This window comes from Stutzerimonas chloritidismutans AW-1, assembly GCF_000495915.1.
Classification (GTDB): Bacteria; Pseudomonadota; Gammaproteobacteria; order Pseudomonadales; family Pseudomonadaceae; genus Stutzerimonas; species Stutzerimonas chloritidismutans.
The window spans coordinates 1-57,671 of record NZ_AOFQ01000037.1 but is presented as its reverse complement, the minus strand read 5'-3'; the positions used below and the strand labels follow the sequence as shown (position 1 = coordinate 57,671).

Genomic DNA, 57,671 nt, shown 5'->3' with positions numbered 1-57,671 from the left:
CAACAGATCGAGCTGCTCAAACGCGTGACCGCGCGCAGCCTGCCGTACCGCACCAGCAGTTACGACACCCTGAAGACGGTGATGCTCACCGAAGCCGCCAAGGACTATCGTCTTTACGCCAAGACCGGCTGGGCCGCCCGCAGCACGCCCGGCACCGGCTGGTACATCGGCTACGTGGAGACTGGTGAGAATACCTGGCTGTTCGCCTTGAACCTGGACACCCGAACCGTCAGGGACCTGCCGTTGCGTCAGCAGATCGCCCTGAACGCATTGCGAGCCAAAGGCATTCTGCCGGCGGACTGAAGCAACTCAGCAGCAACCCGGGTGGTGCGCCTAGGCGCCCATCCTGAACAACCTCCTGGGAAATCCGCCATGCGCAACGATGAAATCAAGGCCATCTTCGACCAGCAGGCAACCAGCTACGACGAGCGCTGGGCGAGAACCGCGCCGATTCGCGAGGCCCTGCATTTCCTTCTGGAAGCCGTCTTTGCCAACCTTCCAGCCGACGCCCGAGTCCTGTGCGTCGGTGCCGGCACCGGCGAAGAGATCGCCTATCTGGCCAGGCGCTTCCCGCGCTGGAGCTTCACCGCCGTCGAGCCCTCCGGTGCAATGCTCGAGGTGTGCCGCAACAAGGCGATCGAGGGCGGCTACGCCGAGCGCTGCCAGTTTCATGAGGGCTATCTGCAATCGCTGCCCGAGCAGGACGCTTTCGATGCCGCGACGTGCTTTCTGGTGTCGCAATTCATTCTGGAGCCTGGGGCCCGTGCGGAGTTTTTCCGTGCCATCGCTAGCCGGCTTCGCCCGGGCGCACGCCTGGCCAGCTCCGACCTGGCATCGGATATCGCCTCGGTCGAATACACCGCCCTGCTCGAAACCTGGATGAACATGATGACCGTGGCTCGCATCCCGGCCGCCGGTGTGGAGCAGATGCGCGCAGCCTACTCCCGCGATGTGGCGGTGCTGCCTCGCGAGCAGGTCGCAGCGATCATCGAATCCGGCGGCTTCACCGACCCCGTCCTGTTCTACCAGGCCGGGCTGATTCACGCCTGGTACTCGACGCGGTCAACGGTCGATGCGCAATAACGCCGCGGCATGGCGGCTGCATCCTATCGGCCGAGCATGAAGCGATCCGCGTTGCGTTCTTTTCTTCTCGCCACGTTGGTCGGTGCGGCGATCTGGAGCCTGTCGCCGCTGCTGACGGGCCACGTCGAGCCCTGGGATGCCGGCGGCCTGTACTACACCGTAGCGCTGGCCCTGGGCGGCGGATTGTGTGGCTCCGTTTCGCCGAAACCCTTGTGGCCGCTCTACGCTGGCTGTGTCGCCGGGCAGGTTCTGTATCTGCTCGGCTGGTTGCCGACAGGGCCATTGCTCCCCGTCGGGCTGGTGTTCGTGCTGCTGTGCTCCCTGGTCTTTCTCGCCGGTGCCTATGTCGGCTCCCGAGCCCGAACCAGATGGCAGGCTCGAAAGCAGCGGCCACCCCGTGGCGGCGCCTGATGGCGCCGCCGCGAGCTCTAGGCTGAGAGCTTCTGGCTGAAATTATCGGCGGGCTTGCCGATATCGAGCCGGTCCACGTTCATTACCTTGTCCCAGGCTTTGACGAAGTCCTGCACGAACTTCTCGTTGCCGTCGGCCATGCCGTATACCTCGGCCTGGGCACGCAGCTCCGATTGCGCGCCGAAGATGAGGTCCACGCGGGTGGCGGTCCAGGTGGGCTGGCGGGTCTTGCGGTCGAGGCCCTGGAAGCGGTTCTTGTGCTCAGTCGCGACCCACTCGTTCTGCATGCTCAGCAGGTTGACGAAGAAGTCGTTCGAAAGCGTGCCCACGCGCTTGGTGAAGACGCCTTCCCTGCCGCCATCCGCATTGGTGCCCAACACACGCATGCCGCCGACCAGCACGGTCATTTCCGGCGCGCTCAGCCGTAGCAGGTGGGCCTTGTCGACCAGCGCTTCCTCGGGCGCCATGAAGTGGGACTCGTGGTAGTAGTTGCGGAAGCCATCGGCGACCGGCCGCAGCGCTTCGAACGAGGGCCCATCGGTCCACTCTTCGAGCGCATCCATCCGCCCTGGCGTGAAGGGCACGGTGACGGCCACGCCGCCGTCCTGTGCCGCTTTCTCGATGGCGGCACAGCCGGCGAGCACGATCAGGTCCGCCATGGAGACCTTTCTGCCCTCGCTGGCCGAGGCGTTGAACGCGTTCTGGATCTCGTCGATTTTCTGCAGCACGCGATCCAGCAGGGCCGGGTTGTTGATCTCCCAATCCTTCTGCGGCGCGAAGCGGATACGAGCACCGTTGGCGCCTCCGCGCTTGTCCGATCCGCGATAGGTGGCGGCCGAAGCCCAGGCTACCGACACCAGCTCGGACACGGAAAAGCCCATACCGAGCAGCTGCTGCTTCAGCGCGGCGATGTCCGCCTCGTCGATCACCGGGTGATCGCGCTCTGGAATCGGGTCCTGCCAGATCAGCTTTTCCTGCGGCACCAGTGGCCCGAGGTAGCGGCCGATGGGACCCATGTCGCGGTGCGTCAGCTTGAACCACGCCTTGGCGAAGGCATCGGCGAACTCGTCCGGGTTCTCGAGGAAGTGACGGGAGATCTTTTCGTACTCAGGATCGAAACGCAGCGCCAGGTCCGAGGTAAGCATGGTTGGCTTGCGCTTCTTGTTCGGGTCGAAGGGGTCGGGAATGATTTCCCCCACGTCCTTTGCGACCCACTGATGCGCGCCAGCCGGGCTCTTGGTCAGCTCCCATTCGAAGTTGAACAGGTTCTCGAAGAAGTAGTTGGACCACTGCGTCGGGGTCTGGCTCCAGATGACTTCGAGACCGGAGGTGATGGCATCGGCACCCGCACCGGTCTGGAATCGGCTGCGCCAACCCAGGCCCTGGTCTTCGATCACGGCGCCTTCCGGGTCCGGGCCCAACAGCGAGGGGTCACCCGCACCGTGGGTCTTGCCGAAGGTATGGCCGCCAGCGATCAGCGCCACGGTTTCATAGTCGTTCATCGCCATGCGGGCGAAGGTTTCGCGGATATCGATGGCCGAGGCTTTGGGGTCGGGATTGCCGTTGGGGCCTTCCGGGTTCACGTAGATTAAGCCCATCTGCACGGCGCCCAGCCCCGGATGCAGCTGCCGCTCGCCGCTGTAACGCTCATCGCCGAGCCAAGTGCCCTCCGGGCCCCAGAAGAGCTCTTCCGGCTCCCAGGTGTCCGCACGGCCGCCGGCGAAACCAAAGGTCTTGAAACCCATGGATTCCAGCGCCACGTTGCCCGTGAGCACGTAAAGGTCCGCCCAGGAAAGCTTGCGGCCGTACTTTTGTTTGATCGGCCAGAGCAGGCGCCGGGCCTTGTCCAGCGAGGCGTTGTCCGGCCAGCTGTTGAGCGGTGCGAAGCGCTGCTGTCCGCCACCGGCGCCGCCGCGGCCATCGGTGATCCGATAGGTCCCGGCGCTGTGCCAGGCCAGGCGAATGAACAGCCCGCCGTAATGGCCGAAATCCGCCGGCCACCAGTCCTGGGAATCGGTCATCACCTGGTGAAGATCGGCAATCACAGCGTCGAGATCGAGGGAGTTGAATTCCGCGGCATAGTCGAAATCGCCACCGTAGGGATTGGAACGTGGCGAATGCTGGTTGAGCGACGTGAGGCTCAGCGCTTCAGGCCACCAGTCGCGATTGCCCGGGCGTTTGCGGGGCGCACCAGCGCCATGACCGAATGGGCATACACCGCCCGCCTTTTCGCCAGTCTCTTCGTTCATGTTCTGCTCCTCACGGTTGTCGATGACGCGATCAGGCGCCGCTTGAAACAACCTAGCACCGAGCCCATGAACGAACAAAAGGCCAGGACGGCGTTTTCAGGGCTGCAGGAACGAAGCTGAAAACGGCGCCAGCGCAGCAACCAAGCGGCTTCCAGCTACCCGGACTGCGGCTGAAATGGCGCGTATGGAATTTCCCTATCGGCCTGATAGGCGCAGCCTCAAACAGCGCATCCTATCGCCCCATTTACGCCTCACACTCCAGTGTCCGCGTTAGGTCTGCGCAGAGAATCCGGGCGTCGAGTAGCCCTGCCAATCGCTGGCGGTTCGCCGGCAGAGAGTTTTGCCCGCCCTCCCCGCTTGCGGCACACTTGCCGCCTTCGAGGGCATTGCCCCTTCCATAGCCGAATCTGCCGTATGACTCGCTCCCCCCTTCGCCGTCTGATCTTCTCCGTATTGCGCCGCGTGCTGTACTTCTGGGTGCGCTCGGAGACCATCAACCAGTCTGCCTTCACCCTCAAGCTGGACCGCAGCAAGCCGGTGTTCTACGTGCTGCAGCAACCCTCGCTGAGCGATCTCGCGGTGCTGGACGTCGAGTGCAGCAAGGCCGGGCTACCACGCCCGGTGGCCGATGTGGCGGTGGGCGACCACGTCGAGCCGGCCGCGTTCTTCTTTCTCAATCCGGCAACGAGCTGGTTTGGCAGACGCACGCGTCTGGTGGCGCCGCCAACGCTGGTCCGGCTGGTCGGCGCACTGGAGCACAACGCGGTGGAAAACGCGCAGATCATCCCGGTCAGCGTGTTCTGGGGGCAGTCGCCGAATCGCGAGACCAGCGCCTGGAAGCTGCTGTTCGCCGACAGCTGGGCGGTCACCGGGCGCCTGCGCAAACTGCTCAGCATCCTGGTACTGGGCCGCAAGACCCGCGTGCAGTTCTCCGCACCAATCCAGCTCAACGAGCTGATCGCACTGAACAAGGGCCACGAGCGCACCCTGCGCATGGTCCATCGTATGCTGCGCGTGCACTTCCGCAACCAGAAGACCGCCGTGATCGGCCCCGACCTGTCGCACCGGCGCAATCTGGTCAAGGGCCTGGTGCACGCACCGCAGGTCCGGCAGGCGATTCGCGACGAGGCCGAGCGCGAGAACATTTCCATCGAGCGGGCCGAAGCCAGAGCGCTGCGCTACGGCAACGAGGTGGCCTCAGACTACGCCTACACCGCCGTGCGCTTCCTCGAAGTGGTGCTGTCCTGGTTCTGGAACAAGATCTACGACGGCATCCGCGTCAACCATATCGAGCCGCTACAGGAAGCCGTGCGCGGCTACGAGGTGATCTACGTCCCTTGCCATCGCAGCCATATCGACTACCTGCTACTGTCCTATCTGCTGTTCCGCAACGGCCTGACGCCGCCGCACATCGCCGCCGGCATCAACCTCAACATGCCAGTGATCGGCAGCCTGCTGCGCCGCGGTGGCGCCTTCTTCATGCGCCGCTCGTTCAAGGGCAACCCGCTGTATACCTCGGTGTTCAACGAATACCTGCACAACCTGTTCACCCGCGGCTTCCCTGTCGAGTACTTCGTCGAGGGCGGCCGTTCGCGTACCGGCCGCATGCTGCAACCCAAGACCGGCATGCTGGCCCTGACCCTGCGCAGCTACGTGCGCTCGTCACGCCTGCCGATCCTGTTCGTGCCGGTCTACATCGGCTACGAGCGCGTACTGGAAGGCCGCACCTACCTGGGTGAACTGCGCGGCGCGGCGAAGAAGAAGGAATCGATCTTCGACATCTTCAAGGTCATCGGTGCGCTCAAGCAGCGCTTCGGCCAGGTCTGGGTCAACTTCGGCGAACCGCTCAAGCTCAACGAATTCCTCGACCAGGAGCAGCCCGGCTGGCGCCAGCAGACCTACGCGCCGGATTACCGTCCCGAATGGCTGAACGACGCCACCAATCGCCTGGCCGAGCGCATCGCCCAGCGCCTGAACGAGGCGGCGGCGGTCAATCCGGTCAACCTGGTGGCGCTGGCGATGCTCTCCACCAGCCGCCAGGCCCTGGACCAGCAGTCCCTGGCGCGGATTCTCGATCTCTATCAGGCGCTGTTACGTGCGGTGCCCTACTCGCCGCACACCACGCTGCCGGAAGGCGACGGCAACGCGCTGATCGCGTACGTGAAGAGCCTCGACCTGCTCGCCGAACAGAAGGACGCGCTGGGCAACATCCTCTATCTGGACGAGCAGAACGCCGTCCTGATGACCTACTACCGCAACAACGTGATGCACATCTTCGCGTTGCCGGCGCTGCTGGCGAGCTTCTTCCAGAGCAGCTCGCGCATCAGCCGCGAGCAGATCCAGCGCTTCACCGAGGCGCTGTACCCGTACCTGCGTGCCGAGCTGTTCATGCGCTGGGAAGTCGAGGAGCTGGAAGCCGTGGTCGACCAGTGGCTGGCGGCCTTCGTCGAGCGCGGCCTGCTCAAGGTGGACGGCAACCACTACGTGCGCCCGGCCCCGAGCTCGAGGCAGTTCGTCCTGCTCACCCTTCTCGCTCGCGTCGTGGTGCAGACCCTGCAGCGCTTCTACATGGCCACTTCGCTGCTGCTCAACAGTGGCCAGCACAGCCTGAGCGCCGAGGAGCTGGAAAACCTCTGCACGGTCATGGCCCAGCGCCTGTCGATCCTGCATGGGCTGAACGCGCCGGAGTTCTTCGACAAGGCGCTGTTCCGCCATTTCATCCAGAGCATGCAGGAACAGGGCGTGGTCAGCCCGGACGAAAACGGCCGGCTCGGCTATCACGAAAAGCTCGCGGAACTGGCCGAGGGCGCGGCCAAGCGCGTGCTACCGGCTGAGATTCGCCTGTCGATCCGTCAGGTGGCGCTGGAGCGTCATCATGACGATTCCGATTCGACGCCTCCCGAGGCTGCCTGAAACGCTCAGTCCCGCTGCCAGGCCATCGCCAGTTCGGGATGGCCGGTGTGCGGGTCCAGCTGTTCGCTGATCACGGCAAAGCCATGTCGGCGATAGAAGGCGACGCTGGCGGCATTGGCGCTGTAGACCGTCAGCTCGAGCCGCTCACGCACGGTCTTGGCCTGCTCGATCAGCGCCGAGCCGATACCGCCGCCCTGGGCGCTCGGCGCCACGAAGATCGCCGCCAGGACGTCCCCGACCAGCGCGACGAATCCCAGCACCGCACCTTCTCGCTCATCGACCCAGATCTGCGCCGCCGGCAGATAGATATCACGCATGTCATCCAGCTTCGACGCCCAGAACGCCGGGGCAATGAAGTCATGGGCGCGGATCGATGCAGCCAGCCAGATCGCCAGCACCGGCTCCAGGTCATCGGGGCGAAAGGGACGGATCATGCGAGTCGGCTCCATAACGACGGGCCCGCAACCTTAGCGCATCAGTAACAACCTGTCCCCCGCCTGCCTGACCCATACTGCTGGTAAACGCCTGCGCCTTGCCCGGCATTGCTTTAGCATCGGCGCCAGGCCATACGGCAGTTAGCAGCCCGCCGCTTCTGCACCATTCAATGAACATGAGGTTAACGCCATGTTGCGCATCACCACTCTCGTTGCAGGCCTGGCACTTTCCGCCAGCGCTTTCGCCCTTTCACTTTCCGACCTGACCCAGAGCGACGCCAGCGCCGGCCTCAAGGATGCCTTGAGCCAGGGCGCCAAGGTCGCGGTGCAGCAGCTCGGCCGCCCTGGCGGCTTCAGCAGCGATCCGGACGTGCGTATCGAGCTGCCGGGCAACATCGGCAAGGCTTCGCGGATGCTGAAGATGCTCGGCATGGGTGCGCAGGTCGAACAGCTGGAGAGCAGCATGAACCTGGCCGCCGAGAAGGCCGTGCCGGAAGCCCGGCAACTGCTGCTGGATGCCGTGCGCAAGATGACCGTGCAGGACGCCAAGGCCATTCTCGCCGGTGGCGATGACTCGGCCACCCAGTACCTCAACCAATCCAGCCGCGAGCAGATTCGCGCGAAGTTCCTGCCCATCGTCAAACAGGCCACCGACCAGGTCGGCCTGGCGCAGCAATACAACGCCGTCGCCGCCAAGGTGCCGGCTGGCATGAACGGCAGTTACGCGAATATCGAAAGCTACGTCACCGAACAGGCGCTCGATGGTCTGTTCACCGTGATCGCCGAGCAGGAAGCGAGCATTCGCAAGAACCCCGCCGCCGCGGCCACCAGCCTGGCGAAAAAGGTGTTCGGACTGCTCTGAGAGATTGGGTCGAGCTGCGCTGGTTTCAGCCACCCGCTGCTCGGTCCGCCCTGCGCCGCGGCCAGACCAGACTGAAACGCGCGCCGCCCAGGTCGCTGTGCCCCAGCTGCGAGCGACCGCCGTGCCAGTAGATGATCCGCCGCACGATGGACAAGCCCAGCCCGTGCCCGCCCGAGGCGCGGGTACGGCTGTCGTCCAGGCGCAGGAACGGGGTGAAGACCTTTTCCCAATCCGCTTCCGGCACGCCGGGGCCATCGTCGTCCACCTCCAGCCGCACCGTTTGCCCATCGATGGTGAAGCTGACCTGCACCCGACTCTCGGCATGGCGCATGGCATTGGTGATCAGGTTGCTCAGGGCGCGGCGCAGGTACTGCGGCTCCGCCTCGGCCCAGCAGCTGCCATCGGCTGCCGTTGTGCATTCTCCGCGGCTGACGCTGACATCGGCGCGGAGCGGCGCCAGCTCACCGATCACCTGATCGACCAGCGCACCCAGGTCGACCTGCTGGAAATGCAGGGTCGGCGAGCCACGCTCCAACCGCGAATACACCAGCATTTCGTCGACCAGCGCATCAAGGTCGTCGATGTCGCCGTCCATGCCTTCCAGGTACTTGCGCCGGGCCTCGTCGGTCTGCGCCTCGGCGCTCATTTCCAGGCCGAAACGCAGGCGCGCGACCGGCGTGCGCAGTTCATGGGCCACAGCGCTGACCATCTCCCGCTGCACCGCCAGCAAACGCTGCAGATGCCTGGCCATACCGTTGAACGCCGCCGCCAGGCGCCCGACCGAATCGGTACCGACATCCGGCACGCGGGTTTCCAGATTGCCCGCGGCGATACGGGTCGCCGCACCTTCCAGCACGCTCAGGCGCTGCTCCAGCTGGCGCACCAGCAGGTACACGGTAAGACCGATCAACGACAGGCCGAGCAGGCCGATCAAGATTAGCAACTGCGGCGGATAGGGATTCATCTGGTACAGCGGACCGAGCTGCATGATCCAGCCGGTGCCGGCGATGGCCGCGAACACCCGCACGGCATCACCGCCGCGAGCGAGCGCCATCACCGTGTCGCCCTCGTCCAGCCGCCGACGCTGGTCGTCATCGAGGTTGGCGCTGTCGCGTGTCAGCAATTCCAGATCGAAGCCGAAACCACGCGCCTTTTTCAGCTCGGCCAAGCGCTGCGGCTGTTCGGCTTCGGGATAGCGGATCAGCTCGTCGATGAGCAGATAGATGGTGGCGCGCGCCAGCTGTTCGCTGAGCTGCTCGACTTCACCGGTAAGCACCAGGCGATCCCGTGCACTGACCAGGCTGAAGACCGTGGTGCTCTGCGGTCGGATCTGCTCGACCAGCACCTGCCCACGCAGCAGGCGCGCCTCCAGGCGACTTTCCAGGCGAACATCATCCAGCGTGCGCACCCGCAGCGGTATGCCCAGCAGCCGCCCCCAGAGGTTCGCCGCCTGGCGCCGTTCGATCGGCGTCATGCTGCTCATGTTGTGCGCCATCAGGCGGAAGGTGCCACTGGCCAGGCGCTCGCGGTGATCGTCCGCGCGGTGCTGGTTGAGCAGGTGCAGGCCGCCGGCGCCGAGCAGCGCCACCAGCACCAGCACCCCCAGCATGCCGCCATAGATGCGCAGGAAGATCGAGTTCATGGGCGGCGGCGCTACACCATCGCCACGGCAGCTTCGGAAACGAACAGATAGCCCTTGCCGCGCACCGTCTTGATCAGCCGCGGATGATCGGGATCGTCACCGATCTTGGGGCGGATACGCGAAATACGCACATCGATGGAGCGGTCCTGACCGTCGTATTCGATGCCGCGCAGCTCGGCGAAGATTTCTTCACGGGAAAGAATGCGTCCGGGGTTGGAGGTCAGCAGCCAGAGCAGGTCGAACTCGGCGCCGGTCAGTTCGATCTGCTGTTCACGCAGCCAGGCTTCGCGCAACGCGCTGTCGATCACCAACGGGCCGAACTGCAGGCGCTTGGCATTGGTCGGTGCTTCTGGCGGCTGACGACGCAGCAAGGCGCGGATGCGCGCCAGCAACAGACGCGGACGCACCGGCTTGCAGACATAGTCGTCGGCGCCGGTTTCCAGCCCCAACACCTGATCCAGATCGTCGGCCCGCGCGGTGAGCATGAGGATCGGGCCATCGTAGCGGTCACGTACCCGCCGGCAGATCGACAGGCCATCCTCGCCGGGCAGCATCAGATCGAGCACCACCAGATCCGGACGCTCCTCGATGATGCGCCCGGCGGCGCAGGCGCCATCCGATTCGATCGACACCTCGAAGCCGCCACTGCTCTGCAGGTATTCCTGCGTCAGCTCGGCCAGCCGTCGATCGTCCTCGACGATGAGAATCCGCCACGTCTCTTGCTCCATCCCCGCCCCCTGTCAGACCGTCAGGCCACAAACGAACAGCGCGCATTGTACCCAACGCCCGGCCCGGCACGATGCACAAAAAGCGGGCAGCGGCAAACACAACATGTAGTGTCATTGACCATCATCAAAATATGCCCGGCGGCACGTATTTCGTCGGTATTCGGCCGAGCGCCGAAGGCATGCGGCCTGCGGCCTGACGCCGCGCTTTCACCCACAATCCGCACACATGTTATCCACAGGTTATCCCAGGCGGCTGCCTTGCATTGGCCCGGAGCCAGCATTATCTTGTCGCTCCTGCGCGCCTTGACCCCTAGATATTGGGCCTGGGCACCGCAACTGACACAATCGAGACATTTTCGAGAGCTGGGCTATCGCCCTGCCTCCCATTGCTCTGCAACACCGTCGGCAGCCTCAGGTCAAGCATTAATGCAAGCCTTCGACAGTCGTCTCCCTGACTTCAAGCGCGGAACTAGCAGCTGTGCTCGGAGCCAAGACAAAACACAACATATTGTGTTGACAGTTTTTCCAGCCTGACTATCCTTCCGGCAACGACTTAGCTCGTCAGCGGCCGAGTCAGGACTATTCCTTGCGATACCGCCATGCACCGCGATGCGGGGCATGGCTCATGCAGTAACGACGCACGGGCTCAACGAGGCCCGCGCAGACAGAACCAGAACCGCGACTAAAAGAGAGAATCCGGAGCCCCCATGCAGAACCCATCCACTCGCGAGAACCCGCTGTCAGCCGATGCACCGGATCTGGCGGCTACCGCCCCGGGCCAGCTGCGCGTGATCAAGCGCAACGGTACGGTCGTCCCCTACACCGACGACAAGATCACCGTCGCCATCACCAAGGCCTTTCTCGCAGTGGAAGGCGGTAACGCTGCCGCTTCCTCGCGTATTCACGACACCGTCGCGCGCCTGACCGAGCAGGTCAGCGCCACCTTCCGTCGTCGCATGCCCTCCGGTGGCACCATCCATATCGAAGAAATTCAGGACCAGGTCGAACTGGCCCTGATGCGTGCCGGTGAGCAGAAAGTCGCGCGTGACTACGTGATCTACCGCGAAGCCCGTAGCCAGGAGCGCAAGAGCGCCGCGGCCAACGACATCGCCCAGCCGCACCCGAGCATCCGCGTCACCCGCGCCGATGGCAGCCAGCAGCCGCTGGACATGGGTCGCCTGCAGACCATCATCACCGAAGCCTGCGAAGGCCTGGCCGAGGTCGATGGCGCGCTGATCGAGCGTGAAACCCTGAAGAACCTCTACGACGGCGTGGCCGAGAAGGACGTCAACACCGCCCTGGTGATGACTGCCCGTACCCTGGTCGAGCGTGAGCCGAACTACAGCCAGGTCACCGCGCGCCTGCTGATGGACACCCTGCGTGCCGAAGCCCTGGGCTTCCTCGGCGTTGCCGAAGCCGCCACCCATCACGAGATGGCCGACCTCTACGCCAAGGCCCTGCCGGCCTACATCGAGAAAGGCGTCGAGTTCGAACTGCTCGACTCCAAGCTCAAGAGCTACGACCTGGCCAAGCTGGGCGCCGCGCTCAACCACGAGCGTGACCAGCAGTTCACCTACCTCGGCCTGCAGACCCTGTACGACCGCTACTTCATCCACAAGGACAACGTTCGCTTCGAGCTGCCGCAGATCTTCTTCATGCGCGTCGCCATGGGCCTGGCCATCGAGGAAGAGCAGAAAGAAACCCGCGCCATCGAGTTCTACAACCTGTTGTCGTCCTTCGACTACATGGCCTCGACGCCGACCCTGTTCAACGCCGGCACCCTGCGTCCGCAGCTGTCCTCGTGCTACCTGACCACCGTGCCGGACGACCTGGGCGGCATCTACGACGCCATCCGCGATAACGCCCTGCTCTCCAAGTTCGCCGGCGGCCTGGGCAACGACTGGACCCCGGTACGCGCACTGGGCGCCTACATCAAGGGCACCAACGGCAAATCCCAGGGCGTCGTGCCCTTCCTGAAAGTGGTCAACGACACCGCCGTCGCGGTCAACCAGGGCGGCAAGCGCAAGGGCGCGGTCTGCGCGTACCTGGAAACCTGGCACCTGGACATCGAGGAATTCCTCGAGCTGCGCAAGAACACCGGTGACGACCGTCGCCGTACCCACGACATGAACACCGCCAACTGGATTCCGGACCTGTTCATGAAGCGCGTCTTCGACGACGGCCCCTGGACCCTGTTCTCCCCGTCCGACGTCCCCGACCTGCACGACCTCACCGGCCGCGCCTTCGAGGAGCGTTACGAGTACTACGAGGAGCTGACCAAGTACGGCAAGATCAAGCTGTTCAAGACCCTGCCGGCCAAGGACCTGTGGCGCAAGATGCTCTCGATGCTGTTCGAGACCGGCCACCCGTGGCTGACCTTCAAGGACCCGTGCAACCTGCGCAGCCCGCAGCAGCACGTCGGCGTGGTGCACAGCTCCAACCTGTGCACCGAGATCACCCTGAACACCAACAAGGACGAGATCGCCGTCTGCAACCTGGGCTCGATCAACCTGGTCAACCACATCAAGGACGGCAAGCTCGACGCCGCCAAGCTGGAGCGCACCGTGCGCACCGCTGTGCGCATGCTCGATAACGTCATCGACATCAACTACTACAGCGTGCCGCAGGCGCAGAACGCCAACTTCAAGCACCGTCCGGTGGGCCTGGGCATCATGGGCTTCCAGGACGCGCTGTACCTGCAGCACATCGCCTACGGTTCCGACGCCGCCATCGACTTCGCCGACAAGTCCATGGAAGCCATCAGCTACTTCGCCATCCAGGCTTCCTGTGACCTGGCCGACGAGCGCGGCGCCTACTCCAGCTTCCAGGGCTCGCTGTGGTCCCAGGGCATCCTGCCGCTGGATTCCCAGCAGATCCTCATCGAGGCCCGTGGCCAGAAGTACATCGACGTCGACCTGACCGAATCCCTGGATTGGGCGCCGATCCGCGAACGCGTCAAGAAAGGCATTCGCAACTCGAACATCATGGCCATCGCCCCGACCGCGACCATCTCCAACATCGTTGGCGTGTCGCAGTCCATCGAGCCGACGTACCAGAACCTGTACGTCAAATCGAACCTGTCCGGCGAGTTCACCGTGATCAACCCGTACCTGGTCCACGACCTCAAGGCCCGCGGCCTGTGGGACCCGGTCATGGTCAACGACCTCAAGTACTACGACGGTTCCGTACAGCAGATCGAGCGCATCCCGCAGGATCTGAAGGACATGTACGCCACCGCCTTCGAAGTGGAAACCAAGTGGATCGTCGACGCCGCCAGCCGCCGCCAGAAGTGGATCGACCAGGCGCAGTCGCTGAACCTTTACATCGCCGGCGCCTCGGGCAAGAAGCTCGACGTGACCTACCGCATGGCCTGGTACCGTGGCCTGAAAACCACCTACTACCTCCGTGCCCTGGCCGCGACCAGCACCGAGAAGTCCACCATCAACACCGGCAAGCTGAACGCCGTGTCCAGTGGTGGCAGCGAGGCGGCGAACTCCGCCAGCGCCGCTCCGGCTGCTGCAGAGCCGCAGCCGGCTCCGGTGCCGCTGGCGTGTTCGATCGATAACCCCGACTGCGAAGCCTGCCAATAACTTCAAAGTCGCGGCCCCCAGAGCGGTCCGCGCGTTGTTGCCCGCCAGCCCGGCCCCCATCACGTACATGCGTACGCTCAGGGGCTCCGGACTGACGGGCGCCTAGCGCGACCTCGCTCTGGAACCCGCTCACACCGAGCGGTTTTTTAAGAACGAAGCGAACGGCCCGTTCTCGCTTGCCAGGTACTTACAACCAACGCAGTGGCTACCGATCGAACAAGCCAGACGCCAACACCAAACCAGTCCCCTCGCCCCTCTGGGGAGAGGGCTAGGGTGAGGGGCAACCCTCCAGACAAACACAAGCGGTCGGACCAGACACCTGACCGTCCCCTCGCCCCTCCGGGGAGAGGGTCAGGGTGAGGGGCAGCCCCACCAGACGATGCAAAAGGCCGGACCTATCTCGGCCCAAACCAAATACCCGCTTTTGCGTGCAAACCAAAAGCACCCAAACACATCCGACCGGCCAAGCCCCGGTCCCCGATCAGGAGCTATCGCACATGCTGAGCTGGGACGAATTCAACGAAGAAGACACCACCACCGCCGCGCCGGCCCCCGCTGCCGCGCAGCCGGCAGGCCAGACCGCAGCCAAGCTGGACAACGACGCCGCCGGCTCCGTGGAAGAAGCCCGCGCCGTTGCCGCCAGTGACTCCGACGCCATCGCCCGCGCCAAGCGCGCGCTGGACGACCTGGACATCCAGGAAGGTCTCAACGAACTGGAAGGCGAATCGGCCCGCGTACGCGTCGACGAGAAGCGTATGATCAACGCCCGCGCCGACCTCAACCAGCTCGTACCCTTCAAGTACGACTGGGCCTGGCAGAAGTATCTGGATGGTTGCGCCAACCACTGGATGCCGCAGGAAGTGAACATGAACGCCGACATTGCCCTGTGGAAGAGCAAGGACGGCCTCAGCGAAGACGAGCGCCGCATCGTCAAGCGCAACCTCGGCTTCTTCTCCACCGCCGACAGCCTGGTCGCCAACAACCTCGTACTGGCCACCTACCGCCTGATCACCAACCCCGAGTGCCGCCAGTACATCCTGCGCCAGGCCTTCGAAGAGGCGATCCACACCCACGCCTACCAGTACTGCATCGAATCGCTGGGCATGGATGAAGGCGAGATCTTCAACATGTACCACGAGATCCCGAGCGTCGCGAAAAAGGCCAGCTGGGGCCTCAAGTACACCCGCTCCATCTCCGACCCGACTTTCCAGACCGGCACCCCGGAGACCGACAAGCAGTTCCTGCGCAACCTCATCGCCTACTACTGCGTACTCGAAGGCATCTTCTTCTATTGCGGCTTCACCCAGATCCTCTCCATGGGCCGCCGCAACAAGATGACCGGCACCGCCGAGCAGTTCCAGTACATCCTGCGCGACGAGTCCATGCACCTAAACTTCGGCATAGACATGATCAACCAGATCAAGATCGAGAACCCGCACCTGTGGGACGCCGACATGAAGGACGAAGCAACCCAGATGATCCTCCAGGGCACCCAACTGGAAATCGAATACGCGCGCGACACCATGCCCCGTGGCGTCCTCGGCATGAACGCCGCAATGATGGAGGACTACCTCAAGTTCATCGCCAACCGTCGTCTGACGCAGATCGGCTTGAAGGAAGAGTATCCAGGCACTACCAACCCGTTCCCATGGATGAGCGAGATCATGGACCTGAAGAAGGAGAAGAACTTCTTTGAGACGCGGGTTATTGAATATCAGACTGGTGGGGCGTTGAGTTGGGATTGATTCCTGGGTCTGGACCGTTAGGACACATTACAAGCGCTTTACCTGATTACGGATGTCCGGGGTAGCGAGAAACACTAAAAGCCCCGCCTAGTGCGGGGCTTTCTATAAGGATTCTAAAATGTCGAATAAAGAAAAAAATCAGAACCAAGAAAAAGTCGTTAAACGCGAAATTGTTTGGAAAAAAGAAAATCCAACAAACGTCCAGGTAAACAACGACAATGGAAAAACCACTAGCACAGGCCCTCGCACGCCCACTAAAAACAAAAATCAAGAATGAAACTATCAGACTATAAAAGCTCTTACTACGACCACACTGCAAGCGCAAGCAGCGTAGCCCGACAAATAGCATTCGCCGGAATAGCTTTTATATGGATATTTAAAAGAGAATCTACAGGCTCTATCACTTTACCTACAGAGCTACTGTGGCCAGCAATCCTATTAATTCTTGGCCTCACATCAGACCTACTCCAATACTTCTCCGCCTCAGCAATCTGGGGCGTATTCCATAGAACCAAAGAAAAACAAGGGATAAAGCAGAACGAAGAAATTCAAGCATCTATTTACTTAAACTGGCCAAGCCTCGCCTTCTTCTGGATAAAACTTTTCTCAATAACAATAGGCAATATTCTTATTCTTTCTTACGCACTAAAGAAGATAGCTTTCACATAAATATCAGCGTGGGGAAAAGGGTGGAAAAAAGGGGACAGATTTATTTTTCCCATTAAACGAAATATTTTCGTTATCTCATTCAGTTTTCGGACAATATTATGTCGACACGACACCTTCTTCTTTCATTCTTCATCCTGACAACAACACTGAACGCTGTGGCAGACACATCGACGCGGGAAGAAGCAGAAACTCTTTATTCACAAGCCGTTGAGTTACTTGAGCAAGCGGAGCCGATCATGCACCAGATCGAAGCCTCAATAGGCAACAACGACCAGGCTAACCTTCCGCTTATGTCTGATCGCTACGGTCGAGCAATCTTGCCAGCCATACAGAAGCTTGAAGAAGCCAGCCGGCTTGGCTCCGCCACGGCGCAATACCGTCTTGCCTTGATATACGAAGCACTACCGGAACGCGAAGGCGCTGCCTGCGAGCTCTATAACCGGAGCGCGGAGCAAGCATTTGCACCAGCTGCTGTACGCCTCGCCGCAAGCTGTGTCGGCTATGGGCCAAACCCGGAGTACGAAGCACTGCTGGAGAATGCCGTGTCTCAGATCAACCATTATGAGAACACTTACCCTCAGCCCACTGTTCGCCTTGCATGTATGAAAGTTCCACCGGAGGGTGTGCAATATCAGTGGGGTTCGATGAATGATTTTCTAGCAGAAATCTACATTCTCCAAGCAACCCGAACCAGCAAAGGCGATAGTCGCGAAGAGAAGCGGCAGCTGTACGAGAAAGCGTTCGCGCTTAACGAGTGCAACTACGCTAAACGACGTATGGCAAGGTAACGAGGTAGCCTGGAAGTGACGCGTGGAAAAGGCTTCGCCGTTTTCCACCCTACCTCCGGCAACGTCGATGCGTCGGCGGTGCGAGTGGTTGAGATGTCGTAGGGTGGATAACGCTTTGCTTATCCACCAATACGGACCTCCCGCCAACACTACGCTCAAGGATGAGCCGCCATGTCCCGCTACCGCCGCGCCCAAGCGCCGGGCGCCACACACGTCTTCATCGTCAATCTGCTCAACCAGCGCAGCGACCTGCTCGTCCGCCATGTCGACCTGCGCGAGACAGTGCGAGCCACACGTTCACGCCCCCCTTTCACTTGCAGAGCGATCCCTTCCACAGCCTCCAGAAATCTGCACTATCGCCGATACAATTTGGCATAGCGCGACGTAGCGCCCTCTGTGCCAATCAAAAACCGCTTATCGCAACTTGCAGACTCACCGATACATACGGCATCAACAGCGCATACAAAGACTCAAGGACAACGATGTTCACCGAAATAAAAATCGAGCTCAGCAAGTTTGACTGGAGCGGCGTATCCGGCCTGTCCGACGTGGTAATGGTGCTGCTCACATTGGTTCTACTTGCAGGGTTGAGGCAGGGCGCAAAGAACATTCGCGAATCGTCGATATCACGGGACGCTGACATTCTCCGCTGGACCATGTCGGAAATGGACACCCTCAAACCGCAGATAAGGCTACTCACCGACGCACACAAGCGGCATAGCTACTGCGGGCTGCCGCAAGACCCAGAGACAAACCCGAACGGCTGGACCAGCCAGGAGCTCGATGCAGCCCAGGTCGTTGGGGTCAATCTGCAACGCATCGGCTACATGGCGCTTCACAACTTGGTTTCCCGAAACCACTTCATGAATATCTGGGGCCCGATGTATCTCGCCTGCTGGTATGCGTTGGAGCCGTGGGTCAAACACAAACGCAAGGCCCTAAATGAGCCAGTCGAAATCAAGGATGGTGCGTATAGCAGGATCTACTTCGAGCAGTATGCGCACTACTGCGAGGCCCATCTTCCGCGCCGCCTGGTTGATAACGAACGTCAGCGTTTTGGCCTTCAACCATTGCAGGAGAGCAAGCTGACTTTCCGGCAACGGTTCCTGGAGAGGATTGGTAAAAACGAAGTGCTGGATGTACGGCGCGATAGATGACACGTTGAGTCATGCCCGTCTGCGAGTAGCCTGGAAGTGACGCGTGGAAAAGGCTTCGCCGTTTTCCACCCTACGCTCCGGCAACGTCGATTCGTCGGCGGTGCGAGTGGTTGAGATGTCGTAGGGTGGATAACGCTTTTCTTATCCACCGATACAACCTCACTGCCAACACAACGCTCAAGGATGAGCCGCCATGTCCCGCTACCGCCGCGCCCGTGTGCCGGGCGCCACGTATTTCTTCACCGTCAATCTGCTCAACCGACGCAGCGACCTGCTGGTCCGCCATATCGACCTGCTCCGCGAGACGGTACGAGCCACACGCTCACGCCATCCCTTCCACATCGACGCCTGGGTCGTTCTGCCCGACCACATGCATTGCATCTGGACGCTCCCGGATGGCGACGCCGATTTCGCCCTGCGCTGGAAAGTCATCAAGTTCGCTTTCGCCCGACGCCTGCCTAAGACCGAAGTACTGACGGCAACTCAGCGCTCCCGCGGCGAACGCGGGATCTGGCAACGGCGCTATTGGGAGCATCTGATCCAGGATGAACGGGATTATCGGCATCACGTCGACTATGTGCATCGAAATCCGTTAAAGCACGGCTTGGTGGAGCGTGTCGCCGACTGGCCCTATTCGAGTTTTCATCGAGCCGTCGGAGCTGGGATCTACCCAGTTGATTGGTGCGGTGATGAGGCGGAGGGATTCGCAAAGGATGCGGACTGACGCGTGGAAAAGGCTTCGCCGTTTTCCACCCTACGCTGCTACGCAACACCTCCACTCGGCCAACTGACGGGGACGGACTTCGAGTCGCCCGAGAGCTCTTTGGTTTTATTTGCTTCTTCTGCACTGACCGGCAGGCGACACCAACCGCCCCTTTCAGGAGGGTGAGCGGAATCGTCGTGGAGGGGGTTGAGCGGCATGGATGCCGCGAGAGCCGCGATGGGCCAGGGATGGCCCTTCGCGGCATGCGCCTGGAATGGCGATGAAGCGAAGCGAGTAACGAACCCGGAGCGAAGCGCAGGGCCGGATGCTGGGGCAAGCCCTTTTGGTTCCTTTTGGCGGGGCCGGCCATCCGGGCGACTGCCAAAAGGGACCCGCCCAGCGGGGCGGAACCAATGCCAGAAGCAACTCGGAAACGATCCGAGCAAGTAGCCTGGAAGTGACGAGTGGAAAAGGCTTCGCCGTTTTCCCCCCTACGCTGCGGCGAATTAGCCGGTCAGCTCACACAAGCCACCCGGCACCGCCATCACCCACTCCCTCACCGCCCGCACCGTCGGGTCATCCCGGCGGCTCTCCGGATAAACCAGGTGAAACGGCTTGCCCTCCATCTCCGGCCCGAACGGCTGCACCAGCCGCCCTTCCCTCAGTTCGTCTTCGATCAACTGCCGACTCATCAACGCCACGCCTTGGGCGCCGATGGCGGCGGAGATTGCGTGGGTCTCGTCGGAGAAGACCAGCCCGGCGCTCACATCCAGCCCCGGCACGTTGGCGAGCTTCTGCCACGACGCCCAATGAATCGGAGCGGACAAGGCGGCTTGCGCACGGAAGTGGATCAACGGGTGTTTGGGCAATTCGGCAATATCCCGCAAGCCGAGGTGCGGGCTACAGACCGGGACGAAGGTGTTGTCAAACAGCTTCTCCGCCACCAGCCCGGACCAGCGGCCGTCGCCGTAGCGGATGGCGATATCCGCCGTGACGCCATCCAGCGCGACTGGCTCATGGGAGGTATGGAAGCGCAGATCGATATCCGGATGGGAATCGCGCAGCAGGCAGACCCAGGGCACCAGCCAGCGCACCGCGATGGCCGGTGTGGTGCTGAGGGTGATCGCCTGGCGGCAGGGCTTCGCGCTCAGGCGTTCGACCGTAGCGCTGATGCTGTCGAAGGCCGTTTCCAACGTCTGTTGCAGCTCCCGTCCCGGATCGGTCAGTTCCAGCTTCCGCGGTTTGCGCAGGAACAGCGCCACGCCGAGGGATTCCTCCAGCGAACGAATCTGGTGGCTGATCGCCGTGGCCGTGACGGACAGCTCCTCGGCGGCCTGCTTGGCGCTCTCGTGGCGGGCCGCGGCTTCGAAGGCCCGCAGCGCAGAAAGCGAAGGTAACCGGCGATGCGCCATGGCTGAGTTTCTCTCATCTGTAGTTGGAAGAAATGGTCGTTTGTCGCTCGTACAGCCTAGCCCTAGGCTGGATTTACCGCGAACGACAGATGAGTTCAATCACAGAGGAGAATCGCCATGACGCACCTTCTGCACCTTGATGCCAGCGCCCGCCCAGGGCTTGCCGGCAAGGACGAGCACGGTTCCCACAGCCGTAACCTCACCCACCGCTTCGTCAGCCAGTGGGCGGCCCGCCGCGCGCAGGACGGCATCGTCTACCGCGATATAGGCCAGAACCCGCCTTCGTTTATCAGCCATGACTGGATCGCCTCCAGCTTTACGCCGGAAGAGCGCCGCGAGCCGTGGATGCGGGATACGCTGGCGGAAAGCGACCAGCTGGTCGATGAGCTGATCGCCGCCGATGTATTGGTCATCGGTACGCCGCTCTACAACTTCGGCATGCCCGCGGCACTGAAGGCCTGGATCGACCAGATCGTGCGCCCGGGCCGGACGGTCGAGGTCGACGAAAGCAAACTACCTGACCCGTACGTGCCGTTGCTGGCGGACCGGCCACGGCATGCGGTCATCCTCAGCGCCCGCGGCGGCATCGGCTTTGGTCCCGGCGGGGAGATGGCGCACATGAATCACCTGGAGCCGAACCTGGTGACGGCACTCAATTTCATCGGGATTACCCGCATCCATCAGATCGCGATTGAAGGTCAGGAAACCGGTGGCGAGGTATTGGCCGCCTCGGTGGCCGAGGCGCTGCGCCAGGTCGATGCGCTGGTGAAGGAGCTGCAGGGGGCAATCGAGGAAACGTCGCTTGGTCAGGCCTATCGACGTGAGGCTGAGCTTGTGCAGGAGTGACGGGGCGAAAGGCTGCGGTTTGATGCTGAATGCAAACGCAGCCTTGCGGATCTGCTACCACGTAACGCTATGCAGGTGCGTGGTAGCCGGCAGGCCTTGGCTACTGGGCACGACTCATTTCGAGCTTTTGCCCAACGGCGGCCGTGACTTCCTGCAGACCCTGGCCGGTCACCTTCGCCCAGTCGCTATCCGTCACGAGCTGCATACCGTCGTTCACCTCAGTGGCGATGGCCATTGGCGCCTGGCCATCAGATTCGATGATCAGGTTCGCTTTGTTGTTGACGGACACCGAGGCAAAACCAGGCGAGAACCAGGTCCAGAATTCCTTGATGTGCACCGTGACCTGGCGGGCATCCGTATTCTGCTCTTCTACCACCTGATAGCCGGACTGCGCGTAGGCGTTGGCGACAGCGGAACCGACCAGTTGGCTGACCGTGCGGCCTGAAGGCAGCACAACGTCACCCAACGCCTTGCCATATCCATTGCGTTTGCGTGCATAGGCGCGCCCGGTGACCGAACTGTCGTTGATCTCGCCGCCTTTGAGGGAAGGAATGTCGGCGCTACGAGGCTTGGCCTCGAAGGTCCGTTCGTCGATCGTCGTGATAACGACCTTCTGCCCAGTCGTACCCGTGAGGTTCGGAACGGAAACATCGACAACAGAGCGGCTGGTAACGCAACCCACCATGCTCACCGCCAGTAAAACCAGCAGCGAAGTTTTGAGGGGAGCAAAAAAAGCAGCGTTCATTTACAAGTCCTTGTGTAGTGGGCATCCGTCGCCTTTTCGAACGTAGGCGTTCGAACGCCGGGCATGATCGACCACGGATAGTGGCCGGTCGCCACATTACTGTTCTGCGGTTTCAGGGGCAATCTCCAGCCGAATCGAACGGCACAGAACAATCAGGCTCAGGCAGTCCTCCCCAGCCTCAACCACCTCACCGCGAGCGCCCCGCCGGCTACAATGCCGCCTTTTGCGTCGCGCTCGAAGCCTTCCATGTTCGTCCTTTCTCACCTCGACACCCCGCCGCCGGAATCGCTGAAAAGCCAGGTGCTGCAGATGGTGGTGGATTATCTCGGCGACATCAGCCCCGTCTCGCTGCAGCCCAGTAACCCGCTGTATCAGCTGTATCAGTACGTGGTGGGCTTCGAGGTGCATCGCTATCTGGACAGCATGGACGGCGCGCAGGCCGGCAAGCCGGAGCTGATCATGGCGTTGGATGCTGAGGACCCGGCGGTCCTGCTCGGCTTCGCGCTGTATTTGCCATTTGTGGACGATCCCGAAGCCTGCGCGCTGGTCTATCTGGCGGTCGACGCCGGCCATCGCCGCCAAGGCATCGGCCGGGGCATGGTCGAAGCGATGGTGACGCGCTATCCCCATGCCGAGGTGGCGTGCGTTGCAGGCAAGGTGCCGTATTTCAGCGCACTGGGCTTTCAGCCGCTGGCGTCGCGTGGCCCGCAGGTGGTGATGAATACCCGTAACGAGGCTTCGAACGGTGCGGTGGCGGTGCAGGATCTGGAGCCGATCTTCCAGTCCAAGGAAGTTCGGCAGATCTACAGCTACCTGGTGCAGCAGAATGGCCGCAAGGCGATGAGCGAGGCGGAGAAACAACGCGACCGTCTGCTCGATCAACTGGCGCGCCAGGCGCAGGACCTGGTGCAGCAATCGAGCGTTCGGCGCTTGCATTGATCGCGCGAGGCGTCACCAGGCTCGGGTGATACCGAGCCCGCGCAGCTGCGTCATTCACGAGCCACACCTCAATCCATCGCGGATATACGCCTCGCCTTGTCGAACCGCGCGTTCTTTTATCGCGGCTTACGCCAAGCGTCGCGCTAGCGCCCGGCCAGCCACTTGCCCAGCAGCCTGTCGAGCTGTTCCTGTTCGTCGCGACTGAGTGTGGCGAGGGCCGTTTTTTCGTTCTCGACGTGGGCGGTCATCAGGCCGTCGATCAGAGTGAAGCCGGCTTCGGTCAGGGCGACCAGGGTGCCACGACGGTCCTCGGGGTTCGGCTTGCGTTCGATCAGCCCGGCACGCTCGAGGCGGTCGAGTCGATTGGTCATGCCGCCTGACGAAATCATCGCAGCCTCATACAGCGCGGTCGGGCTCAGGGCATGCGGCGCCCCGGCGCGACGCAAGGTCGCCAGCACATCGAATTCGCCGTAGTGCAAACGGTGCTCATCGAAGAAGGGTTGCAGCACGTCTCGGTTGAGCACCTGCACCGCCTCGCCGAGCCGGCCGATCAGGCGCATGGGCAAGGTGTCCAGGTCCGGCCGTTGCTGTTGCCATTGTTCAACGGCGAGTTGAGCTCTATCGATCACCGGATACCTCGTCTATTTATCTTGATGTTAAGATACTTATCGCAAAGACATTAACTGCCAACTTGGAGATTGCCATGCTTTCCGTTCGATCACCCGCGTCATCTTCACTATCGCGGGCCGGCGAGGCGTTACTGGCGGTCATGCTCGTCCTGCTGGTAGGCCTCAACCTGCGGCCTATCCTAGCGGCCATCGGGCCATTACTCGATGAAATCCAGGCCGCGACCGGTCTGGGCAGCGCCGGTGCAGGCGCACTTACCACCCTGCCCATCGCTGCCATGGGATTCTGCGCACTTGGCGGCGCCATGTTGCAAGCGAAGCTGGGCGAGCGCCGTGGCGTAGCGCTCGGGCTCACGCTGGTGGCGCTGGCCAGTGCCTTGCGCTGGGGCTCTCCGAACGGTGCGGGGCTGATCCTCACCGCGGCACTGGGCGGCGTCGGGATTGCCCTGGTGCAGGCGCTGATACCGGCGTACATCCACCGCTGCCATCCGCAGCGGACCAGCGCGCTGATGGGGCTCTACACCACCGGCATCATGGGCGGCGCTGCTCTCGCCGCTGCCAGTGCCGCGCCGCTGGCAGAACGATTCGGTTGGGCGAATGGCTTGGCATTGTGGGCGATTCCGGCCGTACTGACCCTGTCGATCTGGTGGAGCCTGGCGCGCCCGCCGATCGCGACAGAGCGAACCGCCTCCCGGCCGTTGCCGCTGAAATCGCCACACGCCTGGCGGCTGTTGCTGTTCTTCGGCATCGGTACGGCGTCCTACACCCTGGTGCTGGCCTGGCTGCCGCCCTATTACACGGGCCTGGGCTGGAGCGCTGCGGACAGTGGCCTGCTGCTCGGCGGCATCAGCCTGGCGGAAGTGGGCGCCGGATTGCTGCTCTCCGCGCTGATCGGACGAATCCGGCAGCGGCGGCCGCTGGTGCTGGGCGTGCTGGCCGTGGTGCTGGCCGGGCTGTTGTGCCTGGCATTGGCGCCGCTGGCGCTGGCAATCCCGACGGCAATTCTGCTGGGTGTAGGTATCGGCGCGCTGTTCCCGCTCTCGTTGATTCTGGCCATGGACCATGCAAGGGACTCGGCCGACGCCGGCTCGCTGCTGGGATTCGTTCAGGGCGGCGGCTACCTGATTGCCAGCCTGGCACCGCTGGGAGCAGGCCTGTTGCGCGACCGGCTGGCGAGCCTGGCGGATGCCTGGCTGCTGATGGCCGTTGGCATCATGCTGTTGATGGGTCTGGCGTTGCAGCTCACCGCGCCGTCGCGAGAGGCGCAACCGGTATGACGCAGCCGTATCGAGATACCTGATCAACCAATTGGCGATCATCAGGCGCAGTTCAGATACGGCTCGATATTGGCGAGCGCTCGCGCTACGTAGTCCTCCTTCTCCCCTACCGGCGCGACGTAGTGCAGCGCCTCGGCTGCCGCATCGAGCCCAACCAGCCGTGCCAACGTCCAAGCCGCCAGATAGATGGACGCCAGACAGCCGCCGGCGGTTGCCAGGTTGTCGCGCGCGAAGAATGGTTGCTCCAGCACTTCGATACCCGCTTCCTGCACCCAGGGCTTGGTGGTGAGGTCGGTGCAGCCGGGAACGCCGTTCAGCAAACCCGCTTTGGCAAGCAACAGAGTGCCCGAACACTGGGCGCCGATCAGCTGACGTGCGGGATTGAGCCGCGCCAGCAGCTGCATCACGACGAGATCCTGAGCGATTTCACGGGTTCTGATGCCGCTGCCGACCAGCACGGCGTCGCAGAACTCGAGCTCGTCTAGAGAAGCCTGTCGATAGAGCCGCACGCCATTCATCGAGGTGACCATCTCGCTCGGCGAAGCCAGCGCCACGCGCCAGCCCGGCCGCTTGATGCGGTTCAGGATGCCGAGCGCAATCAGCGAGTCCAGTTCGTTGAAGCCGTCAAAGGTAACAATGGCAATGTGCATGGCTGGGTCCAGCGCTGGTGAGTCGACCTATTCTCAAAGCGAGGCAGGCGCGCGCAAAGGCACAGTCGGAAGCGGCGATACCAGTACAGCGCGTAAGGCTGGCCACTGGGCGAGAAAGCGCTTGGTCACTCCACGGACCTGGACGAAGGGCCTGGCTTTCGCCGTTAAATCTTCACGCAGACGAATATCGCGTTCCCGGATGCCTGGTCCCAGGGCACGATCTTCTCGTAGTCATGCTCGAGCACATGCACTTCGAAGTACCGCTCCAGCAGCTCGCTCAGCTCGGCAAAGCTCACTGCCACCATCCTGTGTTCGTCGTGCCAGACCTGGCTTTCATTGCTGATGGTCTTTTCGATTCGCAGCCTCAGCAATTGCTGCTCCCCTTCACCCGGGTAATGCCAACCGGAGCTGAAGGTGAACAGGCCGTCCGCATGCCTGGCCGTGTGCGAGACGAATGAGGCATTGTCGATCCGGCGCTTGTCCACGGCGTTGAAGCAGAACAGCCCGCCCGGGGCCAACGCGGCATGCACGCTGGCGATACAGGCCTGCAATCGCTGAAGCTCGGCGCTGTAATGAATGGAGTAAAGAAAGCAGGTGATCAGATCGGCCGGCTGCTCGACCGCAAAGCCACACATGTCCTGCAGGGAAAACTGCGCTTGCGGGCAGCGCGCGGCTGCTCTGTCCAGCATCGGCTGGTTGATGTCGAGCCCGCCGCTGGTATAGCCGGTATCGATGAAATGGCGGACGTGCGGGCCAGTGCCGCAGGCGAGGTCCAGATGCCTCGTCCCGCCGTTGCCGAACAGCTGCTGCAACCTGTGGACACAGTGGCTTTGCGCCCTGTAGTCGATGTCCGCACACATGAGATCGTAATAACCCGACAAGTCGGTATAGAGAGCATCGCCGGGCATGATGACCTGATGTGTGAGGAAACGATGGGGGCGCGCATATTATCCCGGCCGGCTGGAAATCGCCCGGCAATTACCGCCGCGCTGACACATCCTGTTGCCCGTCCTCCAGATACCCGGCGACCGTATGCTCGCTTCTCTTTAGCGAGTCAGCTGAACGAAACGACAGGCTGCCTCATGATCGATCGCACTCAGGCTGGGGCGACGGGCCAGCGAGCCTGTCCAGGCACAGCTGCTCCATGCAGTTGGCCCAATCGCTCATGCGTTCCGCTTCAAGCTGCACCAGCATCGCGTAGCGGCGACCGCCCCATACCGAAAGATGCAGTGCTTCCAGCGTCGCAGCGCTCGGGCGTACCGGCAGATCGGTCGCCGCATCGATGACTCGATGCCAGGCGGCCAACAGATCCTCGTAGGCCCTGCGCTGATGCTTGGGCTCGGCCACCAGCGATTCCAGTTCGAGCATATCCGGGTGGAACCAGGGCAGCCGCGACTCGACCCCGGCAAGGGTGCGCACCAGTCGCCGGATGCGCTCGGGCCAGGCAAGCGCGGTTGGCGCTACCGCTTGCGCGTCGACGGCCTCCAGCAGTTGCTCGACGCAATAGCGCACATAGCCCGAGTGCAGCGCATGTTTACTGGGGAAATAGTCGTACAGGGTGCCGATGGCCACGCCGGCTTCGAGTGCCACCGCGCGGGTCGTCAATCGCGACCAGCCGTCGCGCTGCCATATCCGAACATAGGTGTCGAAAATCGCCTGAACGGTGACCTTGGCGCGCTGCTGAGTCGGCCGTTTGAGCGGCTTGGCGCTCGGCAATCGTGTGCTCATGAAATCCGAACCCGGCGGTGAAACGAAAGGGATAGAGTCGAAGCCGTCCATTTACGAACCCAAGGTGCCATCGATGAGCGTCATCCGCCAGTTGCAGAACAACAAGAAAGACATGCAGCAGACCCGCATTCAAACCCGACCGATGCCGGAGCTGAAAGCCGGCGAAGCCCTGCTGCGTATCAGCCGGCTGGCACTGACCACGAACAATGTCACCTACGCCGCATTCGGCGAGACACCTCACCTGCGCTATTGGGACTTCTACCCCACTGGCGATAGCGAGTGGTTCCACATGCCGGCGTGGGGCTTCGCCGAAGTCGTGGAGAGCACCGTCGATGGCCTGGCGAAGGGTGAGCGCTTCTACGGCTTCTGGCCGATCGCCAGCCATGTCGTGATGCAGCCGGTGCGCGCCTCCGAGCGCGGTTTCTACGACGGCGCCGAACATCGACTCGAACTCACCTCGGCCTACAACCAGTACCAGCGCATCAGTAGCGACGCCGCCTATCGCGCAGAGAGCGAAAACTACCAGATGCTGCTGCGCCCGCTGTTCATCACCTCGTTCATGCTGGCCGATTTCCTTGACGACAACGCCTTCTTCGGCGCGCGCCAGATCCTGATGTCGAGCGCCTCGAGCAAGACCGCGTACGGCACGGCGTTCTGCCTGCAGGACAACCCGGCCGTGCAAACGATCGGACTGACCTCCCCAGGCAACACCGGCTTCGTACAAGGCCTGGGTTGCTACCGCCAGGCAGTTGGCTACGACCAACTCGCTTCACTGGACCCGAGCGTGCCCACGCTCTACATCGACTTCTCCGGCAGCGCCGATCTACGCCGGCAGATCCACAGCCATTTCAAGGATGCCCTGGTGTACGACTGCTTCGCCGGGTCAGCCCAGAACCATGAATACAGAAAGACGGACCCAACGCTGGCCGGTCCGCAACCACAGCCCTACTTCGCGCCTTATCAGATCAAGAAACGCAACGCCGACTGGGGCCCCGCCGAGGTGACCCGCCGCTTCAACGAGGCGCAGCTGGCCTTCATCGCTCGGGTGAGCGATGCGCAGCAACCCTGGATGCAGGTGCACGAACACGCTGGCCTGGAGTCCGCACAGGCGCTGGCAGAATCCTTGATCAAAGGCGCCATCAATCCTCTGGAGGGCCACGCCGTGGTGCTCGACTGACCAGGTAATCGGTGCCGAGCAGATAACCTCAGCCAGTGCGGCCGGTCGATGCGGCTGGCGTATATCGAGCCAGTCGCTAGCCTGACTATCGGGCTTTCTTTGCGGGGAACGATCATGACTGGCAACGAGATCGCTGATTGCTACCGGGGCTACATCGCCTGCCTGAACGGCAGGCGCTGGGCAGAGCTGGAGCGCTTCGTCCATGAAGAAGTGCACTACAACGGCCAGTTCGTCGGGCTGGACGGCTATCGCCAGATGCTCGACGGCGACGTTCGGGCGATCCCCGATCTGCAGTTCAATATCGGGCTGCTCATCGTCGAGCCGCCCCATGTGGCGGCACAGCTGCGGTTCGATTGCACGCCCACAGGCGAACTGTTTGGCTTTGCTGTGAATGGCAAGAGAGTGGTCTTTACCGAAAACGTCTTCTACGAGTTCCTCGAGGGAAAGATCCGCAACGTGTGGTCGGTGATCGACAAGAAGGCAGTTGCCGATCAGCTCTGAGGGCGATGACGGCTCACATCACATGTGGGGCGAAGACAAACGCGTGGTAATCGCACCCTTTCACTCGCTTCGGCACGCACCGCGTCGGTTCAACGGCTTTCGCTGGCGCGACACGAAGTCGCTCAAGCGCCCGCACTCTTCGCCGATATCGGAAGCACAACTAGATCGATTGGATGCCCTGCATGTTTAACAACCGCTTGAAAAAGGATTTGGAAGCCAAGGATGCCGAGCTGGCAATCCTGCGCCAGCTCATGGGCAAGATGAACGGTGACATGCTGTCGGTCACGCTGGATACCGACTTCAAGATCTGCGCGTTCAATGATCGATTCGCCAGTACCTTGGGTTACTCACACGGGCATCTCCAGGGCCGGCCCCTGGCCGAGATCGTTCCGCCCTACGTGAAGAACCTGCCCTGCTTTCACAACTTTCGCGCCGCGGTGGCCAAGCTCGAGCCGGTCAGCGACGACTACCGCTACCTGCGCGCCGACGGCAGCCTCGCCTGGTTGAAGATCCATTGGTATCCGATCGCAACGGCCGACGGGAAGCTTTCGCATATTCAGGGTTTCGGCAGCGATATCAGCGAGGCCGTGTATCAGGCGAAGGAGAACGAGGCATTCATTACCGCCCTGCTCCGCTCGACCGCGGTTATCCAGTTCAATCTGGACGGAACGGTGGTCACGGCCAATGAGCAGTTTCTCCAGACCATGGGCTATTCGCTCGCGGAGCTCAAAGGCAAACATCACAGTCTGTTCTGCGCGCCGGAAGATGCCGCTTCGGCGGATTACAAGGCGTTCTGGCAGAAGCTCAACCGCGGCGAGTACGTCGCCGACCGCTTCAAGCGTGTCGACCGCCACGGCCGCGAGGTTTGGCTGGAAGCGACCTACAACCCGGTGCACGACACCGAAGGCAACCTCTACAAGGTGGTCAAGTTCGCCAACGTGGTTACCGAGCAGGTCATGCGTGAGGCTGAAGTGCGGCAAGCCGCGGGCGTTGCCTACGACATTTCGCTGCAGACCGACGTCAGTGCCGAGCGCGGCGCCAGCGTGGTGAAGGACACCCTGGTGACGATGCAGAAGATCACCGACCAGGTGCAGTCCGCCACCGATGGCATCGAGGCGCTCGGCAAGCAGTCGCTGCTGATCAGCTCCATCGTCCAGACCATTGGCGGCATCGCCGCACAGACCAACCTGCTGGCGTTGAACGCGGCCATCGAGGCCGCCAGGGCTGGCGACCAGGGTCGCGGTTTCGCGGTGGTGGCCGACGAGGTTCGGCAACTGGCCGCGCGCACGAGCACCGCTACCGACGAGATCGTCAATGTGGTGCAACAGAACCAGGCGCTGGCCGACGAGGCCGTGCGCAACATGTTCGCCAGCCGCGAACAGGCGGTGCAGGGCCTGGGGCTGGCCAACCAGGCCGGCGCGGTGATCGTCGAGATTCAGGACGCCGCCAAGCAGGTGGTCAGTGCGGTCGAACGGTTCGCCAAGGAACTCTGACGACGTAACGACAGAACACGCCCCTGCCCCTGGAGCTGTTACGGCTGTTCGACATGCGCGACAAAGCCGACCTGCCCTGGCGCCACCTCGGCCCTGAGCGTTAGCGCCGGAATGTCGTAGTCGCCGCCGTTCTGTTTGCGATAGGCGATGGGCTCAGTGCGCCAGAGGTGGTCAAGGCGCTTGCCCAGCTCGTCGCGGAGTGTGTCGAATCGCGCCGGATCGATACGGCTGGTGCGGTGCACCACGAATGGTGGCAGCACTTCGAAGCCCGGGTAATGCAGGATGCCGTGATGGATGGGGAACAGCAGGTCCTCGATGGGCCCGTTGATCCCCCGCGGGCTGTAGTGTGATTCCCAGCCGCCGGTAGTCACGATCAGCATCGCCCGCTTGCCGACCATCGAGCCCTCGCCGTAGCGATCGCCCCAGCGCGCATCCGAGTGCTCTCCGACGCCATAAGCGAAACCGTAGGCATATACCCGGTCGACCCAGCCCTTGAGGATCGCCGGCATCGAGAACCACCAGAGCGGGAATTGCAGGATCAGCGCATCCGCCCAGCGCAGCTTGTCCTGCTCAGCCGCAATGTCAGAACTCTGCCGGCCACTGGCGAACGCGCGTCGGGAATCCTCGGAAGCATCGAAACGCGCTTCGGGGTCGCGATCTAGACTGTCGCCGGCATCGATCACGGCCTTCCAACCCATGGAATACAAGTCGGAAACCTGGACCTGATGGCCAGCCGCCTGCAGACGGTGGACGGCAAATTCCTTCAGCGCGCCATTCAACGAGCGCGGTTCGGGATGGGCATAAACAAGCAGAACATTCATGGGAAACCTCCGTAGCGGGACGGCTGCAGAATGTCGCTTGCCCAGGTATGTTTGAAATGAATAAGCCATATCTCAGGTATTGCCATGAATAATCTCAGACGTCTCGATCTGAATCTGCTGGTGACCCTGGACGTGTTGCTGGCTGAGCACAATGTCACCCGCGCCGCAGAGCGCCTGAATTTTTCCCAGCCCTCGGTGAGCGTGCACCTGGCCAAGCTGCGGGACATTTTCGATGATCCTCTGCTGATACCTGGGCCGCGAGGCATGCGCCCGACTGCACGGGCTGAAGCGTTGCGCGAGCCCCTGCGCCTGGCGCTGGAGGCGCTGGAGCAAGCCGTCGCCCCAGCCAGCCCGTTCGACCCTGGCGCCGCGCAGAACGTCTGGCGCATCGCAGCCAGCGACTATGGCGAGTCCGCGATTGTGCTACCCGCTCTGGCCGGCCTGCGGTCCGCCGCACCGAGCACCCGCATAGCCGTGGTCGAGATGCAGCCTTCGCGCATCGCCCGCCAGGCAGAACAGGGTGATATCGACCTCGCCTTGCACACCGTCGATGGTTCGCCGTCCAACCTGCGCCGCCGCGTTCTGTTCACCGAGCGCTACGTACTGGCCGGCCGTGCCGGGCATCCCCGCCTGCGGCGACGGCCGACGCTAGAGCAGTTCTGCGCGCTGGATCAGGTGATCGTCTCACCGGATGGCGGCGGCTTTCACGGTGCCACCGACGATGCCCTGGCCACGCATGGCCTGCAACGGCGCGTGGTGCTGTCGGTGCCGCATTTCCTGTTCCTGCGCTCGGTGCTGGAAAGCACCGACCTGGTGGCCATGCTGCCCGAACGGCTGGTTCAGGGTGTTGCACTGCAGGTCGTCGAGGCGCCGCTGGAGATTCCGGGATACGAAATGGCCATGCTCTGGCATGAACGCGCCCATCGCGACCCGGCCCATGAATGGCTGCGCGAGCAGATCGTCAACGCGATCTAGCCCCGCCTGCGCGACGTGCTTCTGGGCTGCAGCTGATCCAGCGCGCCGGAGTTCTGCCTTGCCCAGTCGTAGATCAGTTCGATGGGTTCAACCATCAGCTGGCCCAGCGGCGAGAGCGCATAGCTCACCGCCGGCGGCACCGAATCGAGCGTGTGGCGCTCGATCAGGCCGCTTTGCTCCAGTTCGCGAAGCGTCTGGATCAGCATTTTCTTGGAGATGCCAGGCAGGCTGCGATGCAATGCGCCACTGCGTGAGGTGCCTCCATGCCGGGCATGCAGCGTGTGCAGAATCATGCTGGTCCACTTGGTGGAGAAGAGCTCGAGCACGCGTCTTGGTGCGCAGTCTTCGCGCCATTGTTCTTCGTCAGAGCCCGGTTGCATGGGGGATGGTCACCATTTGGTGCCGACTTGGATCGGCATTTTCGAGTGGGTAAGGTGCAGGCCTGTTTCGCTTTGTGGGGGTCTGCACATGACAAATCAAGCACTGGTGGTCGGAGCGAGCGGCATTGTCGGCAGCGCGCTGTCGCGCCTGCTGGCCGATGAAGGCTGGAACGTCGCGGGACTGGCTCGCCGACCGAATACCGACGCGGGTGTCACGCCGATCAGCGCCGACCTGCTGGACCCCAAGGCGCTTGACTCGGCGCTGGCCGGCGTTTCACCCACTCACGTCTTCCTCACCACCTGGGCGCGCCAGGCCAGCGAGGCGGAGAATATCCGCGTCAACGCGCAGATGGTACGCAACCTGCTCGAAGCCGTCCGGCCGGCTGGTACGCTGCGCCATGTCGCCCTGGTCACCGGCCTCAAGCACTACCTCGGCCCGTTCGAAGCCTACGGCAAGGGCGCGCTGCCGCAGACGCCGTTCCGCGAGGAACAGGGGCGGCTGGATGTCGAGAACTTCTATTACGCCCAGGAAGATGAGGTGTTCGCCGCGGCGGAGCGCGATGGCTTCAGCTGGAGCGTGCATCGCCCGCACACCATCACCGGCGTCGCGGTCGGCAACGCCATGAACATGGCCACCACGCTGGCCGTGTACGCCTCCATCTGCCGCCATACGGGGCGGCCTTTCCGCTTTCCGGGCTCGGACGTGCAGTGGCACAGCCTGACCGACATGACCGACGCCGCTCAGCTCGCCAGGCACCTGCGCTGGGCCGCCAGCACGCCGGCAGCCGCCAACCAGGCCTTCAACGTCGTCAATGGCGATGTGTTTCGCTGGAAATGGATGTGGTCGCGCATTGCCGAGTGGTTCGGCATCGACGCCGCGCCGTTCGATGGTCCGGCCCCGTTGGAGCAGCAGATGGCGGGCGACGCGGCAATCTGGAGCGACATGGCGAAGCAGTTCGGTCTCGCCGAGGCGGACATCGGCAAGCTCATCTCGCCGTGGCACACCGATGCCGATCTGGGCCGCCCGATCGAGGTGGTGACGGATATGTCGAAGAGTCGCAAGCTCGGCTTTCTGGATTACCAGGCCAGCGACGAGGCGTTCTTCGATGTCTTCGCCAGGCTGCAGGCGAGCAAGCTCATTCCCTGACCCGGTCGCGCAGCTAAAAACCCTTTGCCGACCAAACCGTCCCGTATACTCGCGCGTTTTCCGCGCGAGTCCCCTTCCGTGAGCAACAAACGCTATGCCTGCATCGGCCTGAGCAACCCGAAATCGCCGTCCAACGTGGGGGCGATCATGCGTGCCGCGGGCTGCTATGGCGCCGCTTCGGTGTTCTACACCGGCACCCGCTACGACCGCGCCAAGGACTTCGTCACCGACACCAAGAAGGTCCATCAGGACATTCCGCTGATCAACATCGACGACCTGCGCAAGATTCTCCCGCTCGGCTGCGTGCCGGTTGCGGTGGAGCTGGTCGAAGACGCGCGCTCGCTGCCCGAGTACACCCACCCGGACCGCGCGTTGTACATCTTCGGTGCCGAGGACGGCTCGCTGAGCAAGGAGCTCCGCGACTGGTGCGAGGATGTGGTGTACATCCCCACCAACGGCTGCATGAACCTCGCCGCGACGGTGAACGTGGTGCTCTACGACCGCCTGGCCAAGGGCAACAACACCCGCTCCGGGCCGCAGTTCTGATCGAACGATCGATGCGGTACACGCCGCACGTGGACAACGCTTCGCTTGTTCGCTGAAGATGGCGGCGATCGACCCAAGCGTCGCCGGCCACGTTTGAATCCGGCGATTTCCGCATCCTCGACTTCAAGAGCACAGCATGAAAGCACTTTCGATTCTGGGCGCTGCCCTCGCACTCTTGGTCCCCTCGGCCTATGCCGAGGAACTGCAGGTCACGCTCGACGGCCTGCAGCACGACAAGGGTCAGGTGGCCGTGGCGGTATATTCCAGCGCGAAAACCTTCCGCAAGGACGACCAGGCGTTCGCCGCGCAGAAGGCCAAGGCCGAGCAAGCAGCCGTGACCCTGGTGTTCAAGGACCTGCCGCCCGGACGCTACGCGGTGCTGGCCTACCATGACGAGAACGGCAACGGCGAGCTGGACCGCCGCTTCGGCATGATCCCAACGGAAGGCTACGGGCTGTCGAACAATCCCAAGGTTATGGGCCCGCCGTCCTTCGAGGACAGCGCATTCGAGGTGCCCGCCGGCGAACCGACCCGGGTCACGCTGGAGATGCGTTACTAACGAAACAACCCGGGAAACCGCGTGGAAAAGGCTTCGCCGTTTTCCACCCTAGCGACGCCGCATCCATGTCCGCGGCTGAACTCAGCGGCAGTTGCCGGCACAGCCCCCGCGGGCACATGCCGGTGCTTCCGGATTCTTCAATACGCGGCTGTTGACCACCCCGGCAGCCGTCATCAGTTTGGTCACCGGCGCGTCGTCCGGAATGTTCGAATCTTCGGCCAGCGCGCCGGCCGCGCGCAGTTCGCCCCAGGTTTTCGGCCGTAGCGCCATGGCATGGCGAACTTCATAAACCTGACCATTGGCTTCGCAGCGGTAGTCGTAGGTTGGCATGGAATTCCTCTCGTGATGATTCGGTGCTGGCAGCCCGCGCGGACAGCCGCGGGCTGTCTGCTGCGCACGGCCGTACTCGTAAAGCACTGTGCTTTTCAGCAGCGTCGTGAGCGGCTACGGAAACCGCCGGCACGTCCTGGCTATGCCGATTTCATCATCACCAGCGCGAAACCCACCACGATGCCAGCCAGGGCAATCAGCCAGCCGATGCGATGGGCGCGGTTCTTCTGGGCTTGGCGGACGGGGTCTACGGGCTTTTTCTTTCTCACGATTCACCTGGCTCTGGAAAACACGCTGCTGCCGCTTGGCGCTCACGCCTCTCGGCGCAGCGCGCCTTTTTAGGCCGGGCGGGTCGAATTGTCCAGTGGATGAACATTCGCGCGAGGTCACGCCTTGCCGGCGTCTAGCCGAGCGGGCTCTGATCGGCTTCCGGTTGGTCGTTCGAATCGGCGCCTGAATCGTTTTCGCCCGAGTCCGGCACATCGCCGTACTCGTCGTAGTTCGGCGGGGTCAGGCCATCCTTGAGTGGGTCGTCTGGATCGATCATGGCAGCTGTCCTCTGGCAACAATGGGCTTTGGTGACATTGCCTTGGAACCCTAGGGCAGACCGTGCGTTTCGTCAGCGCTGGACATCTCGATGTGCGGTGCGTGCGCACCGAGTCGCGCAACACCGCGGACCTAGGGCCGACGCACTCCCGTCAGGGTTTCGATGATGCGGCACTCGCGGACCGACGATTCGCTGCAGCCCGCCAAGCGCTGCAGCTCCGCTTCGAGCCGCTGCAGATCGGCGATGCGCTGGCGCACTTCGACCAGATGCGTCTGCACCAGGCGATCGACATCGGTGCAGGCATGCTCGGGCTGGTCGGCCAGCTCGACCATGGTGCGGATCTCGTCGAGGGAAAACCCCAGCTCCCGCCCACGCTTGATGAAACGCAGCCGCGCGGCGTCCTGCTCGCTGAACGTGCGATAGCCGGATTCGGTGCGCGACGGCGCCGCAAGCAGCCCGATGCGCTCGTAATAGCGGATGGTCTCCACGTTCACTGCCGTGGCCTTGCTGAGTTTGCCGATGGTGAGTGGCATCGCTTGACCCTGTAGTGGCTACAGGGTTTAGCGTAGCGCCATCGACAACTGGAGGCGATGTCATGGCGGGAAATTGTTGCAGCGGCGGCTGCGCCACCACGGCGGCACGCGGACGCTATCGGCGCATTCTCTGGATTGCGCTGCTGATTAACCTGGCGATGTTCGGTGTCGAGATCGGCGCAGGCGTGCGCTCGGGGTCGGTATCGCTGCTGGCGGACTCGCTGGATTTCTTCGGCGATGCGGCCAACTACGGCGTCAGCCTGTTCGTGCTGGGCCTGGGCGTGGTGATGCGGGCGCGGGCGTCGCTGGCCAAGGCGCTGACGATGGGCCTGTTCGGCGTGTTCATCCTGGTGGTGGCGATTGGCAATTTCGTCGATGGCAGCGTGCCGCATGCCTCGACCATGGGCGTCGTCGGCGTGATCGCGCTGCTGGCCAATATCGCGGTGGCCGCCATGCTCTACGCCTACCGCGAAGGCGACAGCAACATGCGCAGCGTCTGGCTATGCAGCCGCAACGATGCGCTCGGCAACCTGGCGGTGATGCTGGCCGCGCTGGGGGTGTTCGGCACCGGAGCCGGCTGGCCCGATCTGATCGTGGCGACGATCATGGCGTTGCTCTCCATCAGCGCGGCGGTGCAGATCACCCGCCATGCTCTGGAAGAGCTGCGATCCGAACGGATGGCGGTCAGCGATGTGGAGCGACGCGCGTGATCCCGCGGGGCACGCGCGACTAAGCCTCGCCCTGAGGGCGAGCGCGCTCGGCAAGAAACGCCACTGGTGCCGTGCCATCGGCATTCAACTGGTAGATCTCACGCGGCCTACCCTGCTCGTCGAGCAGCAGCAGGCCGATACCCGAGCCGTTCCATAGCCGTTCGCCGGCGTTGCTGCGGTCAGGCACGCGCGGCACGACTTCCAGCCGGCGGCGCTTGGTCAGCCAGTTCAGTGGCGACCAGGGCGCGTAGAGCCAGCGGTTGAGGCGATCGAACCAGTCCAGCAGGCGCCGCGGAAACTCGTTCTTCACGCCGCTGCTAGTGATCTGCCACAGCTGGGGCGCCGTATCGCGACCGCGAATGTGCACTTCGTAGACGAACGAGTAATGCACGTCGCCGGACAGCACCACATAGTTTCCCGGCGTTCGCGTGTGGCGAAAGATGTTCATCATCACGTGGGCGGCGCCGCGATGGGCCATCCAGTTCTCCGCATCGACCAGCAACGGCTGGCCGGCCCAGCTGAACACGCGCTGCACCGCCTCGATCAGCTTGACACCGAACATCGGTGCCGGCGAGACGATCAGTACCGACGGCTTGTCGAGAATGTTCTGCTGGAATTCGCTCAGCGCCTCCCAGTCCATCAGGCCGGACGGTCGACTGAGGTTGCGCTCGCTGCGCCAGCGCCGGGTGCGCGTGTCCAGCACCACCAGCGGCGGATCGGTGGGCAACTCGTAGCCCCAGCCGTCGAGCCTGAACAGCCTATCGATCAGCTGATCCTGCGCCGCGCAATCCAGCCAGCCATCGCTCGCCGTCGCCAGCAGCTCACGCACCGGCAGCAGCAACTCGGCGAAACGCGTCGGATCGTTGCCCCAGGCCTGACACAGCAGATAGGCGAGCAGCGCGTTGCCGATGATGCGGCGCGACAGCGGATGGCCGTAGGCAGTCTCTTCCCAGCGCGCGGAGAGATTCCAGTCATCGGTGATGTCGTGGTCATCGAAGATCATCAGCGACGGCATATGAGCCAGGGCGCGGGCCACCTTCGGCAGTCCCGCGATAAAACCTTGCAGGCAGGCCCCTTCACTCCGGTAACGCTCGGCCTCGGCTGGCTCCAGCGCGGGCATCTGCGGGGCGATCAGCGACCAGGGCGTCGGCGACCAGACGAGCAGGTACATCGCCATGACCTCGCCCAGGCTGATCAGATGGTTCTGCCCGTTGGCGGTGGTGAACACCGGTTTTTCCACGCCACCGAAGAAGCGCTCGCGCAACGCGTCGTTGGACTTGAATGCGGGCAACAGCTGCTCGCGACGGTAATAGCTGGCCGGATGGGTCATCAGCTCATCGCTATTGTTCACCACCGCGCCTTCGAGCTGTTCGCCATAAAGCCCCAGCCGGCGCACCAATGCGTGGATCGCCACCAGCATCGGCCCCGCGACATCATCGGCATAGACCTGGTCGCCCGTCATCAACAGCACGGCCGGGCGCTCGGCCGGACTGTCCAGCGCGTCACTCAGCAGTTCGTCGACACACAGCAGACCATCTGTCGCGGCGTGGTGCGGCTTGCGGCAGGAACCATGCAGCACGCGATCGAGCCGCGACTTGATGACGAAGCTCGGCCGCGTCGCGCCGTCGTAAAGCAGATGCGGCGCCCAGTCGGCGATGCCCTGCTCCACTGCACCATCGTGGATGCGCAGGTCGTACTCGATCAGGCAATCGGTGGGCAGCGGTGCGTCCGGCACCAGATGAATCAGGTGCAGCACGGCGTGCTCGCCGATGGGCAGGCGCTGGCAGCTCAGCTCGCCGAGCGACACACATTGTTGCAGTCCGACCGCCGGGCTTTCCAGAATCAGCGACAGCTCGAGCGGCCGCGAGCCAACCAGCCAGAAGGTCAGAAGGCCAGGCTCGGTACGCCGCAGCAGCGGGCCCGCCAGCACGGCGGGTAGTTGCTCGGGGGTAGGGATATCGGTCAAGGGCAACCCTGCTGATGGGAACAGGTTTGTCTGACAGCGCGCTCGGCCGGATCGCTCAACAATCCAGCCAACGCCGGCTTTGCGGGGGTGGTCGCTGAACGACTGTTCAAGGCGCGCCGAACATCACCGTCCAGTAGATGGCCGCGTCGCTCTGCGGATCGACCGCATAGGCGCCGCCGAACTCGCTGAACTTGGGATTCATCAGGTTCGCGCAATGGCCGGGGCTCGCCAGCCAGCCGTCCAGCACCTTGCGGGTAGTCGGCAGCGCCGCGGCGATGTTTTCGCCAACCTGCCTGCCGGCGTACCCCGCCAGCTCGGCGCGGTCGCCTGGGGTGCGGCCGTCCTCGCTCAGATGACTGAAGAAGTTGCCATTGGCCATGGCCCGGCTGTGGGCTTCGGCGGTGCTGCCCAGCGTCTCGTTCCAGCTGAGCGGCCCGGCTGCGGCGAAGTCCTGCTTACCGCAACGGCGGCCGGAGGCGCGGGCCGTGTTGATCTGCTCCAGCAGCTTCTGCCCTTCGGCCTGCCAGTCACCCAGACGACCATCGAGCAACGGCCGCGCCACCACGATGCGCCAGTCACGGCCGTTGCGGCTCACACCGATATCGGCGAACTGCGGGTCGAGGATCACCCGACAGAAGCTCTCGCGCAGCGCCTGCATCGCGGCCTGGGCATCCCGCGGGCCGGACAGGGTGATCGCCTGCACGGTCACCATCGGATAGCCCGCGCGGGACAGTGCCTGCTGCAGGTCGCCTGCGCCATCGACCGGCAAATTCAGGCGCGAGTCGGCGGTAAGCGGCGGCAGCTCTTCGCTCGCCTTGTCGCCGCAGCGCTGCACTTCACCACGGTAGGCATTAATCGCCTCGACCAGGCGGGCCTCCTCGGCCACAGCAGCGCCAGCAACGCACAAGGTTGCGATCAGCAGGACGGATGACAGAACACGCATGACAGTTCTCCAGCAAAATCCCTGACGGAACGAGGCGCACCCGGCGCAGAAATGAAGCGCCATGGTGCGCGACGCTGCCACGCTTGTCATCTCCGCGCAGGCACAACGCCACTAGCTGTGCGCATTGCGCCGGCTTGGCTATGATCGAAAGCCATGAATAGCCTGCCGCCGCTTCGCCCATCCTGCCCGCCCGGCACCTGCACCTGCCGGCGTGACGAGCTGCTGGAAACAGCCGGCGCCGACGTGCGCATTCTCATGCTGACCCGTCACGAAGAACGCCGCCTGCTCGAACGTCTGGAAAACGTGCAGAGCCTGGACGATCTCGAGCGCGTGCAGAAACGCATGCTCGACCAGCTCGGCATCCGCATGACCGTCGCCCCCGGCCACAACGAGGTGCGCAGCATGCGCGGCATCGCCATCGAATTCGCTGAACAGCCCGGCCTCTGCCGCAAGACCCGCCCCGCCATTGCCGCCGCCGTGCGCCGCGGGCTGGAAAAACACCCGGAAATCGCCTGGCGCCTGCTCGATGCGCACGACCTGCTGGGTGGCCTCTGACAGGGGTAACACCAGCCTCGCCCGAACCGGTCTCGCCCCCTTGATTGGCCAGAGCCGGCATGCCGATCGCGCCTGAGGGCCAGGCGGCGAAGCACCGACAATAAAAGTGCCTATGCTGTATCGTGGAGCAATTGCTGCGACAGCATTCTTCCTGCAAACGGAGTGGCCGAAGGGCCCTCCGCTTTCATGGCTCGCCGATTCTTGAAGCCTCTGCCATACCGCCACGCGGTCTGGTGCATGCACGAGGCCGTACGGCGATTTGGCAGAAACCGGCAATCGGTTTCCCGTTGTTCCGAAAGCTTGCCGCCGTGGTTCCTCCCGACAGGAGCCGGCGCACTAACGCCTGTTCCCCTATCTCCGCTAGTCGGACAGGCGCTCATGACCTCAGTTTTCCGTCACATCCTCGGGCGCCATCAGCGTTCGCCCGTCTGGAGCGATCTCGCTCCCGTTCGCGATGAGTTGTTCGGCCCGGAGCGGCTCGAGCATCACGCCCGGAGCCTGGCCGCCGCCCAGCCGGTCACCCCTCGCCCTCGGGCTGTGCTGCCGCTGCACGCGCGCTTGAACGACAACGCGACGGTGCTGCTGGCGGCTTACCGCGCCAGCGCCGCCGAGCTGGAAAGTGGTCGCAGCGTGGTACCCGCCGCAGAGTGGCTGCTGGACAACTACCACCTGGTCGAGGCGCAGATCCGCGAGATTCGCGACGACCTGCCGCCAGGCTTCTACCGCCAACTGCCCAAGCTGGCTGACGGGCCTTTCGTCGGCTATCCCCGCATCTTCGGCCTGGCCTGGGCGTTCGTGGCCCATACCGACAGTCATTTCGATCCCGAGACCCTGCGCCGTTTCATCAATGCCTACCAGCAGGTCCAGCCGCTGACGATCGGCGAGCTGTGGGCTGTGGCCATTACCCTGCGCATCGTCCTGATCGAGAACCTGCGTCGTCTGAGCGATCAGATCACCGATGGCCGGGCAACCCGAATGGCCGCCGACGAGATGGCCAACCGGCTGCTCTCGGCCAGCTCGCCGGAAAAGGCGCTGGACGATGAAATTGCCGCGCGTGGCACGGCGCCGTTGTCCGAGGTCTTCGCCGCGGAACTGGCCAAGCGCTTGCGCGACCAGGACCCGCGCACCACGCCGTCACTGGGCTGGCTGGAAGAACAGCTGGGCCGCCAGGACACCTCCATCGAACAGGTGGTACAGCACTCGCAGCAGCGTCAGGGCGCCTCCAACGTCAGCGTGCGTAACGTCATCACCAGCATGCGGTTGATCTCCGATATCGACTGGACCGAGCTGTTCGAAGACGTCAGCCTGGTGGATGAGCGGCTGCGCGGCGGCAGTGCCTTTGCCGCCATGGACTTCCCGACACGCAACCTCTATCGCAGTGCCATCGAGCAACTGGCACGCGGTTCCAGCGCCAGCGAACTGGAGATAGCCGGCGCCGCGCTGGACGCCGCCAACGCCGCCAACGCCGCGCCTAGCCGTGACATCGCCGACGACGAGCGCGTGGCCGACCCCGGCTACCACCTGATTGGCGAAGGCCGTCTCGGTCTCGAACGCAGCCTCGGCTTCCGCCCACCACTGGGGCTGCGCCTGAGCCGTTTTCACGTGCAGCTGGGCATCGTCGGCTATGTTGGCGCCATCCTCCTGGTTACCACCCTGCTGCTGTCCCTCGGGCTGCAGGCGATGGGCGGTGCCGGCGTGGGCGCGGGCTGGCTCGCGCTGCTGGCTCTGGTCGCCTTTCTGCCGATCACGGACCTGGCCTCGGCGCTGGTCAACCGCGTGGTCACCTGGCGTTTCGGCGCCAGCACGCTGCCGGGCCTGGACCTCACCGCCGGTGTGCCGCAGTCGATGCGCACCCTGGTCGCGGTGCCGACGCTGCTGACCAATGAAGCGGACCTGCTGGAACAGATCGAGCGAATCGAAGTGCATCACCTGGCCGGCGCCGGGGGCGACCTCACCTTTGCCCTGCTCACCGATGGCCTGGACGCCGACCAGGAAACTCTCGACAGCGACGCCCGGCTGCTGGAGGTCGCGGTCGATGCCATCGCGCGACTCAACCAGCGCTACGGCCCGGCGCCCGGCGGCAGCCGTTTCCTGATTCTGCATCGGCGCCGGCAGTACAACCCCAGCGAAGGCTGCTGGATGGGCTGGGAGCGCAAGCGCGGCAAACTGCATGAGCTGAACCAGCTGTTGCGTGGCGCGACCGACACCAGTTACATGCCCCTGGCCGGCTGCACGCAGCGGATTCCCGCGGATGTGCGTTACGTGATCACCCTGGACGCGGACACGCGCCTGCCGCGTGATGCCGCCATGCGCCTGATCGGCAAGATGGCGCACCCGCTGAATCGGCCGCGATTCAGCGTACCCGAACAGCGGGTGATCAATGGCTACGCAATTCTTCAGCCGCGTGTCACGCCGTCGCTGCCAGTGGGCCGCGAAGGCTCCTTCTATCAACGGGTGTTCTCCAGCCCCGGCGGCATGGACCCCTATGCCGCCGCCGTGTCCGACGTCTATCAGGATCTGTTTGGCGAAGGTTCCTACACCGGCAAAGGCATCTACGACATTGACGCCTTCGAGGCAGCGCTGGCCGGACGAGTGCCGGAAAACAGCATGCTCAGCCACGATCTGTTCGAAGGTGTGTTTGCCCGCGCGGGACTGGCGACCGACGTCGAGGTGGTGGAAGAGTTTCCCTCGCGCTACGACGTATCGGGCAAGCGCCAGCACCGCTGGACCCGCGGCGACTGGCAGCTGCTGCCGTGGATCTTCGGCGCGCGCCGCGGCCCCCAGGCATTGCCCATCATCGGGCGCTTCAAGATGCTCGACAACCTGCGCCGCTCGCTGTTGGCGCCGCTGAGTCTGCTCGCGCTGGCCCTGTGCTGGATGCTGCCCCTGCCGGCGGCCCTGATCGGCACCCTGCTGGTGCTCGGGGCGCTGGCAATTCCCGGGCTGCTGCCGCTGTGCTTCACGCTGCTGCCATCTCGCAGCGGCGTCAGCGCGCAAAGCCATCTGCACCGGCTGCTCGGCGACCTGCGCATGGCCGCCTCACAAACCCTACTGAACCTGGCATTTCTGCCGGACCAGGCCTGGCGCATGAGCGATGCCATCGTTCGCACGCTGTCACGGCTCTATGGCAGTCGCAGCCACCTCCTGGAATGGACCACCGCCGCGCAATCGGCCATCAGTCCGCGGCTGAAACTGAGCGGGTTCTACCGCGGCATGGCCGGCGGCACCGTGCTCGGTGTCGGCGTTGCACTGCTGGCGCTGCTGGTCGCACCGGCGTCATGGCCGCTGGTGCTGCCGTTCGCCCTGCTCTGGCTGGGTGCTCCGGCGCTCGCGCTGTGGGCCAGCCGCTCACCACGCGTCGCCCCCAGTCAGAAGCTGGCTGATGCCGATGCCCAGGAGCTGCGCCTGATTGCACGGCGCACCTGGCGCTTCTTCGAAACCTTCGTCACCGTCGCCGACAACATGCTGCCGCCGGACAATTTCCAGGAAGACCCGAAGCCTGTAGTCGCACGCCGAACCTCGCCCACCAACATGGGGCTGTATCTGCTCTCCACCGTTGCCGCACGTGATTTCGGCTGGGCCGGCACGCTGCAGACGCTCGAACGAATGGAAACGACGCTGGACAGCATGAGCCGGCTGCAGCGACACCGCGGCCACTTCTTCAACTGGTACGCCACCGAGGACATGCGCGCGCTGGAACCCGCCTATGTCTCGGCCGTGGACAGCGGCAATCTCGCCGGCCACCTGATCGCCCTCGCCAATGCCTGCGAAGAATGGCTCGACCAGCCCCAGGCGCCGCATGCCCGTCAGGGCCTGCACGACAACCTGATCCTGGCGCGTCAGGCCATCGCCGCGCTGCCGGCAGCCAATGGCGAGCGCGGCCAGCCGTTATTCGGCGTGCTCGATGAGATCGCCACGCAAATAGGCGACACGCAAGCCCTCGACACCCGTTCGGCAACACTTCGGCAATTGGCCGAGAAAGCCGCTCGCGTCGCCCAGGAAATCTGCCCATCCGCTACGGATGACGAAGATGCCCAGGCGCTTCACTTCTGGATCAACGCCCTGTGCCAGGCGCTGGCCGAACACGGCCGTGATCGCCAGCAATCCGCCGAGTCGCTGGCTGCAATGCAGGCACGCCTGCGCGGTGTCGCCGCCAACGCGCGGCAGATGGCGCTGGATATGGACTTCGCCTTTCTGCTCGACCCCGAGCGCAAGCTCCTGTCGATCGGCTACGGGCTGGCCGACAACAGCCTGGACCCCAGCTGCTACGACCTGCTGGCCTCCGAAGCACGCCTGGCCAGCCTGTTCGCCATTGCCAAGGGCGATGTCACCACGCGGCACTGGTTCCGCCTGGGCCGCACGGCGACACCGCTGGGTAATGCATCCGCGCTGATTTCCTGGTCGGGCTCGATGTTCGAATACCTGATGCCGTCACTGGTCATGCGTGCCCCGGCGGGCAGCCTACTGGAGCAGACCAATCGACTGGTCGTGCAGCGCCAGCAGGAATACGGCAATGACCACCACGCGCCCTGGGGCGTTTCGGAATCGGCCTATAACGCCCGCGATATGGAGTTCACCTACCAGTACTCCAACTTCGGCGTGCCGGGCCTGGGCCTCAAGCGGGGGCTGGCAGAAAACCTGGTCATAGCCCCCTACGCCACCGGGCTCGCGACCATGGTCGACGCAACCGGTGCGCAGGCGAACTTCCGGCGCATGACGGAGATGGGTGCGCTCGGGCGCTACGGCTTCTTCGAAGCGCTGGACTTCACCCCGACACGCCTGCCGGATGGCCAGGCGTTCGTCATCGTGCGCAACTACATGGCGCACCATCAGGGCATGACCATCGTCGCCATCGCCAATACCTTGCAAGACGGCCAGATGCGCGCACGCTTCCATCGCGAGCCGATGATCCAGGCCTGCGAACTGCTGCTGCAGGAACGCATGCCGCGCGATGTCGCGATCGCCCACCCGCGTGCCGAAGAAGTGAAGATTCGTGCCGTCGAGGGCGGCGGTGATCCGCAATCACTGCGCCGCCTGAAAGGCTCAGCCGCGAGCGGCGCGCCGGTTACCCATCTGCTCAGCAACGGCCGCTACGCCGTGATGCTCACCGCAGCCGGTGCCGGCTACAGCCGCTGGCGCGACCTCGCGATCACGCGCTGGCGCGAGGACGTCAGCCGGGACGACTACGGCTCCTTCGTCTTCCTGCGCGATACCGAGGACGGCAGGGTCTGGCCCGCAGGCGGACAGCCGCTGGGCAGCGATGCGCTCAGTCACGAGGTGATATTCGGCGAGGATCATGCCGAGTTCATTCGTCACGATCTGGACCTGACCACCACGATGGACGTGCTGGTATCCGGAGAGGACGACAGTGAAGTGCGCCGCGTCTCGCTCGCCAACAGCGGTCGCGAGGCGCGGGACATCGAACTGACGTCCTACAGCGAAGTGGTGCTGACCACCCCCGCCACCGACAACGCGCATCAGGCGTTCGCCAAGCTGTTCGTGGTGACCGAATACCTGCCCGAGTTCGGCGCCTTGACCGCCACCCGCCGCCTGCGCAGCGAGGGCGAGCAGCCGATCTGGGCCGCGCACTTCGCCGTGGTAGAAGGCGAAATCCTATCCGACCCGCAGTATGAGACCGATCGTGCCCGCTTCATCGGCCAGCGACCGAGCGTGGCCGCTGCCGCGGTGGTCGCCGAAGGCCAGCCGCTGTCGAACAGCGTCGGCACCGTGCTCGACCCGATCTTCTCGCTCAAGTACCGGATCAGGGTGGCGCCGGGCAAGGTCGCCCGCGTGGCGTTCTGGACCCTGGTCGCCGACTCGCGTGACGAGCTGCTGAGCCTGATCGAGAAGCACCACGACCGCAGCGCCTACGACCGCGCCAAGACCCTGGCCTGGACTCAGGCCCAGGTGCAGCTGCGCCATCTCGATATCAAACCGGCCGAAGCCGCCGACTTTCAGCGCCTGGCCGCGCCCATCCTCTATGCCGACCCGCAGTTTCGCGCGCCGTCGGCCGCGGTCATCCAGGGCGCCGGCGCCCAATCCGGCTTGTGGCCTCACGCGATTTCTGGCGACCTGCCCATCGTGCTGCTGCGCATTGACGATATCCAGGACATCGCCCAGGTCCGCCAGTTACTCCGTGCCCATGAGTACTGGCGGATGAAGCGCCTGGCGGTGGACCTGGTGATTCTCAACGAGCACGCCAGTTCCTATCTGCAGGATCTGCAGATCGCCATCGAAACCGCGGTGCGCAGCAGCCAGTCGCGTCCGCGCTTCGGCGCCGAGCTTGCCCAGGGATCGGTGTACATGCTGCGCGCCGACCTGTTGAGCGGCGAGGCACGCGCCCTGCTGCGCAGCGTCGCTCGCGTAGCACTGATAGCCCGCCGCGGGCCGATCGACAAGCAGCTGGCCAACACATTGCTCCTGGGCGACGCCGTGGCAGCGCATTTCGCTACCCCGCCCTCGCGGCCGGTCGTTGCGACACCGGGCCCTACCGGCAGCGAACTGGCGCAAGGGCTGGAGTTCTTCAACGGCCTCGGCGGTTTCGACAAGGACGGCCGCGAATACGTGACACTGCTGGAGTCGGGCAGCACGACACCAGCGCCCTGGATCAACGTGATCGCCAACCCGCGCTTTGGCTTTCAGGTCTCGGCGCAGGGCAGCGGCTATACCTGGGCGGAAAACAGCCGGGAAAATCAGCTCACGCCCTGGTCCAACGACCCGGTCACCGATCCCTGCGGCGAAGCCTTCTATGTACGCGACGAACGCAGCGGCGCGCTGTTCAGCCCAACCGCCCAACCGATTCGCGATGACGGCCTCTATGTGGCGCGGCACGGCCACGGCTACAGCCGCTTCGAGCACCAGGCCGAAGGCATTGCGCTGGATCTGCTGCAATACGTCGCCCTTGGCGACCCGATCAAGATTTCCCGACTGACGCTGCGCAACCTGTCATCCGAGCCTCGCCGACTGTCGGTCACCAGTTATAGCGAATGGGTGCTCGGCACCGCCCGCGGCGCCTCCGGGCCTTTCATCGTCACCCAGCGCGACGCCAGCAGCGGCCTGTTGCTGGCGCACAACCCCTGGAGCAGCGCCTTCCCCGGGCGTATTTCATTCGCCGATCTGGGTGGACGACAAACGGCCTGGACGGCTGATCGCAGTGAATTCCTTGGTCGCAACAGCGGCCCCGCCACGCCGGCGGCGCTGCTTACTGGCAAACCGTTATCCGCCAGCGTCGGCGCAGGCATGGACCCTTGCGCGGCATTGCAGTGCGGGGTCCAGCTCGCCCCTGGGGAGAGCGTCGAGATCGTCGCCTTCCTTGGCCAGTGCGCGTCGGCTGATGAGGCGCGTGCGCTGGTCGAGCGTTATCGCCAGGCCGATCTCGACGCAGTGCTGCGTGAAGTCACGGACCACTGGCACCGCGCCCTTGGCTCGGTACAGGTGAAAACACCGGACCGGGCGATGGACATCATGCTCAACGGCTGGCTGCTCTACCAGACCCTTGCCTGCCGCATCTGGGCGCGCTCGGCCTTCTACCAGGCCAGCGGCGCCTATGGCTTTCGCGATCAGCTGCAGGACGGCATGGCACTGACCTTTTCCCAGCCCGAGGCCACCCGCAGCCACATCCTGCGCGCGGCCAGTCGCCAGTTTCCCGAAGGCGACGTACAGCACTGGTGGCTGCCGCACTCCGGTCAGGGTGTGCGCACGCGCATTTCCGACGACCGTGTATGGCTCGCATTCGCCACGGCAACCTATGTTCAGGTTTCCGGCGACGCAGCGATTCTCGAAGAGCCGGTGAGCTTTCTCGAAGGACCGTTGCTCAAGCCCGGCGAGCACGATGCCTTCTTCCAGCCGATGATCGCGGACGAGGCTGCCTCACTGTTCGAACACTGCGCTCGCGGACTCGATCAGTGCCTGGAGCTGACCGGCGAACTCGGCCTGCCGCTGATCGGCGGTGGTGACTGGAACGACGGCATGAACCGCGTCGGAGAAAATGGCAAGGGCGAGAGCGTGTGGCTCGGCTGGCTGCTGCTGCGCACCATCGAACTCTTCGCGCCGCTGGCTGAGCAGCGAGGCAGCGTGGCTGGCGCCCAGCGCGCCGAACGCTGGCGCGAACACGCCCTGGCACTTGCTGATTCGCTGGAAGAAAAGGCCTGGGATGGCGAGTGGTACCGCCGCGCAACCTTCGACGACGGCACCTGGCTGGGCTCCAAAGACAGCGACGAGTGCCGCATCGACTCCATTGCTCAGTCCTGGGCGGTGTTGTCCGGCGCAGCGGACCCCGCCCGCGCGAAACAGGCCATGGCTTCCGTGCAGCACCACCTGATCCGCGAGCATGACAGTCTGGCCCTGCTGTTCACCCCGCCATTCGACAAGACGCCGAAGGAGCCCGGCTACATCAAGGGATATCCGGCGGGCCTACGCGAGAACGGCGGTCAATACAGCCACGCTGCGATGTGGGCCATGCTCGCCTTTGCCAAGCTCGGTGATGGCGATGCAGCGTGTGGGATGTTCAAGCTGCTGAACCCGATCAATCACGCGCTGACACCGAAAGAAAGCCAGCGCTACAAGGTCGAACCCTACGTGGTCGCGGCGGACGTCTACGGCGTGGCACCGCACAACGGCCGCGGCGGCTGGACCTGGTACACCGGCGCTGCCGGCTGGATGTACCGCGCCGGTGTCGAAGGCATCCTCGGCATCCGCCGCGAAGGTAACTGGCTGTTCATCGACCCCTGCATCAGCAGCGAATGGCCGGCATTCGAGGCCAACATCACTCTGGGCGAAACCCGCTATGCCATCCGCGTGGAAAACCCCGCGCAGGCCAATCGTGTCATCAAGCATGCGCAGTTGAATGACAACACCCTCGAATGCGATGAGGGATGCGTGCGGCTTGCGCTGGATGGGGGGCAGCATCGGCTGCTGCTGACACTCTGAGTGTCGTGTAGCTGGGTCGATCCACGCTGCAGGGTAGCAACGGCCGGGACGCTCTTGCGTCCTGGGCCTCACAGTAAGTGCAACAGTTAACAGCTGGGGCGGCCTGCCCCTAACGATTGTTGCGCTTGGGTAGTGCCGCAGTGACGCCGGGCGCAGCTGCGTGGGGCGCCGGCCAAGACGCTCCGCGTTCATTCCTTCAAGGTATGTGCATCAACCAACAGCCTGGACAAACCGAGCTTGCCCAACATCGCCTGTTGGGGTTGTATGTGCACAGTAACGCAGAGCGTCAAGCTGATGGTCCTGTTCAGAAGCAGGAGCCACCCGATCGTTCCCACGCTCCCGCGTGGGAACGTCAGCTCTGGACGCTCCAGCGTCCGGACACCAAGTTCAAGGAAGAACTCATGGGTCGTAGCCGCTACGTCATCACCGAACCCGACCGACCTCACTTCCTCACCTGCACGGTGATGGAGTGGCTGCCACTGTTCAGCCGCCCCGCGCTGGTCGAAATCGTCCTGGACTGCTGGCGTTACCAGCAAAAGCACCAAGGTTTACAGCTCTACGGCTATGTGGTCATGGAAAACCACCTGCATTACCTGGCCCAGGCCGACGACCTTTGCCGCTGTGTTGCCAGTTTCAAATCGTTCACTGCGCGAAAAGCCATCGAGCACCTGCACAGCATCGGTGCGACAAAGGCGCTGGAGCGATTGCGTGTCGCCAAACGGATGCACAAACATGACCGCGAGTATCAGTTCTGGCAGGAAGGGAGCCATGCCGAACTGGTGTGCAGCGAGGCGGTGATGCACCAGAAACTGGAGTACATCCATTACAACCCCGTCAGGCGGGGCTACGTAGATCTAGCGGAACACTGGCGCTATTCAAGCGCACGCAACTATGCAGGCGCACCAGGGCTACTGAAAATCGCTCGCTGGGCTTGAATCCGTAGGGACGCGGAGCGTCCCGAGCGGTGCTCCCACGCGGGAGCGTTGGAGCAATCGAATTCTTGCAGGCGGGCGAGCCGCGCCCCGACCGCCTCGAATTCCACCACGCAGCAGCAGCTGACTTTGATCGTTCCCACGCTCCCGCGTGGGAACGCCCGCCCGGACGCTCCTGCGTCCTCACCCAGCACTTGGTCACGGTTGCGCGCCCTTAAGCTCGCCCAGCGGCCACCCCCAAACCGGCCGCAAGCCATTACAATGCGCGACTTTCGATTCAAGTCCGGTCCGCGCCATGTCCCTTCCCAAGCACCATCTCGAACTGCTCGCCCCCGCCCGGGATGCCAGCATTGCCCGCGAGGCCATCCTGCATGGCGCCGATGCGGTGTATATCGGCGGCCCGAGCTTCGGTGCGCGGCACAACGCCGAGAACAGCGTGGCGGACATTGCCGAGCTGGTGAAATTCGCCCACCTGTTTCATGCGCGGGTGTTCGTCACCATCAACACCATCCTGCATGACGACGAGCTGGAAGCTGCGCGCACGCTGATCCACCAACTGTACGAGATCGGCGTCGACGCGCTGATCGTGCAGGACATGGGCATTATGGAGCTGGATATTCCGCCCATCGAGATTCATGCCAGCACCCAGACCGACATCCGCACGCTGGAACGGGCCAAGTTCCTCGACAAGGCCGGCTTCTCGCAGCTGGTTCTCGCCCGCGAGCTGAACCTGCAGGAAATCCGCACGATTTACGATGAAGTGGATTCGACCCTGGAGTTCTTCATCCATGGCGCGCTGTGCGTCGCCTTTTCCGGGCAGTGCAATATCAGCCACGCGCAGACCGGGCGCAGCGCCAATCGCGGCGACTGCTCCCAGGCCTGTCGCCTGCCCTACACGCTGAAGGACGATCAGGGCCGCGTGGTGGCCTTCGAAAAGCATCTGCTGTCGATGAAGGACAACAACCAGAGCGCCAACCTTAGCGCCCTGGTCGACGCCGGCGTGCGTTCGTTCAAGATCGAGGGGCGCTACAAGGATGTGAGCTACGTGAAGAACATCACCGCTTACTACCGCCAGCGCCTGGACGGCATCCTCGCCGAACGCCCTGACCTGGCCCGCGCCTCCAGCGGCCGCACCGATCACTTCTTCGTGCCGGACCCGGACAAGACCTTTCACCGCGGCAGCACCGACTACTTCGTCACCGACCGCAAGATCGACATCGGCGCCTTCGACTCACCGACTTTCACCGGCCTTGCGGTCGGCGAAGTGCTCAAGGTGGGCAAGCATGACCTGACCGTGCAGACCCGCGAGCCCCTGTCCAATGGTGATGGCCTCAATGTGCTGATCAAACGCGAAGTGGTGGGTTTCCGCGCCAGCGTGGTCGAGCCGCTGAAGCAGTTCGAGGAAGACGGTCAGTCGTTCTGGCAGTACCGCGTCGAACCCAACGAAATGCCCGCCGCCATGCGTCAGGTGCGCCCGAACCATCCACTCAATCGCAACCTGGACCACAACTGGCAGAACGCGCTGCTCAAGACCTCCGCCGAGCGCCGTATCGGCGTACGTTGGCTGGCAAAATTGCGCGCCGATGAGCTGGAGCTGCACGTCACCAGCGAGGAAGGCGCCTATGCCAGCGTGTCGCTGGCCGGCCCGTTCGGCGAAGCGAAGAAGCCCGAGCAGGTGCCCGGCCAGATCGCCGATCTGCTGAGCCAGCTGGGCACCACCATCTACCACGCCGAAGAAGTCGAAGTGGATGCACCGCAGGCCTTCTTCATCCCCAACTCGCAACTCAAGGCGCTGCGCCGCGAAGCCATCGAGGCGCTGGGCGAAGCGCGCGAAGCCATCCGTCCGCGCGGCGGGCGCAAGCCGGTCAGCGTGCCGCCGCCGGTCTATCCGGAGTCGCACCTGTCGTTCCTCTACAACGTCTACAACGAGAAGGCCCGGGCGTTCTATCACCGCTACGGCGTGCAGCTGATCGACGCGGCCTACGAGGCCCACGAGGAAACCGGCGAGGTGCCGGTGATGATCACCAAGCACTGCCTGCGCTTCTCCTTCAACCTCTGCCCGAAGCAGGCCAAGGGCGTCACCGGCGTGCGTACCAAGGTCGCACCGATGCAACTGGTGCACGGCGACGAAGTGCTGACCCTGACCTTCGACTGCAAGCCCTGCGAGATGCACGTGGTGGGCAAGATGAAGGGCCATATCCTCGACCTGCCGCTGCCAGGCAGCGGCAGCGGCAGCAGCGTGGTCGGGCACATCACGCCGGACGATCTGATGAAGACAATCCGCAACAAGCCGCACGCCTGACGTCCATACATCCGGGGAGGCGCTGCCGTGACTGTACTTGCGACATGGGCAGAGATCCGCTCGCTCTATCGACAATGCCAACCCGGCGTGTTCACGGCGAGCTTCACGCATGGCGGGCTGCGCATGGTCTGGCCTTCCTGGGCGCTGACGCTCGCTGTCGGCATATTGCTGGTTGGGACCTTGCTCAATAGCCAGTCACCTTTGCAGGGGTTGGCTGCCATGGCCGGCGCACTGCTTGCTCTGTTTGGCATGCTGCTGGCCCGGGAGCGCTATTGCGCGTGGTACTACCGGGATATCTATGCCCGTGAAACGCTGAACCGCTACGGTTTTCTACGCCGCGAAGAACTGCTGCGCTACGCACTATTCCGAAATACCCTTGTAGAGCGCGGGCTCAACGCAGCGGACATTCAGGAGTTGGCGCGCATCGCCGAGATCGCCGGCCCGCCACCTCAGGAACGCTGGGTCTCCCAGAATCTCGTCATCGTCATGCTGGTTTCGGCGATCGTCAGTCTGTCGACGGACGTCATCAAGCTAACCGATACCTGGATCGCCGGAAAAGGCATCGTATTCGTGCTGGCGTTAGCCACGGTTACATATGTGGTTCTAGCCCTGTTGGACGGCATCCGCAGCAACCAGCATCGTGACCGGGTAATCGGCCGCTGCCTGGAGCGTGCGGCATTGGATATCGCACGCACCCATGCCGCCCACAGCACACCGCAGGCATCTTTCGAAAGCACCGCTACGCATGAATAGCCACAGCTTTCCAAGCTAACTCTGCGGAAACCTGCTGATCCCACCGCAACAACCAAGCCCGACAGCGGATCACACGTAGCCCAGCTACACCGCCGTGCCGCTGGCAGGCCTGGCTAAGCGATAGGTCGCAAAGCTGCAAAGCAACAGGCCGGCGACAGCGAGCAAGCCGGCGGCCACGCCAATCTCACGCAACCCCAGATGGCTGACAACGAGGCTGCCGAGCAAGGCGCCGCCGCCGATTCCGACGTTGTAGATGCCGGAGAACATGGCCATGGCAACGTCGGTCGCGTCCGAAGCCAGGTTCAGTACCTTCGATTGCACGGCCAGGCCGAAGCACATCCCCGCGATCCCCCAGATCACCACCACCGCACCGAGCAGCGAACTGTCAAGCGAGGCTGGCAGCAACAGCAGCAGGCAGCTCGCCATGACCGAGATCGCCACGATCAGAAAGCCCCGTGGATAGCGTCCGCTGTATCGGCTGAACAGCAACGAACCGAGCAGACCGGCACCGCCGAAGAGCAACAGCAGGACGGTGGTCATGTCGCCGCTCAGGTGCGCGACGGTTTGCGCAAAGGGCTCGATGTAGGTGTAGGCGGTGAATTGCGCGGTGATGACCAACGCGGTCAGCACATAGGCGGTCAACAGCGCAGGGCGTTTGAACAGCACCGGCAGGCTGCGCAACGAACCGGAGTTCTGGCTCGGCAGCGATGGCAGCGTCCGCGCCAGGACGACCAGCACCAGCGCGGCGATCACGCCGATGGCCAGGAAGGTGGTGCGCCAGTCCAGCGCCTCGCCCACCACGCGCCCCAGTGGGATGCCCAGCACCATCGCCAGCGCACTGCCGGTCGCCAGCAGGCCCAGGGCTTGCGCCTGCTTGCCTGCGGGCGCGACACGCACCGCCAGCGATGCGGTGATCGACCAGAACACCGCGTGCGCCAGGGCGATGCCGATCCGGCTGAGCATCAGCATGCCGTAGCTCGATGCCACGCTCGAAACCAGATGGCTGCCGATGAACACCACAAAGACCAGTATGAGCAGCGTGCGGCGCTCGAAATTGCGCGTCAGCAGCATCATCGGCAGCGACATCAGCGCAACCACCCAGGCGTAGATGGTCAGCATCAGCCCGACCTGGGATGGCGGCATGTCGAACGAGCGGCCGATGTCACTGAGCAGCGCCACAGGGACGAACTCGGTGGTGTTGAAGATGAAGGCGGCCAGCGCCAGTGCGATCACGCTGAGCCAGCTGCCGGCCGGGGAGCTTTGCAATTCGTTCATGGAGAAGTGGGTCTGGTATCGATTCAGTCGAAGCAAAGCGCGACGAATGAGCGTGTAAGGGCGACGGTTCCTGCCCGAATGCCATGACACACGCGGCCCGCACGCGCGAAGCGAGCAGGAAGGCAGCGGGAGCAGATGGAGTTAGGGACGGGACAGTCGAAGCGGCGCGGATTCTACGCCCGCCATCCACTGATGTCAGGTCGCAAACGTGCGCCACGACGAGTGGCCGCAAAGGCGTCGCTGCTGCCGGTGGTTCGTCACTGCGCTCTGCCGCTGCCTGACTTCCGTTCGGCATCCTGGCGAAACTTTCCAGGCGAGCGCCAGCCGTACCTACAGAACCCATTTCAGGACTGGAGTACGTATGGCTTACCCGAAGATTCCCGCTCAGCAGCAGGACCGTCTGCCCGGTCGCGAAACCGAAATGCACCCGCAGGCCGAGTTCATCCGCGACAGCTACAAGGGCAGTGGCAAGCTGGCCGGCAAGGTCGCGCTGATCAGTGGCGGCGACAGCGGCATCGGTCGCGCGGCAGCGGTGCACTTCGCTCGTGAAGGTGCGGACGTCGCGATCATGTATCTCGACGAACACGAGGACGCCGAAAACGCCAAGCGGATGGTGGAGGCCGAAGGCCAGCGCTGCCTGTTGATCGCTGGCGACATCCGCGACAGCCGCCACTGCAACGATGCCGTCGAACAAACCGTGAAGGCCTTCGGCCGGCTGGACGTGCTGGTCAACAATGCCGGCCGCCAGGAGGTGCAGACCCGCCTCGAGGACATCACCGACGAGCAGTGGGAGAAGACCTTCGCCACCAACATCCACGGCTACTTCTATCTCACCCGTGCCGCCCTGCCCCATCTGCAGGCCGGCGCCTCGATCATCAACACCACCTCTATCAACTCCTTTATCGGTCACCCGCTGCTGGTCGACTACACCTCGACCAAGGGCGCGATCGACGGCTTCACCCGGGCGCTGTCACAGCAGTTGATCGAGCGCGAGATCCGCGTCAACCAGATCGCGCCAGGCCCGATCTGGACGCCGCTGCAGCCGCCGTCGCTCGGCAAGCACGACCCGCAGATGCTCGAAGACTTCGGCAGCCAGATGCCCATGGGCCGCTGCGGCCAGCCGTCCGAACTGGGTCCGGCTTATGTCTATCTGGCCTGCGAGGACTCGTCCTATGTCAGCGGCCAGACCATTCATATCAATGGCGGCAAGGTGGTCAACGGCTAGCCAGCGGCCGGAAGCCGCGCCGGGGTCGAGTCGGGGGCCAGCCCTAAGCGAAGCATCGGGTAATGAGTCCAAACGGAACCATCGTGCGGCTTGCCGCGCCCAACGATCAGTACCCATGCGTTGACCGCTATCGGTCCAGACGCCCGCCACCGCAGCCTCGCTGCATATGAAAGGTGAACTCATGACCCAGATTCTAATTGCCGCTTTCGACCGCTATGCCGAAGCAGAGAAAGTGAAAGCCCAACTCGTGAGCGAGGGGGTGTCCAGCGACGACATCCAGATATCGGCATCCTTCAACAGCGACACCGTCGACAGCAGCCGTGTGGAAGTGGTCGGCGAAGAGCCGGGTGAAGACGCAACAGTGGCCGACAAGATCGGCAGTTTCTTTCAAAAGGTCTTCGGCGACGGATCGAGCCAGCATGCCGGTCGTTACCCCGAAGCGGCCCGCCGCGGATCGACCATCGTCACCGTAACGCTGGAGGACGACAGCCGGGTTTCCGCAGTCGAGCGTGTCATGGAGCGCAACGGCGCCATCGATATCGACGAGCGCAGCGCCAAGTGGGACGACGACGATGCCACCCCGGTGACCGCCAGCACCGAGACGCTGACCACCGGCTACCCGGACGCCACCTCGATCAGCGTCGACGAGCGCGAACTGGACGGCAGCTCGACACCGGATCGCGGTGCTGATTTCGGCTCGATTCCCGGCCGCGCGGAAAACGAAAAGGCTGCCCGGCGCGACAACACCGCAGGTCGCGTACGCATCATCCCGCGCTAGGGCGACCAGGCGGTTTCGTCTGCCAGCAGCGCCTGCAGTGCCAGCGCATTGCTCACCGCAGCGCCGCTGGCGGTATTGTCGAAGATGCACCAGCACGGCACGCCGGACCGAGCAGACGTCCGCAACTCACCAGCCAGCCGCTCCAGTCATTCGGCCGAGTACGCAGAATGGTAGATGCGTGGCGACCCGTGCAGTCGGTAGTAGCGCATGCCCGACCAGCCGCCCGCCTGCTCTGCTCCTGCAATTGGCGAAGGATCTGCCGCCACTCGTGCGATACGCCAACGCTCGAGCAGCTCACCGGCGTCCAGCCAGCTCGCATGCCGCGGTTCGAGTACCAGTGCACCGTCGTAGCGTGCGCGCATGGCAGCGAAGAAGTCCTCCGCCGTTGGGGATCGAAGGTCAGCGATGGCGGCAATTGCAGCAACAGGCAGCCGAGCTTTTCAGCCAGCTCGGTCGATTCGCCGAGAAAGCGCTCAAGCGCCTCGTCACACTCGCGCAAGCGCAGCTCATGGCTGATCTGCCTGGGCATCTTCACGCAAAAGCGGAAGTCCTCCGGCACGCTCGCCGCCCACTTGCGATAGGTGGCCGGACGATGCGGTCGGTAGAACGAGCTGTTGATCTCGACCACCGATAGCTCTCCGCTGTAGCGCTGCAGGTGCGTACCTTGCTCAGCGAATGCCGGCCACGCCTCGCGCGGCAGGCTCCAGCCGGCACAGCCGATACCAATCATCTTGCGCACTTAAATCCCCAACACTCCTTCCCATCGTTCCGGCCCGGTTACCTCGGTGTGCTTTAAACTTGCGCCCACCTGCCCCACGAACCCGGTTGACTCATGAAGCAGCGCGCCATCACACCCTTTCAGATCTTCATCCTGCTGCTATCGGTCTACGTGATCGGTGCGCTGGTGGCCGATCTGGTGTTCGACCTGCCCGACGACGTATCGACTCTGCTCGGGTATCTGGACAACATCGTGTGCTTCTTTTTCTTCATCGATTTCTGGATGCGCCTGCAGGAAGCCGACGACAAGCTGCGCTTCATGCGCTGGGGCTGGATCGACTTGCTGGCCAGCGTACCGGCGGGGGGGGTGGAGGGGGGCCA

The 57,671-nt window shown here is 63.5% G+C and carries 49 protein-coding genes and 3 pseudogenes (1 of these 52 running past the window's edge); 32 read left to right on the top strand and 20 right to left on the bottom strand.

Annotated elements, in window-relative coordinates; genetic code table 11:
* The 3 genes from blaOXA to F753_RS37600 all read left to right on the top strand — a co-directional run.
* On the top strand, window positions 1–303 hold the end of the coding sequence (gene blaOXA, locus F753_RS37610) for a class D beta-lactamase (RefSeq protein ID WP_023445564.1). Its footprint begins 480 nt before the window's first position; only the last 303 of its 783 coding nucleotides appear in the window; the start codon falls outside the window, past its left edge; the stop codon is at window positions 301–303.
* A 69-nt stretch (window positions 304–372) separates the two neighbouring features.
* Window positions 373–1,083 carry a class I SAM-dependent methyltransferase gene (locus tag F753_RS37605; protein ID WP_023445563.1) on the top strand — a complete coding sequence of 237 codons (711 nt, stop codon included), beginning with the start codon at window positions 373–375 and terminating at the stop codon, window positions 1,081–1,083.
* Window positions 1,084–1,134: 51 nt separating this feature from the next.
* Entirely contained in the window at window positions 1,135–1,494 is a 360-nt protein-coding gene (locus F753_RS37600; RefSeq protein WP_332822271.1) for a hypothetical protein, read from the top strand.
* 17 nt (window positions 1,495–1,511) lie between these two features.
* Here the strand turns inward: F753_RS37600 and katG are convergent, their stop codons facing one another.
* Window positions 1,512–3,743 (bottom strand): catalase/peroxidase HPI, encoded by a 2,232-nt coding sequence (gene katG / locus F753_RS37595; RefSeq protein ID WP_023445561.1) that lies wholly within the window; start codon window positions 3,741–3,743, stop codon window positions 1,512–1,514.
* 414 nt (window positions 3,744–4,157) lie between these two features.
* Between katG and plsB the strand changes: the two genes are divergently transcribed.
* Window positions 4,158–6,656 carry a glycerol-3-phosphate 1-O-acyltransferase PlsB gene (gene plsB / locus F753_RS37590; protein ID WP_023445560.1) on the top strand — a complete coding sequence of 833 codons (2,499 nt, stop codon included), beginning with the start codon at window positions 4,158–4,160 and terminating at the stop codon, window positions 6,654–6,656.
* Between the two features lie 5 nt (window positions 6,657–6,661).
* Here the strand turns inward: plsB and F753_RS37585 are convergent, their stop codons facing one another.
* On the bottom strand, window positions 6,662–7,090 hold the full coding sequence (locus F753_RS37585) for an N-acetyltransferase (protein ID WP_023445559.1): 429 nt from the start codon (window positions 7,088–7,090) through the stop codon (window positions 6,662–6,664).
* Window positions 7,091–7,280: 190 nt separating this feature from the next.
* Between F753_RS37585 and F753_RS37580 the strand changes: the two genes are divergently transcribed.
* Entirely contained in the window at window positions 7,281–7,952 is a 672-nt protein-coding gene (locus F753_RS37580; protein WP_023445558.1) for a DUF4197 domain-containing protein, read from the top strand.
* 25 nt (window positions 7,953–7,977) lie between these two features.
* Here F753_RS37580 and F753_RS37575 read toward each other — a convergent pair whose 3' ends face one another.
* Together F753_RS37575 and F753_RS37570 are read right to left on the bottom strand one after the other, a co-directional pair.
* A complete protein-coding gene (locus tag F753_RS37575) occupies window positions 7,978–9,594 on the bottom strand; it encodes an ATP-binding protein (protein WP_023445557.1) in 1,617 nt (538 codons plus the stop codon).
* An 11-nt stretch (window positions 9,595–9,605) separates the two neighbouring features.
* Window positions 9,606–10,322: a winged helix-turn-helix domain-containing protein gene (locus F753_RS37570; protein WP_023445556.1), complete on the bottom strand. Its 717-nt coding sequence runs from the start codon at window positions 10,320–10,322 to the stop codon at window positions 9,606–9,608.
* 707 nt (window positions 10,323–11,029) lie between these two features.
* Between F753_RS37570 and F753_RS37565 the strand changes: the two genes are divergently transcribed.
* From F753_RS37565 to F753_RS37545, 8 genes and pseudogenes are all read left to right on the top strand, one after another.
* Window positions 11,030–13,912 carry a ribonucleoside-diphosphate reductase subunit alpha gene (locus F753_RS37565; protein WP_023445555.1) on the top strand — a complete coding sequence of 961 codons (2,883 nt, stop codon included), beginning with the start codon at window positions 11,030–11,032 and terminating at the stop codon, window positions 13,910–13,912.
* A 497-nt stretch (window positions 13,913–14,409) separates the two neighbouring features.
* A complete protein-coding gene (locus tag F753_RS37560; protein ID WP_023445554.1) occupies window positions 14,410–15,657 on the top strand; it encodes a ribonucleotide-diphosphate reductase subunit beta in 1,248 nt (415 codons plus the stop codon).
* 118 nt (window positions 15,658–15,775) lie between these two features.
* Window positions 15,776–15,934 carry a hypothetical protein gene (locus F753_RS49575; RefSeq protein ID WP_156924039.1) on the top strand — a complete coding sequence of 53 codons (159 nt, stop codon included), beginning with the start codon at window positions 15,776–15,778 and terminating at the stop codon, window positions 15,932–15,934.
* The gene (locus tag F753_RS49570) at window positions 15,931–16,326 is read left to right on the top strand and encodes a hypothetical protein (protein WP_156924038.1); all 396 of its coding nucleotides are present in this window, start codon (window positions 15,931–15,933) and stop codon (window positions 16,324–16,326) included. The genes F753_RS49575 and F753_RS49570 overlap by 4 nt, the downstream gene beginning before the upstream one ends.
* Window positions 16,327–16,424: 98 nt before the next feature.
* Window positions 16,425–17,114 (top strand): SEL1-like repeat protein, encoded by a 690-nt coding sequence (locus F753_RS37555; protein ID WP_156924037.1) that lies wholly within the window; start codon window positions 16,425–16,427, stop codon window positions 17,112–17,114.
* 171 nt (window positions 17,115–17,285) lie between these two features.
* A pseudogene (locus F753_RS50310) lies at window positions 17,286–17,426 on the top strand (REP-associated tyrosine transposase); the annotation flags it as partial.
* 170 nt (window positions 17,427–17,596) lie between these two features.
* Complete coding sequence (locus tag F753_RS37550) at window positions 17,597–18,271, top strand: hypothetical protein (RefSeq protein ID WP_023445552.1); 675 nt, start codon at window positions 17,597–17,599, stop codon at window positions 18,269–18,271.
* A 193-nt stretch (window positions 18,272–18,464) separates the two neighbouring features.
* A complete protein-coding gene (locus F753_RS37545) occupies window positions 18,465–18,995 on the top strand; it encodes an REP-associated tyrosine transposase (RefSeq protein WP_023445551.1) in 531 nt (176 codons plus the stop codon).
* 485 nt (window positions 18,996–19,480) lie between these two features.
* Here F753_RS37545 and F753_RS37540 read toward each other — a convergent pair whose 3' ends face one another.
* Entirely contained in the window at window positions 19,481–20,386 is a 906-nt protein-coding gene (locus F753_RS37540) for a LysR substrate-binding domain-containing protein (RefSeq protein WP_023445550.1), read from the bottom strand.
* A gap of 117 nt (window positions 20,387–20,503) precedes the next feature.
* On the opposite strand from F753_RS37540, the gene F753_RS37535 reads away from it, so the two are divergent.
* The gene (locus F753_RS37535) at window positions 20,504–21,232 is read left to right on the top strand and encodes an FMN-dependent NADH-azoreductase (protein ID WP_023445549.1); all 729 of its coding nucleotides are present in this window, start codon (window positions 20,504–20,506) and stop codon (window positions 21,230–21,232) included.
* A 100-nt stretch (window positions 21,233–21,332) separates the two neighbouring features.
* On the opposite strand, the gene F753_RS37530 is transcribed toward F753_RS37535, so the two are convergent.
* Window positions 21,333–21,977 carry a hypothetical protein gene (locus F753_RS37530; RefSeq protein ID WP_023445548.1) on the bottom strand — a complete coding sequence of 215 codons (645 nt, stop codon included), beginning with the start codon at window positions 21,975–21,977 and terminating at the stop codon, window positions 21,333–21,335.
* 246 nt (window positions 21,978–22,223) lie between these two features.
* Between F753_RS37530 and F753_RS37525 the strand changes: the two genes are divergently transcribed.
* Complete coding sequence (locus F753_RS37525; RefSeq protein ID WP_023445546.1) at window positions 22,224–22,916, top strand: GNAT family N-acetyltransferase; 693 nt, start codon at window positions 22,224–22,226, stop codon at window positions 22,914–22,916.
* A 143-nt stretch (window positions 22,917–23,059) separates the two neighbouring features.
* Here the strand turns inward: F753_RS37525 and F753_RS37520 are convergent, their stop codons facing one another.
* A complete protein-coding gene (locus F753_RS37520) occupies window positions 23,060–23,545 on the bottom strand; it encodes a MarR family winged helix-turn-helix transcriptional regulator (protein ID WP_031297762.1) in 486 nt (161 codons plus the stop codon).
* A gap of 140 nt (window positions 23,546–23,685) precedes the next feature.
* Here F753_RS37520 and F753_RS37515 point away from each other — a divergent pair, with 140 nt between their 5' ends.
* Complete coding sequence (locus F753_RS37515) at window positions 23,686–24,819, top strand: MFS transporter (RefSeq protein ID WP_023445544.1); 1,134 nt, start codon at window positions 23,686–23,688, stop codon at window positions 24,817–24,819.
* Window positions 24,820–24,860: 41 nt separating this feature from the next.
* Here F753_RS37515 and F753_RS37510 read toward each other — a convergent pair whose 3' ends face one another.
* The 3 genes from F753_RS37510 to F753_RS37500 all read right to left on the bottom strand — a co-directional run bounded on the left by F753_RS37510 (window position 24,861) and on the right by F753_RS37500 (window position 27,197).
* Window positions 24,861–25,469, bottom strand: coding sequence for a DJ-1/PfpI family protein (locus F753_RS37510; protein ID WP_023445543.1), 609 nt, complete (start codon window positions 25,467–25,469; stop codon window positions 24,861–24,863).
* Window positions 25,470–25,633: 164 nt separating this feature from the next.
* On the bottom strand, window positions 25,634–26,377 hold the full coding sequence (locus tag F753_RS37505; RefSeq protein WP_023445542.1) for a class I SAM-dependent DNA methyltransferase: 744 nt from the start codon (window positions 26,375–26,377) through the stop codon (window positions 25,634–25,636).
* Window positions 26,378–26,549: 172 nt separating this feature from the next.
* The gene (locus F753_RS37500; protein ID WP_041207203.1) at window positions 26,550–27,197 is read right to left on the bottom strand and encodes a TetR/AcrR family transcriptional regulator; all 648 of its coding nucleotides are present in this window, start codon (window positions 27,195–27,197) and stop codon (window positions 26,550–26,552) included.
* Between the two features lie 73 nt (window positions 27,198–27,270).
* Here F753_RS37500 and F753_RS37495 point away from each other — a divergent pair, with 73 nt between their 5' ends.
* The 3 genes from F753_RS37495 to F753_RS37485 all read left to right on the top strand — a co-directional run bounded on the left by F753_RS37495 (window position 27,271) and on the right by F753_RS37485 (window position 30,368).
* Entirely contained in the window at window positions 27,271–28,374 is a 1,104-nt protein-coding gene (locus tag F753_RS37495) for a DUF2855 family protein (RefSeq protein ID WP_023445540.1), read from the top strand.
* A 114-nt stretch (window positions 28,375–28,488) separates the two neighbouring features.
* A complete protein-coding gene (locus tag F753_RS37490; protein WP_023445539.1) occupies window positions 28,489–28,875 on the top strand; it encodes an ester cyclase in 387 nt (128 codons plus the stop codon).
* Window positions 28,876–29,057: 182 nt separating this feature from the next.
* Complete coding sequence (locus F753_RS37485; protein WP_023445538.1) at window positions 29,058–30,368, top strand: methyl-accepting chemotaxis protein; 1,311 nt, start codon at window positions 29,058–29,060, stop codon at window positions 30,366–30,368.
* A 38-nt stretch (window positions 30,369–30,406) separates the two neighbouring features.
* On the opposite strand, the gene F753_RS37480 is transcribed toward F753_RS37485, so the two are convergent.
* Window positions 30,407–31,189 carry an NAD(P)H-dependent oxidoreductase gene (locus F753_RS37480; RefSeq protein WP_023445537.1) on the bottom strand — a complete coding sequence of 261 codons (783 nt, stop codon included), beginning with the start codon at window positions 31,187–31,189 and terminating at the stop codon, window positions 30,407–30,409.
* A gap of 84 nt (window positions 31,190–31,273) precedes the next feature.
* Between F753_RS37480 and F753_RS37475 the strand changes: the two genes are divergently transcribed.
* Window positions 31,274–32,164: a LysR family transcriptional regulator gene (locus F753_RS37475; protein ID WP_023445536.1), complete on the top strand. Its 891-nt coding sequence runs from the start codon at window positions 31,274–31,276 to the stop codon at window positions 32,162–32,164.
* Here F753_RS37475 and F753_RS37470 read toward each other — a convergent pair.
* A complete protein-coding gene (locus tag F753_RS37470) occupies window positions 32,161–32,544 on the bottom strand; it encodes a winged helix-turn-helix transcriptional regulator (RefSeq protein WP_031297756.1) in 384 nt (127 codons plus the stop codon). The two genes, F753_RS37475 and F753_RS37470, sit on opposite strands and share 4 nt — an antisense overlap.
* Window positions 32,545–32,632: 88 nt before the next feature.
* Here F753_RS37470 and F753_RS37465 point away from each other — a divergent pair, with 88 nt between their 5' ends.
* From F753_RS37465 to F753_RS37455, 3 genes are all read left to right on the top strand, one after another.
* Entirely contained in the window at window positions 32,633–33,691 is a 1,059-nt protein-coding gene (locus F753_RS37465) for an SDR family oxidoreductase (RefSeq protein ID WP_023445534.1), read from the top strand.
* 78 nt (window positions 33,692–33,769) lie between these two features.
* The gene (locus tag F753_RS37460) at window positions 33,770–34,237 is read left to right on the top strand and encodes an RNA methyltransferase (protein WP_023445533.1); all 468 of its coding nucleotides are present in this window, start codon (window positions 33,770–33,772) and stop codon (window positions 34,235–34,237) included.
* A 136-nt stretch (window positions 34,238–34,373) separates the two neighbouring features.
* A complete protein-coding gene (locus tag F753_RS37455) occupies window positions 34,374–34,796 on the top strand; it encodes a DUF2141 domain-containing protein (RefSeq protein WP_023445532.1) in 423 nt (140 codons plus the stop codon).
* A gap of 81 nt (window positions 34,797–34,877) precedes the next feature.
* Here F753_RS37455 and F753_RS37450 read toward each other — a convergent pair whose 3' ends face one another.
* The 4 genes from F753_RS37450 to F753_RS37445 all read right to left on the bottom strand — a co-directional run bounded on the left by F753_RS37450 (window position 34,878) and on the right by F753_RS37445 (window position 36,206).
* Window positions 34,878–35,126, bottom strand: coding sequence for an FmdB family zinc ribbon protein (locus F753_RS37450; protein ID WP_023445531.1), 249 nt, complete (start codon window positions 35,124–35,126; stop codon window positions 34,878–34,880).
* A gap of 140 nt (window positions 35,127–35,266) precedes the next feature.
* Complete coding sequence (locus tag F753_RS50185) at window positions 35,267–35,395, bottom strand: hypothetical protein (protein ID WP_023445530.1); 129 nt, start codon at window positions 35,393–35,395, stop codon at window positions 35,267–35,269.
* Between the two features lie 134 nt (window positions 35,396–35,529).
* On the bottom strand, window positions 35,530–35,673 hold the full coding sequence (locus tag F753_RS49735; protein ID WP_023445529.1) for a hypothetical protein: 144 nt from the start codon (window positions 35,671–35,673) through the stop codon (window positions 35,530–35,532).
* A 131-nt stretch (window positions 35,674–35,804) separates the two neighbouring features.
* Window positions 35,805–36,206 carry a MerR family transcriptional regulator gene (locus tag F753_RS37445; protein ID WP_014819972.1) on the bottom strand — a complete coding sequence of 134 codons (402 nt, stop codon included), beginning with the start codon at window positions 36,204–36,206 and terminating at the stop codon, window positions 35,805–35,807.
* Between the two features lie 62 nt (window positions 36,207–36,268).
* On the opposite strand from F753_RS37445, the gene F753_RS37440 reads away from it, so the two are divergent.
* Complete coding sequence (locus tag F753_RS37440) at window positions 36,269–36,916, top strand: cation efflux transmembrane domain-containing protein (protein WP_014819971.1); 648 nt, start codon at window positions 36,269–36,271, stop codon at window positions 36,914–36,916.
* A 19-nt stretch (window positions 36,917–36,935) separates the two neighbouring features.
* Here F753_RS37440 and F753_RS37435 read toward each other — a convergent pair whose 3' ends face one another.
* On the bottom strand, window positions 36,936–38,846 hold the full coding sequence (locus F753_RS37435) for a metallophosphoesterase family protein (protein WP_023445528.1): 1,911 nt from the start codon (window positions 38,844–38,846) through the stop codon (window positions 36,936–36,938).
* A gap of 142 nt (window positions 38,847–38,988) precedes the next feature.
* The gene (locus F753_RS37430; RefSeq protein WP_023445527.1) at window positions 38,989–39,825 is read right to left on the bottom strand and encodes a CAP domain-containing protein; all 837 of its coding nucleotides are present in this window, start codon (window positions 39,823–39,825) and stop codon (window positions 38,989–38,991) included.
* A 153-nt stretch (window positions 39,826–39,978) separates the two neighbouring features.
* Between F753_RS37430 and F753_RS37425 the strand changes: the two genes are divergently transcribed.
* The 5 genes from F753_RS37425 to F753_RS37405 all read left to right on the top strand — a co-directional run bounded on the left by F753_RS37425 (window position 39,979) and on the right by F753_RS37405 (window position 53,295).
* Entirely contained in the window at window positions 39,979–40,380 is a 402-nt protein-coding gene (locus F753_RS37425) for a hypothetical protein (protein WP_023445526.1), read from the top strand.
* 378 nt (window positions 40,381–40,758) lie between these two features.
* Complete coding sequence (locus F753_RS37420) at window positions 40,759–49,308, top strand: GH36-type glycosyl hydrolase domain-containing protein (RefSeq protein ID WP_023445525.1); 8,550 nt, start codon at window positions 40,759–40,761, stop codon at window positions 49,306–49,308.
* Window positions 49,309–49,709: 401 nt separating this feature from the next.
* Window positions 49,710–50,243, top strand: a complete 534-nt coding sequence (locus F753_RS37415) for an REP-associated tyrosine transposase (RefSeq protein ID WP_023445523.1) — start codon at window positions 49,710–49,712, stop codon at window positions 50,241–50,243.
* A gap of 292 nt (window positions 50,244–50,535) precedes the next feature.
* Window positions 50,536–52,542 carry a peptidase U32 family protein gene (locus F753_RS37410; RefSeq protein ID WP_023445522.1) on the top strand — a complete coding sequence of 669 codons (2,007 nt, stop codon included), beginning with the start codon at window positions 50,536–50,538 and terminating at the stop codon, window positions 52,540–52,542.
* 87 nt (window positions 52,543–52,629) lie between these two features.
* Window positions 52,630–53,295: a hypothetical protein gene (locus F753_RS37405; RefSeq protein ID WP_245218657.1), complete on the top strand. Its 666-nt coding sequence runs from the start codon at window positions 52,630–52,632 to the stop codon at window positions 53,293–53,295.
* An 84-nt stretch (window positions 53,296–53,379) separates the two neighbouring features.
* Here the strand turns inward: F753_RS37405 and F753_RS37400 are convergent, their stop codons facing one another.
* The gene (locus F753_RS37400) at window positions 53,380–54,570 is read right to left on the bottom strand and encodes a sugar transporter (protein ID WP_023445520.1); all 1,191 of its coding nucleotides are present in this window, start codon (window positions 54,568–54,570) and stop codon (window positions 53,380–53,382) included.
* A gap of 361 nt (window positions 54,571–54,931) precedes the next feature.
* On the opposite strand from F753_RS37400, the gene F753_RS37395 reads away from it, so the two are divergent.
* Together F753_RS37395 and F753_RS37390 are read left to right on the top strand one after the other, a co-directional pair.
* Window positions 54,932–55,795, top strand: coding sequence for an SDR family oxidoreductase (locus F753_RS37395; protein WP_023445519.1), 864 nt, complete (start codon window positions 54,932–54,934; stop codon window positions 55,793–55,795).
* A gap of 181 nt (window positions 55,796–55,976) precedes the next feature.
* Entirely contained in the window at window positions 55,977–56,573 is a 597-nt protein-coding gene (locus F753_RS37390; RefSeq protein WP_023445518.1) for a hypothetical protein, read from the top strand.
* Here F753_RS37390 and F753_RS37385 read toward each other — a convergent pair.
* A pseudogene (locus F753_RS37385) lies at window positions 56,570–57,303 on the bottom strand (DUF72 domain-containing protein). The gene F753_RS37390 and the pseudogene F753_RS37385 sit on opposite strands and share 4 nt — an antisense overlap.
* 102 nt (window positions 57,304–57,405) lie before the next feature.
* Between F753_RS37385 and F753_RS0124980 the strand changes: the two are divergent.
* Window positions 57,406–57,671: pseudogene (locus F753_RS0124980) on the top strand (ion transporter); the annotation flags it as partial.

Bases quoted from the DNA above. Each gene is read 5' to 3' on its own strand.
- F753_RS37605 (WP_023445563.1), top strand. From the start codon at position 373: ATGCGCAACGATGAAATCAAGGCCATCTTCGACCAGCAGGCAACCAGC.
- katG (WP_023445561.1), bottom strand. From the start codon at position 3,743: ATGAACGAAGAGACTGGCGAAAAGGCGGGCGGTGTATGCCCATTCGGT.
- plsB (WP_023445560.1), top strand. From the start codon at position 4,158: ATGACTCGCTCCCCCCTTCGCCGTCTGATCTTCTCCGTATTGCGCCGC.
- F753_RS37585 (WP_023445559.1), bottom strand. From the start codon at position 7,090: ATGATCCGTCCCTTTCGCCCCGATGACCTGGAGCCGGTGCTGGCGATC.
- F753_RS37580 (WP_023445558.1), top strand. From the start codon at position 7,281: ATGTTGCGCATCACCACTCTCGTTGCAGGCCTGGCACTTTCCGCCAGC.
- F753_RS37575 (WP_023445557.1), bottom strand. From the start codon at position 9,594: ATGAACTCGATCTTCCTGCGCATCTATGGCGGCATGCTGGGGGTGCTG.
- F753_RS37570 (WP_023445556.1), bottom strand. From the start codon at position 10,322: ATGGAGCAAGAGACGTGGCGGATTCTCATCGTCGAGGACGATCGACGG.
- F753_RS37565 (WP_023445555.1), top strand. From the start codon at position 11,030: ATGCAGAACCCATCCACTCGCGAGAACCCGCTGTCAGCCGATGCACCG.
- F753_RS37560 (WP_023445554.1), top strand. From the start codon at position 14,410: ATGCTGAGCTGGGACGAATTCAACGAAGAAGACACCACCACCGCCGCG.
- F753_RS49575 (WP_156924039.1), top strand. From the start codon at position 15,776: ATGTCGAATAAAGAAAAAAATCAGAACCAAGAAAAAGTCGTTAAACGC.
- F753_RS49570 (WP_156924038.1), top strand. From the start codon at position 15,931: ATGAAACTATCAGACTATAAAAGCTCTTACTACGACCACACTGCAAGC.
- F753_RS37555 (WP_156924037.1), top strand. From the start codon at position 16,425: ATGTCGACACGACACCTTCTTCTTTCATTCTTCATCCTGACAACAACA.
- F753_RS37550 (WP_023445552.1), top strand. From the start codon at position 17,597: ATGTTCACCGAAATAAAAATCGAGCTCAGCAAGTTTGACTGGAGCGGC.
- F753_RS37545 (WP_023445551.1), top strand. From the start codon at position 18,465: ATGTCCCGCTACCGCCGCGCCCGTGTGCCGGGCGCCACGTATTTCTTC.
- F753_RS37540 (WP_023445550.1), bottom strand. From the start codon at position 20,386: ATGGCGCATCGCCGGTTACCTTCGCTTTCTGCGCTGCGGGCCTTCGAA.
- F753_RS37535 (WP_023445549.1), top strand. From the start codon at position 20,504: ATGACGCACCTTCTGCACCTTGATGCCAGCGCCCGCCCAGGGCTTGCC.
- F753_RS37530 (WP_023445548.1), bottom strand. From the start codon at position 21,977: ATGAACGCTGCTTTTTTTGCTCCCCTCAAAACTTCGCTGCTGGTTTTA.
- F753_RS37525 (WP_023445546.1), top strand. From the start codon at position 22,224: ATGTTCGTCCTTTCTCACCTCGACACCCCGCCGCCGGAATCGCTGAAA.
- F753_RS37515 (WP_023445544.1), top strand. From the start codon at position 23,686: ATGCTCGTCCTGCTGGTAGGCCTCAACCTGCGGCCTATCCTAGCGGCC.
- F753_RS37510 (WP_023445543.1), bottom strand. From the start codon at position 25,469: ATGCACATTGCCATTGTTACCTTTGACGGCTTCAACGAACTGGACTCG.
- F753_RS37505 (WP_023445542.1), bottom strand. From the start codon at position 26,377: ATGCCCGGCGATGCTCTCTATACCGACTTGTCGGGTTATTACGATCTC.
- F753_RS37500 (WP_041207203.1), bottom strand. From the start codon at position 27,197: ATGAGCACACGATTGCCGAGCGCCAAGCCGCTCAAACGGCCGACTCAG.
- F753_RS37495 (WP_023445540.1), top strand. From the start codon at position 27,271: ATGAGCGTCATCCGCCAGTTGCAGAACAACAAGAAAGACATGCAGCAG.
- F753_RS37490 (WP_023445539.1), top strand. From the start codon at position 28,489: ATGACTGGCAACGAGATCGCTGATTGCTACCGGGGCTACATCGCCTGC.
- F753_RS37485 (WP_023445538.1), top strand. From the start codon at position 29,058: ATGTTTAACAACCGCTTGAAAAAGGATTTGGAAGCCAAGGATGCCGAG.
- F753_RS37480 (WP_023445537.1), bottom strand. From the start codon at position 31,189: ATGAATGTTCTGCTTGTTTATGCCCATCCCGAACCGCGCTCGTTGAAT.
- F753_RS37475 (WP_023445536.1), top strand. From the start codon at position 31,274: ATGAATAATCTCAGACGTCTCGATCTGAATCTGCTGGTGACCCTGGAC.
- F753_RS37470 (WP_031297756.1), bottom strand. From the start codon at position 32,544: ATGCAACCGGGCTCTGACGAAGAACAATGGCGCGAAGACTGCGCACCA.
- F753_RS37465 (WP_023445534.1), top strand. From the start codon at position 32,633: ATGACAAATCAAGCACTGGTGGTCGGAGCGAGCGGCATTGTCGGCAGC.
- F753_RS37455 (WP_023445532.1), top strand. From the start codon at position 34,374: ATGAAAGCACTTTCGATTCTGGGCGCTGCCCTCGCACTCTTGGTCCCC.
- F753_RS37450 (WP_023445531.1), bottom strand. From the start codon at position 35,126: ATGCCAACCTACGACTACCGCTGCGAAGCCAATGGTCAGGTTTATGAA.
- F753_RS49735 (WP_023445529.1), bottom strand. From the start codon at position 35,673: ATGATCGATCCAGACGACCCACTCAAGGATGGCCTGACCCCGCCGAAC.
- F753_RS37445 (WP_014819972.1), bottom strand. From the start codon at position 36,206: ATGCCACTCACCATCGGCAAACTCAGCAAGGCCACGGCAGTGAACGTG.
- F753_RS37440 (WP_014819971.1), top strand. From the start codon at position 36,269: ATGGCGGGAAATTGTTGCAGCGGCGGCTGCGCCACCACGGCGGCACGC.
- F753_RS37430 (WP_023445527.1), bottom strand. From the start codon at position 39,825: ATGCGTGTTCTGTCATCCGTCCTGCTGATCGCAACCTTGTGCGTTGCT.
- F753_RS37425 (WP_023445526.1), top strand. From the start codon at position 39,979: ATGAATAGCCTGCCGCCGCTTCGCCCATCCTGCCCGCCCGGCACCTGC.
- F753_RS37420 (WP_023445525.1), top strand. From the start codon at position 40,759: ATGACCTCAGTTTTCCGTCACATCCTCGGGCGCCATCAGCGTTCGCCC.
- F753_RS37415 (WP_023445523.1), top strand. From the start codon at position 49,710: ATGGGTCGTAGCCGCTACGTCATCACCGAACCCGACCGACCTCACTTC.
- F753_RS37410 (WP_023445522.1), top strand. From the start codon at position 50,536: ATGTCCCTTCCCAAGCACCATCTCGAACTGCTCGCCCCCGCCCGGGAT.
- F753_RS37400 (WP_023445520.1), bottom strand. From the start codon at position 54,570: ATGAACGAATTGCAAAGCTCCCCGGCCGGCAGCTGGCTCAGCGTGATC.
- F753_RS37395 (WP_023445519.1), top strand. From the start codon at position 54,932: ATGGCTTACCCGAAGATTCCCGCTCAGCAGCAGGACCGTCTGCCCGGT.
- F753_RS37390 (WP_023445518.1), top strand. From the start codon at position 55,977: ATGACCCAGATTCTAATTGCCGCTTTCGACCGCTATGCCGAAGCAGAG.